A 54,075-nucleotide genomic window follows, 5' to 3' on the forward strand; every position below is an offset into this window, starting at 1 on the left:
ATGCTGGATAAAATTGTTATCGCCAACCGCGGCGAGATTGCTCTGCGTATTCTTCGTGCCTGTAAAGAACTGGGCATCAAGACCGTCGCGGTGCACTCAAGCGCGGATCGCGATTTAAAACACGTATTGCTGGCGGATGAGACGGTCTGTATTGGCCCGGCTCCGTCCGTAAAAAGCTATCTGAACATCCCGGCTATCATCAGCGCCGCTGAAATCACCGGCGCGGTGGCAATTCATCCGGGTTACGGCTTCCTCTCTGAGAACGCCAACTTTGCTGAGCAGGTTGAACGCTCTGGCTTCATCTTCATCGGTCCGAAAGCCGACACCATCCGCCTGATGGGCGACAAAGTGTCTGCAATCACCGCGATGAAAAAAGCCGGTGTGCCAACCGTACCAGGCTCTGACGGCCCTCTGACCGACGACATGGATGCTAACCGTGCTCATGCTAAACGCATTGGCTACCCGGTTATCATCAAGGCGTCCGGCGGCGGCGGCGGTCGCGGTATGCGCGTTGTGCGTAGCGATGCCGACCTGGCGCAGTCCATCTCCATGACCAAAGCTGAAGCGAAAGCCGCTTTCAGCAATGACATGGTATACATGGAAAAATACCTGGAAAACCCACGCCACATCGAAATTCAGGTGCTGGCTGACGGTCAGGGTAACGCGATCTATCTGGCAGAACGTGACTGCTCCATGCAGCGTCGTCACCAGAAAGTGGTCGAAGAAGCGCCAGCACCGGGTATTACCCCGGAACTGCGTCGCTACATCGGCGAGCGTTGCGCCAAAGCGTGTGTCGATATCGGCTATCGCGGGGCGGGTACCTTTGAGTTCCTGTTCGAAAACGGCGAGTTCTATTTCATCGAAATGAACACCCGTATTCAGGTTGAACACCCGGTTACCGAAATGATCACCGGCGTTGACCTGATCAAAGAACAGCTGCGTATCGCTGCAGGCCAGCCGCTCTCCATCAAGCAGGAAGAAGTTGTGGTGAAAGGCCATGCGATCGAGTGTCGTATCAACGCCGAAGACCCGAACACCTTCCTGCCAAGCCCGGGTAAAATCACGCGTTTCCACGCGCCGGGTGGTTTTGGTGTGCGTTGGGAGTCTCATATCTACGCCGGTTACACCGTACCGCCGTACTATGACTCAATGATCGGCAAGCTCATCTGCTACGGCGAAAACCGTGACGTGGCAATTGCCCGCATGAAGAACGCCCTGCAGGAGCTGATCATCGACGGTATCAAAACCAACGTTGATCTGCAGATGCGTATCATGAGCGACGAGCACTTCCAGAATGGTGGAACCAACATCCACTATCTCGAGAAGAAACTCGGTCTTAACGAGAAGTAAGACTGCGCGCGCACGAAAAGGCCGGATTATCCGGCCTTTTTTATTTCTGGGGCCTGGAAAGCCTCATCATGTACAATCCCCGCTTTCTTCATCCACAAGGGACAAAAAATGGACAAACGTTTTGTTCAGGCCCATAAAGAAGCGCGCTGGGCGCTGTGGCTGACCCTTCTCTATCTCGCCGCATGGTTAGTAACTGCTTACTTACCGAATTCAGCCTCCGGTATCACCGGCCTGCCGCACTGGTTTGAAATGGCGTGTCTGCTGGTACCGTTGATTTTCATTTTGCTCAGCTGGCTGATGGTGCGCTTTATCTTCCGCGATTTCCCGCTGGAGGATCGTGATGCAAACTGAAATCATCACCGTACTGGTTGTCTACTTGATCGTGGTATTTGGCCTCTCTTTCTATGCCATGCGCAAACGCAGTACCGGATCGTTCCTGAGCGAATATTTCCTCGGCAGCCGTTCGATGGGCGGGTTTGTGCTGGCAATGACGTTGACCGCCACGTACGTGAGCGCCAGTTCGTTCATTGGCGGGCCGGGCGCGGCGTATAAATACGGGCTGGGCTGGGTACTGCTGGCCATGATCCAGGTGCCCACGATCTGGCTGTCACTGGGTATTCTGGGCAAAAAATTTGCCATACTCGCTCGCCGCTATAACGCCATTACGCTAAACGATATGCTGCAGGCGCGTTATCAGAGCCGCGCGGTGGTCTGGATTGCCAGTATCAGCCTGATTGTCGCCTTCGTCGGCGCCATTGCCGTTCAGTTTATTGGCGGCGCGCGCCTGCTGGAAACGGCAGCGGGTATTAAGTACGAGACCGGGCTGCTCATCTTCGGGATCACGATTGCGCTGTACACCGCGTTTGGCGGCTTCCGCGCCAGTGTGCTGAACGACACCATGCAGGGCATGGTGATGCTGATAGGCACCCTTGTGCTGCTGGTCGGCGTCATCTACGCGGCCGGTGGATTACACAATGCGGTGCAAACGCTGGAGCAGATCGATCCTAAACTGGTCAGCCCTCATGGTGCTGATGATATCCTGACGCCCGCGTTTATGACCTCCTTCTGGGTGCTGGTCTGCTTCGGGGTTATCGGTCTGCCGCACACCGCCGTGCGCTGTATCTCCTATAAAGACAGCAAAGCCGTTCATCGGGGAATTGTGATTGGTACCGTCGTTGTCGCGCTACTGATGCTGGGTATGCATCTGGCGGGCGCGCTGGGGCGGGCCGTATTACCTCACCTGACCGTGCCGGATCAGGTGATCCCTACGCTGATGGTGCAGGTTCTGCCCCCGTGGGCCGCAGGTTTGTTCCTTGCTGCACCAATGGCGGCCATCATGTCTAACGTTAACGCGCACCTGCTGCAGGCTTCCGCCACTATCATCAAAGATCTGTGGCTTAGCGCGCGTCCGGCTAAAATGCATAATGAGCAAAAGCTGAAACGCATCTCGACCTGGACCACGCTGGTGCTCGGCATTCTGATGATGTTAGCCGCATGGCGCCCGCCGGAGATGATCATCTGGCTGAACTTGCTGGCGTTTGGTGGGCTTGAAGCGGTATTCCTGTGGCCGCTGGTGTTAGGGCTCTACTGGGAGCGTGCAAACGCGGCGGGCGCGCTGAGCGGCATGATTGTCGGCGGTGTGCTGTACGCCGTCCTCGCAACGTTTAAAATTCAGTACCTGGGCTTCCATCCGATTGTGCCTTCGTTACTGCTAAGTTTACTGGCGTTTGTGGTGGGGAACCGTTTTGGTCAGCCCGTCCCACAGCCCGCTATGATTTCTACTGATAAATAAAGAGTTTTGCCATGCCGTGGATCCAACTAAAACTGAACACAACCGGCGCTAACGCCGAGGAACTGAGCGATGCGCTGATGGAGGCCGGCTCGGTCTCTATCACCTTCCAGGACACGCATGACACGCCGGTCTTTGAGCCTCTGCCGGGCGAAACACGCCTGTGGGGCGATACCGACGTTATCGGCCTGTTTGATGCTGAAACCGACATGAAAGAGGTCGTCGCGATTCTGGAAAACCACCCTCTGCTGGGCGCTGGGTTTGCGCACAAAATCGAACAGCTGGAAGACAAAGACTGGGAACGCGAGTGGATGGATAACTTCCACCCGATGCAGTTCGGCAAGCGTCTGTGGATCTGCCCGAGCTGGCGCGAGGTTCCTGATGAAAACGCGGTTAACGTCATGCTCGATCCGGGTCTGGCGTTTGGTACCGGCACCCATCCCACGACGTCCCTGTGCCTGCAGTGGCTGGATGGTCTCGATCTGGACGGTAAGACGGTGATCGACTTCGGCTGTGGATCCGGGATCCTCGCGATTGCCGCCCTGAAACTGGGTGCGGCTAAAGCCATCGGGATCGATATCGATCCGCAGGCCATTCAGGCCAGCCGCGACAACGCCGAGCGTAACGGCGTTTCCGATCGTCTGGAGCTGTATCTGCCGGATGCGCAGCCAGAAGCCATGAAAGCCGACGTGGTGGTCGCAAACATTCTGGCAGGCCCACTGCGTGAGCTGGCCTCGTTAATCAGCGTGCTGCCCGTTGAGGGCGGTCTGCTGGGGCTTTCGGGTATCCTGGCAAGCCAGGCGGACAGCGTGTGCGACGCCTACGCCGATCTTTTCGCTCTCGACCCGGTGGTGGAGAAAGAAGAGTGGTGTCGTATTACCGGTCGTAAAAAATAAGCATTTGGCGTGGTCATCTGACCACGCCTTTCTCCCACTGATAATCCTCTCTCCCTCTGCCATTCTTCGGTAAAATAACCACACAAATCATGCTGATTTGTATTATAAAAATTCACCGGAAGAATATGATGAAACACATTACAGGCAAGGCAGCGCTGCTGGCGCTGAGCATGGTTTCGGCTTCAGCATTTGCGTCACACTGGAGCTACGAAGGGGAAGGTTCACCGGAACACTGGGGCGAACTGGACGAGGCCTACAAGACCTGTCAAAGCGGGATGAACCAGTCTCCGATCAATATTGATTCAACCGCTAATGCCCATCTCCCCCCGCTTAAAGCGCACTACATTGATGGCCCTGTGGGGCTGACAAACAATGGCCATACCATCCAGGCCAGCGAAAAGGCAGATACCCGCAACACGATCACCCTGGACAAGCAAACCTGGACGCTACAGCAGTTCCACTTCCATGCGCCGAGCGAAAACACCGTGCACGGCAAAAAGTACGCGATGGAGATGCATCTGGTTCATAAAAACAGCGCGGGTGAGCTGGCCGTGGTGGCCGTCATGTTTGATAAAGGTGCTGCAAATCCGGAGCTGGAAAAGCTGTGGAGCGTGATGCCGCAGCAGGCTGAACAGAACGTAAGCCTTGAGAAGGATCTCAACCTGAACAAACTGCTGCCAAAGGTGAAAACCTACTGGCGCTTTAGTGGCTCGTTGACCACGCCACCGTGTTCTGAAGGGGTTACCTGGATCGTGCTCAAACAGCCATTAACCGTCTCAGCAGAACAGCTTGAGAAATTTACTCATACCATGCATCACGATAATAACCGTCCGGTACAGTCTCTGCATGGGCGTGTTGTGGTCGAATAACGCCCATCCAGAGGCTTGAGATCATGTTCTAAAATGCGACGCAGATCGCAAAGAAGAGGGAAAATCTGCTGCTAAAAACAGCAGATTATCCCGCTGAGGTAAGCCGTTTATTCAGAAATGATGAGAAGTTACGGGAAATTGTAAGCGCCCATAAAATAGCCATTCCCACATAACATAATGATTTAAATAGTGAATAATTCTTAACGGAAAGATTGAGCGGCGATTCCTTGATCTACAACAGTGGATTGTTCAAAGTTTGGCCTTTCATCTCGTGCAAAAAATGCGTAATATACGCCGCCTTGCAGTCACAGTATGGTCATTTCTTAACTCATGCGCATCGGACACCACCAGCTTAGAAATCGCCTGATCGCAGCCCCTATGGCAGGTATTACCGACCGGCCGTTCAGGACGCTGTGCTATGAGATGGGAGCCGGTTTAACCGTATCCGAGATGATGTCGTCTAACCCGCAGGTTTGGGAAAGCGATAAATCCCGCCTTCGGATGGTGCACATTGATGAACCGGGTATTCGCACCGTGCAAATTGCCGGAAGCGTGCCTGAAGAGATGGCAGATGCCGCGCGTATCAACGTGGAAAGTGGTGCCCAGATTATTGATATCAATATGGGGTGCCCGGCCAAAAAAGTGAATCGCAAGCTTGCAGGTTCAGCCCTTCTGCAATACCCCGACCAGGTGAAAGCTATCCTGACGGCGGTTGTCAGCGCAGTGGACGTTCCTGTTACGTTAAAGATTCGCACGGGTTGGTCGCCGGAACACCGTAACTGTGTAGAGATTGCCCAACTGGCCGAAGACTGTGGCATTCAGGCCCTGACCATTCATGGACGCACGCGCGCCTGTTTGTTCAACGGTGAAGCTGAATACGACAGCATTCGGGCAGTTAAGCAGAAAGTTTCCATTCCGATTATCGCGAATGGCGACATAACTGACCCGCTTAAAGCCAGAGCTGTGCTCGACTATACGGGAGCTGATGCTCTGATGATAGGACGTGCCGCTCAGGGAAGACCCTGGATCTTTCGGGAAATCCAGCATTATCTGGACACTGGAGAGCTGCTTGCTCCACTGCCTCTGGCAGAGGTTAAGCGCTTGCTTTGTTCGCATGTTCGGGAACTGCATGACCACTACGGTCAGGCGAAAGGGTACCGAATTGCGCGTAAACACGTTTCCTGGTATCTCCAGGAGCACGCTCCAGATGACCAGTTTCGGCGCACATTCAACGCCATAGAGGATGCCAGCGAACAGCTGGAGGCGTTGGAGGCATACTTCGAAAATCTTGCGTAATGAAATAAAGAGCTGACAGAACTATGTTCGAACAACGCGTAAATTCTGACGTACTGACCGTTTCTACCGTTAACTCTCAGGACCAGGTAACTCAAAAGCCCCTGCGTGACTCGGTTAAACAGGCACTGAAGAACTATTTTGCTCAACTGAACGGTCAGGATGTTAATGACCTGTATGAGCTGGTACTGGCTGAAGTTGAACAGCCACTGTTGGACATGGTGATGCAATACACCCGCGGTAACCAAACCCGCGCTGCGCTGATGATGGGTATCAACCGTGGTACTCTGCGTAAGAAACTGAAAAAATACGGCATGAACTGATACTAATCAGTTAAATGCTTGTTTAAAAAGGCGCTCTTCGGCATGGGGAAGCGCCTTTTTTATTTCCTGCTTCAGTCCGTCAACGCTTTGTAAACCTTCGCTTATCCCGCTTTAAAACCGCCGCTTTTGGTGTATATTTCCCCCACTCTACTGGCGCTCTTCTCGCGGAATGACACAATGATTCGTAAATACTGGTGGCTGGTTGTCTTTGCAATCTCCGTTCTGATTTTCGATGCACTCCTGATGCAGTGGATTGAACTGATGAGCACCGAAACCGATAAGTGTCGCAATATGAACTCCGTGAATCCCCTGAAACTCGTGAACTGCTCAGAGCTCGACTAATCGCCTGATTGCGCAAATCTCCCCGTTATTACCCACTAAAAACGGGGATTTAAATCCCTTTGAGCCATTACCCGACGGTGATAATGTCTCGCCCTTCTCAACCGCTCTAGCGTAACCTCACACTCGAGTAGAACCGTCCATGCTGGTCAGCCAATACAACCATATCCTTGTTGTCCTCTCCTTTGTTGTTGCCATTCTTGCCGCATATACCGCACTGAATATGGCGGCACGTGTCGCCGGGAGTCAGGGCGTCGCTGCCCGCGTCTGGCTGGCTGGCGGCGGTATTGCAATGGGCATAGGCGTGTGGGCCATGCATTTTATCGGCATGCTGGCGATGGACCTCTCCATGAGCATGAGCTACAACGCCACCCTGACGGTGTTATCGATGGTCATCGCCGTGGGGTCGTCACTGTTTGCGCTCTGGCTCGTTAGCTGCGATCGGTTACGCTTGCGCCGTCTGCTGCCCGGTGCGCTGGTGATGGGAAGCGGTATTGTTGCCATGCATTACACCGGCATGGCTGCGCTGGAGGTGATGCCCGGGATTATCTGGGACAAGGTCTGGGTGGCCATTTCGGTCGCCATTGCGCTTGCCGCTTCACTCGCTGCATTATGGCTGACCTTCCGCCTGCGTCATGATGCCGCTCAGGTCGTGCTGATGCGCACGGGTGCCGCCATCACCATGGGCATTGCCATTGCCGGGATGCACTACGCCGGGATGAAAGCCGCACAGTTTCCGATGTCCACAATGGTTCACCATGAGGGTATCAACGGGAGCTGGCTGGCGGTACTGGTTAGCGTCGTCGCGCTCTCTATTCTTGGGATTACCCTGCTGGTATCAATGCTGGATGCCCGCCTTCAGGCACGTACCGCCCTTCTGGCCTCGTCGCTTGCAGAAGCTAACCGGGAACTCGCACAACTGGCCCTGCACGATACCCTGACGCGTCTGCCAAACCGTATCCTGCTGGAAGACCGACTCGATCAGGCCATCAGCAAAGCCGATCGTGAAGGGACCCATTTCGCCCTGATGTTCATGGATCTCGACGGTTTTAAAGCCATCAATGACGCTTACGGCCATGATGTCGGTGACAAGCTGCTGATTGCCGTTACGGAGCGTCTGCTGCATCTCCTGAAGGGCCAGTTCACCCTGGCACGTATCGGCGGTGATGAGTTTGTTCTGCTGGCTGAGGGGGAAGGCCCGGACGATGCGGCATCGCTGGCGAATTCGCTGGTGCGCGCGATCGATAGCCCGTTCAACCTCGACCACTATGAACTGGTGGTGACCCTCAGCATTGGGATCGCGCTGTATCCTCACGACGGTAAAACCGAACGTGAGCTCATGTTTAACGCCGACGCGGCGATGTACCATACCAAGCACATGGGCCGGAACGGTTACCACTTTTTCCAGCCCTCGATGAATACACTGGCGCAGACCCATCTTCAGTTGATGAACGATCTGTGGATGGCGATCGATCGCAATGAGCTACGCCTGCTGTACCAGCCAAAATTTCACGCTCCCGCCGGTCCTATCCTTGGATTTGAGGCGTTATTGCGCTGGCAGCATCCTAAGCAGGGATTACTGACCCCGGACCTTTTCCTGCCGCTGGCGGAGAAAACGGGGCTGATTATCCCTATCGGTAACTGGGTAATTAATGAAGCCTGTCGCCAGCTGCGTGAATGGCATCTTCAGGGACATCAAAGCTGGTCAATGGCGGTAAACCTGTCGACGCTGCAGTTTGAACAGCCTTCGCTGGTCAACACGGTTCTCAACTGTCTGGCACTTCATCATGTGCCACCAGAAATGTTGATCCTGGAAGTGACGGAAACCACGGCAATGAGCAACCCGGATGAAAGTGTACGGGTGCTGACAGAGCTGACGGAAGCGGGCGTAAAGGCCTCCATTGATGATTTTGGTACCGGATATTCGAGCCTGCTGTACCTCAAGCGCTTACCGGCCTGTGAATTGAAAATCGACAGGGCGTTCGTGAAAGAGCTAAGCGGGGAAAGCGAGGATGCCACCATTGTCTCAGCGATTGTGGCCCTCGCCAAAACACTCAACCTGAAAGTCGTGGCTGAAGGTGTAGAAACCGAAGCACAGCAAGCCTTTTTAACCGAGCTGGGTTGCAACACCCTTCAGGGTTATCTGTTAGGTAAACCCGTCAGCGCGCAAACCATTGAGGCACTTTGCGCGCGAGGGGAAATGTTACCTGGCGCTGAGCTGTAAGCATCATCATGAGGCGATACGCGAATGACAGGCAGTGTCGCCAGAATGCTATCGACCAGGGCGGGAGCCTGCTGAAAAAGATTGAAACTGTCGTTATTCATTAACCAGTTTTTAATGATTCCGCTAAAAAAACCGTGGAATACGATCAGGGTCAGATCAACATTTACCTTTGGCGAAATGATGTTACGTGAAATACAGGCCTCCAGCGTGGCACGCAGCGTGTCATAATTGAACCCAATCCGTTTTCTGATCTCACTCTCAGAAATCATATCACTGCTAAATTCACATTTGTGATACAAAATTTGTAAAAGGGCACATTGTCGGGGCTCACGTGCAATATACTGCAACGCAGTAATAAATTGCTCACGAAGTATTAACAATGGATCATCACCTTCGGAAAGGGAAAGCCGGTCGCGAATAATGTCGCGAAGCGGTAATTGCTGCTCCCAGATGGCATTAAATATTTCGGCTTTACTGGTGAAGTGCCAGTAAATGGCACCGCGCGTAACCTTTGCGGCATCCGCGATGTCCGTCAGCGTCGTGTTGGCTACGCCACGCGTCGCAAACTGGCCGATAGCCGCCTCAATCAGCTGCTGCCGGGTTTGTTGAGCTTCTTCTTTCTTTTTACGCGCCATAGACAACTACTCGCTACTCACAAGATTTATACGTAACACAGGGGTCAGGAGAAAGAAAGTATTCACCAAATTCCGTTTTAATTTTGCACAAAAAAAGTCAATCTTCTTAATTTATAGTTTAGCTAAATACATATTTAAGTTTAAATTCACAACATCAATAATTAAATCACGTTAAGCGCCATTTAACTGATTAGCTTGCCGGAAGATGACGGAGAAATAAACCGAGCCTGATTCTGATTTTTCCGCTCAGACCTTGTCATCCGCACTTATAAATTAAAAAACATTAAATACCCTCATTATTATACGCAGCTACATTTTATTTTTTATCCCGCTGCCCCTGCTACCGATTCACGCCAAATATCGGTTTCCGGGTATTTAAAGGACCAGTAATGACGAATCATTTCAGACGCTTACCTTTAGCCGGTTTCATTGTCTGCGCTGCACTGCTCTCAGGATGCGATGGCCAGGAAAACCAACCGCAACATCCGCAGGCCCCCCAGGTCAGCGTGCATATTGTGAAAAGCGCACCGCTGGCTGTCACCACTGAACTCCCGGGCAGAACTGATGCGTTCCGCGTAGCAGAGGTTCGTCCGCAGGTTAGCGGTATTATCCTGCGCCGCAACTTCACGGAAGGCAGCGATGTAAAAGCCGGGGATTCGCTTTATCAGATTGATCCTGCTACCTATCAGGCGGCTTACGATAACGCGAAAGGCGAGCTGGCGAAGGCCCAGGCGGCGGCCAATATTGCGCACCTGACGGTGAAACGTTATCTCCCGCTGGTCAGCACACAGTATGTCAGCAAGCAAGAGTATGACCAGGCCGTCGCCACGGCCCAGCAGGCAGATGCCAGCGTCGTCGCCGCCAAAGCGGGCGTTGAAAGTGCACGCATCAATCTTGCCTATACCAAAGTGACGTCTCCCGTCGATGGCCGCATCGGCAAATCCAGCGTGACAGAAGGCGCGCTCGTGACGAACGGACAAACCGCGGCGCTGGCAACGGTCCAGCAGCTTGATCCGATTTACGTTGATGTGACCCAGTCCAGTAATGATTTTATGCGTCTGAAGCAGACGAGCCTGCAAAAAGGCGATACCGCCAGCAGCGTTGAGCTACTGATGGAGAACGGGCAGCCCTATCCACTGAAAGGCACATTGCAGTTCTCCGACGTCACGGTGGATGAAAGTACCGGCTCGATTACCCTGCGCGCCATTTTCCCGAATCCTCAACATCTGCTGTTACCCGGTATGTTCGTTCGCGCCCGCATTGATGAAGGTACGCAGCCGGATGCGATTCTGGTTCCCCAGCAAGGCGTGACCCGCACACCGCGAGGCGATGCCACCGTGATGGTGGTGAACGATAAAAATCAGGTTGAGTCTCGCACCGTCGTTGCGCCACAGGCGATTGGCGACCGCTGGCTGGTAACGGAAGGGCTGAAAAACGGTGACCGCGTGATTGTCAGCGGACTACAGAAGGTCAGACCGGGCGTAACCGTCGTCACTACGCCTGATACCACCACCACTCCGGCCAGTTAAGGGACGACGACATGGCTAATTTCTTTATTCAGAGACCGGTTTTCGCCTGGGTACTTGCCATCATTTTGATGATTGCAGGCGGACTGGCCATTCTCAAACTTCCCGTCGCACAGTATCCGACCATTGCACCTCCCGCCGTGGCGATATCCGCGACCTACCCGGGAGCAGATGCCCAGACGGTACAGGATACCGTGACCCAGGTTATCGAACAGAACATGAACGGTATCGATAACCTGATGTATATGTCCTCCACCAGCGATTCAGCGGGTAACGTCACGATCACCCTGACCTTCGAGTCCGGAACCGATCCGGACATCGCCCAGGTGCAGGTTCAGAACAAGCTGCAGCTCGCCATGCCGCTGCTGCCTCAAGAGGTGCAGCAGCAGGGGATTGGCGTTGAGAAGTCCAGCAGCAGCTTCCTGCTGGTTGCCGGTTTTGTATCAGACAACAAAAACCTGACGCAGGATGACATCTCCGACTATGTCGCCTCGAACGTCAAAGATGCCATCAGCCGAACGTCTGGCGTCGGTGACGTGCAGCTGTTTGGCGCCCAATATGCGATGCGTATCTGGCTCGACAGCAATGCGATGAACAAATACCAGCTGACGCCGCTGGATATCATCAACCAGTTGAAAACGCAGAACGACCAGATAGCGGCAGGCCAGTTGGGCGGGACGCCGTCCATCCCGGGACAACAGCTGAATGCCTCGATCATCGCGCAAACCCGTCTGAAATCACCGGAAGAGTTCGGTCGCGTGACGCTCAAGGTGAACCAGGACGGCTCGATGGTGCATCTGAAGGACGTGGCTCGCATTGAGCTGGGTGGCGAAAACTACAACATGGTGACAAAAATCAACGGGCAGGCGGCAACCGGCCTGGGGATTAAGCTGGCAACCGGGGCCAATGCGCTGGATACGGCAGCAGCCATCAAGAGCAAGCTGGCACAACTGCAGCCGTTCTTCCCGCAGGGGCTCAAAGTCGTCTACCCCTATGACACCACGCCGTTTGTGAAAATCTCTATCCACGAAGTGGTGAAGACCCTGTTTGAGGCGATCGTTCTCGTCTTCCTGGTCATGTACCTGTTCCTGCAAAACCTTCGGGCAACGCTCATCCCGACGATCGCGGTGCCGGTCGTTCTGCTGGGTACCTTCGCGGTTCTGGCGGCGTTTGGTTTCTCCATCAATACTCTGACAATGTTCGGCATGGTGCTGGCGATAGGCCTGCTGGTTGATGACGCTATTGTCGTCGTCGAGAACGTTGAACGCGTCATGGTCGAGGACAAGCTGCCGCCGAAAGAGGCCACGCAGAAGTCGATGGGGCAGATTCAGGGTGCGCTGGTGGGGATCGCCATGGTGCTCTCGGCGGTCTTTATCCCGATGGCCTTTTTTGGCGGCTCGACGGGGGCGATCTATCGCCAGTTCTCGCTGACTATCGTTTCCGCGATGGCGTTGTCCGTACTGGTTGCGCTAATCCTGACGCCTGCACTCTGTGCAACGTTGCTTAAGCCCGTATCCGCCGATCATCATGAGAAAAAAGGGGGCTTCTTCGGCTGGTTTAATGCGCTTTTTGATAAGAGCGTGGAGCACTACAGTCACAGCGTGAGCGGTATCTTGCGCAAAACCGGGCGCTATCTGGTGGTATACGTCATTATTGTCGGTGGGATGGCGGTGCTCTTCCTGCGCTTACCCACCTCCTTCCTCCCCGAAGAGGATCAGGGGGTGTTTATGACGATGGTTCAGCTGCCTGCGGGGGCAACCCAGACGCGTACTCAGCAGGTCCTCGACCAGGTTCAGGACTACTACCTGAATAAAGAGAAGGCGAATGTTGAATCCGTCTTTACCGTAAACGGCTTTAGCTTTAGTGGCCAGGGCCAGAACTCCGGTATTGCCTTCATCAGTCTGAAGCCCTGGGAGGAGCGTCCTGGGGCACAAAATGGGGTCGAGGCGATTGTGGGTCGTGCGACGAAAGCCTTCAGTCAGATTAAAGACGGCCTTGTTTTCCCGTTTAACCTGCCTGCCATTATTGAGCTGGGTACCGCCACGGGCTTCGACTTTGAACTGATCGATCAGGCTAACCTCGGACATACCCAGCTGACGCAGGCGCGTAACCAGCTGCTCGGCATGGTGAAAGAGCACCCCGACCTGCTGGTACGCGTGCGTCCTAACGGTCTGGAGGATACGCCACAGTTCAAGCTGGACGTCGACCAGGAGAAAGCCCAGGCGCTGGGCATCAGTCTTTCTGACGTCAACCAGACGATTTCGACAGCCTTAGGCGGCACCTATGTGAATGACTTTATCGATCATGGGCGCGTGAAAAAGGTCTACGTCCAGGCTGATGCAAAATTCCGTATGTTGCCAGGAGATATTAACAACCTTTACGTGCGCAGTGCGAACGGGGAAATGGTGCCGTTTTCAGCCTTTAGCAACGCTCACTGGGTTTACGGTTCACCTCGTCTGGAGCGCTATAACGGAATGCCCTCTATGGAGATCCTCGGTGAATCAGCCCCGGGTAAAAGTACCGGCGAAGCCATGGCTATGATGGAAAGCCTCGCGGCAAAACTGCCTTCCGGCATCGGTTATGACTGGACGGGAATGTCTTACCAGGAGCGACTTTCGGGTAACCAGGCGCCTGCACTGTACGCCATCTCACTGATCGTGGTGTTCCTGTGTCTGGCCGCGCTGTATGAAAGCTGGTCCATTCCGTTCTCCGTCATGCTGGTTGTGCCGTTGGGGGTCATCGGGGCGCTTCTCGCAGCATCGCTGCGCGGGTTAAACAATGACGTCTATTTCCAGGTCGGCCTGCTGACCACGATTGGTCTGTCAGCGAAAAACGCCATTTTGATCGTCGAATTTGCTAAGGACCTGATGGAGAAAGAGGGTAAAGGCATCATTGAGGCCACGCTGGAGGCGTCAAGGATGCGCCTTCGACCGATCCTGATGACGTCTCTGGCCTTTATATTGGGCGTTATGCCGCTGGTGATTAGCTCCGGGGCCGGGAGCGGTGCGCAAAACGCCGTCGGTACGGGCGTGATGGGGGGAATGCTTTCCGCAACGCTGCTGGCGATTTTCTTCGTACCCGTCTTCTTTGTGGTGGTCCGTCGACGCTTTACCCGCCATAAAGATTAACATTTCCCTAAAAAGGCACCTCGCGTGCCTTTTTTATTTTTAACATAAACAATGAATTAGGCATTAAGCAAAACTAATGTTAAAAATACGATGATTTGCATTAAGTAAAAATACTCTCTTGCAGCTTCATAATGTCTCCATTAATTCGTCCTGAAACCGACTTTTCTCCACGATTTTTACAAACTACATAATTTGAGATTATTCCTCGTGTAACGCGGACTTACCCCGGTGGTAAAATAACCTCCAGTTCGTTAATTGCCCTCCTGGCTTTATAGCGGATGAGAAATAATATTGAGGTAACATCATGAAAAGATTCATTTCCGTTGCACTACTCGCTGCGCTGCTTGCTGGTTGCGCGCACGACTCTCCATGTGTACCGGTTTACGACGACCAGGGCCGACTGGTTCATACCAATACCTGCATGAAAGGCACCACCCAGGATAACTGGGAAACTGCGGGTGCTATCGCCGGCGGTGCTGCCGCAGTGGCAGGTTTGACGCTGGGTATTGTTGCCCTGACGAAGTAACAGCTGTTAAGAAAGCGCGGCTCTGGCCGCGCTTTTGCTTTTAATCAGTGCACTATTTTCAAATAAGTAAAAAAATAGCCCCGTATTTATTCGCGCTGTTCATTTCATCCTGAAACCAGTCACATCTTTTTCGTATACTCATTTAAATTACCGGTTCTATTGTGATGATTTTCACACATTAATATTATTGACTACCCTGCCAATATTCACGCTGGAAACTATCTTGTTTTTTTCCTGACGCGACTCAAAACTTTTGCTCCAATTTGTGGCGCAGGTTGTAATTTCGCACCGTTTCAGGGCGCTCGTTTTATTTAAGCCTGTCTACACTCAGCATTAAGCGTTCACTCATCTCTTATTTTGTCGAACGCAAAACTGGCATTACGTTTGCTTTATAAACGTTGGCCAACGCCACAGACAGGTAAAGCGTTTAAAAACGCCTCTATAACGATAAATTTCGCCACACAGGATGCATTATGAAAAAGACGATGATAGCCAGCCTGGCCGCTGCAGGCATGATGTTTGCCGTAGCCGGTCAAGCCCATGCGGGAACGACACTGGATGCCGTTAAAAAGAAAGGTTTTGTTCAATGCGGTATCAGTGACGGTTTGCCTGGCTTCTCTTATGCCGATGCGAACGGCAAATTTACCGGTATCGATGTGGACGTCTGCCGTGGCGTTGCTGCCGCCGTTTTTGGTGATGACAGCAAAGTAAAATATACCCCGCTGACGGCGAAAGAACGCTTTACGGCGCTGCAGTCCGGTGAGGTTGACATGCTCTCCCGTAATACCACCTGGACTTCCTCCCGCGACGCAGGGATGGGGATGTCATTCACGGGCGTGACCTATTATGACGGTATCGGCTTCCTGACCCACAATAAAGCGGGCCTGAAAAGCGCCAAAGAGCTGGATGGCGCTACCGTTTGTATTCAGGCGGGCACCGATACCGAACTGAACGTCGCCGATTATTTCAAAGCAAATAACATGAAATACACGCCAGTGACATTCGACCGCTCGGATGAGTCGGCCAAAGCGCTGGAATCCGGCCGTTGCGACACGCTGGCCTCTGACCAGTCACAGCTGTATGCCTTACGCATTAAGCTGAGCAATCCTGCAGAATGGATTGTTCTGCCTGAAGTGATCTCCAAAGAACCTCTCGGACCGGTGGTACGTCGTGGCGATGAAGACTGGTTCTCCATTGTTCGCTGGACGCTGTTTGCCATGCTGAACGCAGAAGAGATGGGCATCAACTCGAAAAACGTGGATGAGAAAGCGGCTAAACCATCCAACCCGGATATGGCACACCTGCTGGGTACAGAAGGTGATTTCGGCAAGGATCTGAAGCTGGATAACAAGTGGGCCTACAACATCATCAAACAGGTGGGCAACTACTCTGAGATCTTTGAACGCAACGTGGGATCGGAAAGCCCGCTGAAGATCAAACGCGGCCAGAACAATCTCTGGAACAACGGCGGTATTCAGTACGCACCACCAGTACGTTAAGTCATAGCTGTAACGGGCACTGCTCTGGCAGTGCCCACTCCAGAGTCATGGATACTGAGGTTTCTTTATGTCCCATCGCCGCTCAGCCGTAAAAGGATCGCTATCCTTTTCTCATCCCGCGGTCCGCGCCTGGCTATTCCAGATTATTGCTATTGTTGCGGTTGTTCTCATCGCCGTGTATCTCATCCATAACACCATCACCAACCTGAATAATCGCGGCATTACCTCCGGTTTCGCGTTTTTAGATCGCAGCGCGGGGTTTGGCATTGTTCAGCATCTTATTGATTACCAGGAAGGTGACACGTATGGACGCGTGTTCGTGGTCGGTTTACTGAATACGCTGCTGGTATCGGCGCTTTGTATCGTCTTCGCGTCGATACTGGGCTTCTTTATTGGCCTGGCACGTCTTTCTGAAAACTGGCTCTTGCGGAAGCTGTCGACTGTTTATATTGAAACGTTCCGCAATATCCCCCCGCTCCTGCAGATCTTCTTCTGGTATTTTGCCGTATTGCGTAACCTACCCGGCCCCCGTCAGGCCGTCGACGCGTTTGAGCTTTTTTTCCTGAGCAACCGTGGGCTGTCCATTCCTTCTCCTCTGCCGGGTGAAGGTCTGTACGCTTTTATCGGCGCGATTGCGATCGCGCTTGCTCTCACTACTGGGGTATTCCGTTTTAACCGCACGCATCAGATCAAAACCGGCCAGCTTCGCAGAACCTGGCCGACGGCAGTCGTCCTGTTCGTTAGCCTGCCGCTGGTGGCTCACTGGCTGTTTGGGGCCGCACTGCACTGGGATGTTCCTCATCTGCGGGGCTTTAACTTTCAGGGCGGGATGGTATTAATTCCTGAGCTGGCAGCTCTGACATTGGCGCTGTCGATTTATACGTCCGCGTTTATTGCCGAGATTATCCGTGCCGGGATCCAGGCCGTACCTTACGGACAGCACGAGGCGGCACGCTCACTGGGATTACCGCATACGGTGACGCTTCGCCAGGTCATCATCCCGCAGGCTTTACGGGTCATCATTCCGCCGCTGACCAGCCAGTATCTTAATATTGTCAAAAACTCGTCGCTGGCCGCTGCCATTGGTTATCCCGATATGGTGTCACTCTTCGCCGGAACCGTGCTTAACCAGACCGGACAAGCCATTGAAACCATCGCCATCACCATGTCTGTCTATCTCATCATCAGCCTGGTAATTTCACTACTGATGAACCTCTATAACCGTCGTATAGCACTGGTCGAGCGCTAAGGATTTATGATGACAAAAGCGATACTGTCGCACTCCTCGCGCCCTGCCAACTCGACAGGCGGACGTTTCATTCTCTGGGCGCGCAAGAATCTGTTCTCCAGCTGGAGTAACAGCCTGCTGACGATTGTCTGCTTGTGGCTCATGTGGGAGTTGATTCCTCCCCTGCTGAACTGGGCGTTTTTACAGGCTAACTGGGTCGGTTCAACCCGGGCAGACTGTACAAAAGCCGGCGCCTGCTGGGTATTTATCCATGAACGCTTTGGTCAGTTCATGTATGGGTTGTATCCGCATGAACAGCGCTGGCGGATTAATCTGGCGCTGGTTATCGGTCTGCTCTCTGTCGCAGTCATGTTCTGGAAAAAGCTGCCTCACCGTGGACGCTATATTGCCGTCTGGGCGATGGTTTATCCGATTATTGTCTGGGTGCTGCTCTATGGCGGTTTTCTGGGGCTGGAACGCGTTGAAACACGTCAGTGGGGCGGGCTGACGCTGACGTTGATTATCGCATCAGTGGGGATAGCCGGTGCTCTGCCGTGGGGGATTCTACTTGCTCTGGGGCGACGTTCAAAAATGCCGATCGTCCGCGTGCTCTCCGTTATCTTCATTGAGTTCTGGCGCGGCGTACCGCTTATCACCGTCCTGTTTATGTCGTCGGTCATGCTGCCGCTGTTTATGGCTGAAGGCACAACGATCGACAAACTGATCCGTGCCCTGGTCGGGGTAATTCTCTTCCAGTCCGCCTATGTTGCTGAAGTTGTGCGCGGTGGTCTGCAGGCGTTGCCTAAAGGCCAGTACGAAGCGGCAGAATCACTGGCGCTCGGCTACTGGAAAACGCAGGGGCTGGTCATTCTTCCCCAGGCACTCAAGCTGGTCATCCCGGGTCTGGTCAACACGATCATTGCCCTCTTCAAGGATACCAGCCTGGTGATCATCATCGGATTGTTCGATCTCTTTAGCAGCGTGCAGCAGGCAACCGTTGACCCTGTCTGGCTGGGCATGTCCACCGAAGGATATGTCTTTGCTGCCCTGATCTACTGGATCTTTTGTTTTAGCATGTCGCGCTACAGCCAGCATCTGGAAAAGCGCTTTAACACCGGGCGTACACCGCACTGAGGAAAATATGAGCCAAATAACTATGACACCCGCCGACGCGATGATTACGCTGGAAAACGTGAACAAATGGTACGGACAGTTTCATGTCCTGAAGGACATTAATCTCAAGGTCAAGCAGGGCGAACGCATTGTCCTGTGCGGCCCTTCCGGGTCCGGGAAATCCACAACCATTCGCTGCATTAACCATCTTGAAGAGCATCAGCAAGGACGCATCGTGGTTGATGGTATCGAGCTGAATGAAGATATCCGCAATATCGAACGCGTGCGTCAGGAAGTGGGAATGGTCTTTCAGCACTTTAATCTGTTTCCGCACCTGACCGTTCTGCAGAACTGTACGCTTGCACCGATTTGGGTACGGAAGATGCCGAAAAAGGAAGCCGAGGCGCTGGCAATGCACTACCTGGAGCGTGTACGTATCGCAGAGCATGCGAATAAGTTCCCTGGCCAGATATCGGGTGGCCAGCAGCAGCGTGTGGCTATCGCCCGTTCACTGTGTATGAAACCGAAAATTATGCTGTTTGATGAACCGACATCAGCTCTCGATCCGGAAATGGTGAAGGAGGTTCTGGATACCATGATTGGTCTGGCACAATCCGGCATGACTATGCTGTGCGTCACGCATGAGATGGGGTTCGCGAGAACCGTGGCTGACCGGGTGATCTTTATGGACCGTGGGGAGATTGTTGAGCAGGCGCCGCCGGATGAGTTCTTTGCGCATCCGAAGTCAGAACGTACGCGAGCATTCCTGTCGCAGGTGATCCATTAATCTGCTTTTTTTGCCCGGTGGCGCTGCGCTTACCGGGCCTACCGTTTTCACGAGAATCATAACGCAAAAAGGCCATCCTTTCGGATGGCCTCTTCACTTGTTTGATGTCTGGCAGTTCCCTACTCTCACATGGGGAGACCCCACACTACCATCGGCGCTACGGCGTTTCACTTCTGAGTTCGGCATGGGGTCAGGTGGGACCACCGCGCTAAAGCCGCCAGACAAATTCTTTTACTTCTTGCCGAACTTTAACCTAAGTATAAAGTGGTGCTGATACCCAGAGTCGAACTGGGGACCTCACCCTTACCAAGGGTGCGCTCTACCAACTGAGCCATATCAGCACGCTAAATTTGATGCCTGGCAGTTCCCTACTCTCACATGGGGAGACCCCACACTACCATCGGCGCTACGGCGTTTCACTTCTGAGTTCGGCATGGGGTCAGGTGGGACCACCGCGCTAAAGCCGCCAGGCAAATTCTGTTCATCTGTATCAAGGCTGAATTTTGATTGTTCGTCTCTTCGCCAAAACATCTTCGGCGTTGTAAGGTTAAGCCTCACGGTTCATTAGTATCGGTTAGCTCAACGCATCGCTGCGCTTACACACCCGACCTATCAACGTCGTCGTCTTCAACGTTCCTTCAGGAGACTTAAAGTCTCAGGGAGAACTCATCTCGGGGCAAGTTTCGTGCTTAGATGCTTTCAGCACTTATCTTTTCCGCATTTAGCTACCGGGCAGTGCCATTGGCATGACAACCCGAACACCAGTGATGCGTCCACTCCGGTCCTCTCGTACTAGGAGCAGCCCCCCTCAATTCTCCAGCGCCCACGGCAGATAGGGACCGAACTGTCTCACGACGTTCTAAACCCAGCTCGCGTACCACTTTAAATGGCGAACAGCCATACCCTTGGGACCTACTTCAGCCCCAGGATGTGATGAGCCGACATCGAGGTGCCAAACACCGCCGTCGATATGAACTCTTGGGCGGTATCAGCCTGTTATCCCCGGAGTACCTTTTATCCGTTGAGCGATGGCCCTTCCATTCAGAACCACCGGATCACTATGACCTGCTTTCGCACCTGCTCGAGCCGTCACTCTCGCAGTCAAGCTAGCTTATGCCATTGCACTAACCTCCTGATGTCCGACCAGGATTAGCTAACCTTCGTGCTCCTCCGTTACTCTTTGGGAGGAGACCGCCCCAGTCAAACTACCCACCAGACACTGTCCGCAACCCGGATCACGGGTCTACGTTAGAACACCAGCCATTAAAGGGTGGTATTTCAAGGACGGCTCCACGCAGACTGGCGTCCACACTTCAAAGCCTCCCACCTATCCTACACATCAAGGACCAGTGTTCAGTGTCAAGCTATAGTAAAGGTTCACGGGGTCTTTCCGTCTTGCCGCGGGTACACTGCATCTTCACAGCGAGTTCAATTTCACTGAGTCTCGGGTGGAGACAGCCTGGCCATCATTACGCCATTCGTGCAGGTCGGAACTTACCCGACAAGGAATTTCGCTACCTTAGGACCGTTATAGTTACGGCCGCCGTTTACCGGGGCTTCGATCAAGAGCTTCGCGTTGCCGCTAACCCCATCAATTAACCTTCCGGCACCGGGCAGGCGTCACACCGTATACGTCCACTTTCGTGTTTGCACAGTGCTGTGTTTTTAATAAACAGTTGCAGCCAGCTGGTATCTTCGACTGATTTCAGCTCCACCCGCAGGGGCTTCACCTACATATCAGCGTGCCTTCTCCCGAAGTTACGGCACCATTTTGCCTAGTTCCTTCACCCGAGTTCTCTCAAGCGCCTTGGTATTCTCTACCTGACCACCTGTGTCGGTTTGGGGTACGATTTAATGTTACCTGATGCTTAGAGGCTTTTCCTGGAAGCAGGGCATTTGTTACTTCAGCACCGTAGTGCCTCGTCATCACACCTCAGCGTTAATAAGGTACCGGATTTACCTGGAACCTCCGCCTACATGCTTAAACCGGGACAACCGTCGCCCGGCTAACATAGCCTTCTCCGTCCCCCCTTCGCAGTAACACCAAGTACAGGAATATTAACCTGTTTCCCATCGACTACGCCTTTCGGCCTCGCCTTAGGGGTCGACTCACCCTGCCCCGATTAACGTTGGACAGGAACCCTTGGTCTTCCGGCGAGCGGGCTTTTCACCCGCTTTATCGTTACTTATGTCAGCATTCGCACTTCTGATACCTCCAGCATGCCTCACAGCACACCTTCAACGGCTTACAGAACGCTCCCCTACCCAACAACACATAGTGTCGCTGCCGCAGCTTCGGTGCATGGTTTAGCCCCGTTACATCTTCCGCGCAGGCCGACTCGACCAGTGAGCTATTACGCTTTCTTTAAATGATGGCTGCTTCTAAGCCAACATCCTGGCTGTCTGTGCCTTCCCACATCGTTTCCCACTTAACCATGACTTTGGGACCTTAGCTGGCGGTCTGGGTTGTTTCCCTCTTCACGACGGACGTTAGCACCCGCCGTGTGTCTCCCGTGATAACATTCTTCGGTATTCGTAGTTTGCATCGGGTTGGTAAGCCGGGATGGCCCCCTAGCCGAAACAGTGCTCTACCCCCGAAGATGAGTTCACGAGGCGCTACCTAAATAGCTTTCGGGGAGAACCAGCTATCTCCCGGTTTGATTGGCCTTTCACCCCCAGCCACAAGTCATCCGCTAATTTTTCAACATTAGTCGGTTCGGTCCTCCAGTTAGTGTTACCCAACCTTCAACCTGCCCATGGCTAGATCACCGGGTTTCGGGTCTATACCCTGCAACTTAACGCCCAGTTAAGACTCGGTTTCCCTTCGGCTCCCCTATACGGTTAACCTTGCTACAGAATATAAGTCGCTGACCCATTATACAAAAGGTACGCAGTCACACCACAAGGGTGCTCCCACTGCTTGTACGTACACGGTTTCAGGTTCTTTTTCACTCCCCTCGCCGGGGTTCTTTTCGCCTTTCCCTCACGGTACTGGTTCACTATCGGTCAGTCAGGAGTATTTAGCCTTGGAGGATGGTCCCCCCATATTCAGACAGGATACCACGTGTCCCGCCCTACTCTTCGAGTTCACAACCTGTGTGTTTTCGTGTACGGGACTGTCACCCTGTACCGTGCGACTTTCCAGACGCTTCCACTAACACACAAGCTGATTCAGACTCTGGGCTGCTCCCCGTTCGCTCGCCGCTACTGGGGGAATCTCGGTTGATTTCTTTTCCTCGGGGTACTTAGATGTTTCAGTTCCCCCGGTTCGCCTCGTTAACCTATGTATTCAGTTAACGATAGTGTGACGAATCACACTGGGTTTCCCCATTCGGACATCGCCGGGTCAAAGGTTCATATCACCTCGCCGGCGCTTTTCGCAGATTAGCACGTCCTTCATCGCCTCTGACTGCCAGGGCATCCACCGTGTACGCTTAGTCGCTTAACCTCACAACCCGAAGATGTTTCACTTCTGATTGCGAAAATTTGAGAGACTCGAACACACCATTTAAGATGTGTCGTTTCAATTTTCAGCTTGATCCAGATTTTTAAAGAGCAAATATCTCAAACATGACTCGCAAGTCAGTTTTGAGATATGACGGCAGGTGACTTTCACTCACGAACCAGCAAGTGGCGTCCCCTAGGGGATTCGAACCCCTGTTACCGCCGTGAAAGGGCGGTGTCCTGGGCCTCTAGACGAAGGGGACACTGAAGTCTCAATCGCAAGACGCCTTGCTATTTACTTTTCATCAGACAATCTGTGTGAGCACTGCAAAGGCAGGTTCTTTAAGGTAAGGAGGTGATCCAACCGCAGGTTCCCCTACGGTTACCTTGTTACGACTTCACCCCAGTCATGAATCACAAAGTGGTAAGCGCCCTCCCGAAGGTTAAGCTACCTACTTCTTTTGCAACCCACTCCCATGGTGTGACGGGCGGTGTGTACAAGGCCCGGGAACGTATTCACCGTAGCATTCTGATCTACGATTACTAGCGATTCCGACTTCATGGAGTCGAGTTGCAGACTCCAATCCGGACTACGACGCACTTTATGAGGTCCGCTTGCTCTCGCGAGGTCGCTTCTCTTTGTATGCGCCATTGTAGCACGTGTGTAGCCCTACTCGTAAGGGCCATGATGACTTGACGTCATCCCCACCTTCCTCCAGTTTATCACTGGCAGTCTCCTTTGAGTTCCCGGCCTAACCGCTGGCAACAAAGGATAAGGGTTGCGCTCGTTGCGGGACTTAACCCAACATTTCACAACACGAGCTGACGACAGCCATGCAGCACCTGTCTCAGAGTTCCCGAAGGCACCAATCCATCTCTGGAAAGTTCTCTGGATGTCAAGAGTAGGTAAGGTTCTTCGCGTTGCATCGAATTAAACCACATGCTCCACCGCTTGTGCGGGCCCCCGTCAATTCATTTGAGTTTTAACCTTGCGGCCGTACTCCCCAGGCGGTCGACTTAACGCGTTAGCTCCGGAAGCCACGCCTCAAGGGCACAACCTCCAAGTCGACATCGTTTACGGCGTGGACTACCAGGGTATCTAATCCTGTTTGCTCCCCACGCTTTCGCACCTGAGCGTCAGTCTTTGTCCAGGGGGCCGCCTTCGCCACCGGTATTCCTCCAGATCTCTACGCATTTCACCGCTACACCTGGAATTCTACCCCCCTCTACAAGACTCTAGCCTGCCAGTTTCGAATGCAGTTCCCAGGTTGAGCCCGGGGATTTCACATCCGACTTGACAGACCGCCTGCGTGCGCTTTACGCCCAGTAATTCCGATTAACGCTTGCACCCTCCGTATTACCGCGGCTGCTGGCACGGAGTTAGCCGGTGCTTCTTCTGCGGGTAACGTCAATTGCTGAGGTTATTAACCTCAACACCTTCCTCCCCGCTGAAAGTACTTTACAACCCGAAGGCCTTCTTCATACACGCGGCATGGCTGCATCAGGCTTGCGCCCATTGTGCAATATTCCCCACTGCTGCCTCCCGTAGGAGTCTGGACCGTGTCTCAGTTCCAGTGTGGCTGGTCATCCTCTCAGACCAGCTAGGGATCGTCGCCTAGGTGAGCCGTTACCCCACCTACTAGCTAATCCCATCTGGGCACATCTGATGGCAAGAGGCCCGAAGGTCCCCCTCTTTGGTCTTGCGACGTTATGCGGTATTAGCTACCGTTTCCAGTAGTTATCCCCCTCCATCAGGCAGTTTCCCAGACATTACTCACCCGTCCGCCGCTCGTCACCCAGGAGCAAGCTCCCTGTGTTACCGCTCGACTTGCATGTGTTAGGCCTGCCGCCAGCGTTCAATCTGAGCCATGATCAAACTCTTCAATTTAAGTTTGATGCTCGTGAATTAAACTTCGTAATGAATTACGCATGTTCACTCAGAGACTTGGTATTCATTTATTGTCCGAAGACATTAAGAATCCATGTCACTTTGAGTGCCCACACAGATTGTCTGATAAATTGTTAAAGAGCAGTGCAACGCGGCTTTCGCTCACCGTTGCGAGGTGGCGTATATTACGCTTTCCTCTTTCAGAGTCAACCCGTTATTTCAGGATTTTTTCTCTTCAACCGACCGCGTTGTCTGTGAAGTGTTTCACATCCGCCGTGTCGATGGAGGCGCATTATAGGGATCCCAATTTTTAGCACAAGTATTTTTTAGATCTTTTTTTCCGACTGCTGATTTTCCGCGCTTTTCGCTGAAATCCCGCCCGATCTGCTTAAATATTGACGTATTTTGCCTTGCCTCGATCCATTAATACGATCAAAGTCTTCTGTATAGCGCTCATTCTTAGAGGTAGATATGTCTGCAGTATTGCGTCCTTATAAAGATCTGTTCCCCCAAAAAGGCGATCGCGTGATGATCGATGCCAGCAGCGTGGTCGTTGGTGATGTGCGAATGGCCGAAGATGTCAGCATCTGGCCGCTCGTCGCCATCAGGGGAGATGTTAACTATGTGTCGATTGGTGCACGTACCAACATTCAGGACGGTAGCGTTCTGCATGTCACGCACAAATCCTCCTATAACCCCGAGGGTAATCCCCTCATCATTGGAGAGGATGTTACCGTCGGCCATAAAGTGATGCTCCACGGCTGCACGATCGGAAATCGCGTCCTTGTTGGCATGGGGTCGATTTTGCTGGATGGCGTCATAGTAGAAGATGACGTAATGATTGGTGCCGGTAGCCTGGTCCCGCAGAACAAACGGCTGGAGAGCGGTTATCTCTATCTGGGAAGTCCGGTAAAACAGATCCGCCCCCTTAAGGAGGCAGAGATCGAAGGATTAAAATACTCGGCGAACAACTACGTAAAATGGAAGAATGACTATCTGGATCAGGATAACCAAACCCAGCCCTGATCGTCTTCCTGCTGTTCGCGGATTAAATCGCTGGCTTCCTCTTCCAGATCCCAGCGATTTTCGCAAAATACCGCTAGCGGGTCTGTGCCGCCAAAACGATGCAACAGCGTTTCTCCATAGATGGCACAGGTAAGTTGCATGCCCTGCACCAGCACCGGAAAACAGACCGCTTGTTTATGCTCATCCCAGCTCTCTCTGTCCGGGAAATGAATAGCCTGATTCACGCCGAAAGCTCCTGCTTTAGCTTTTCAATGACCGGCTCGACCGCAGGCAACACGCCGTGCCAGAGCAGCACCGCATGCGCAGCCTGCCCCACCAGCATTCCCAGCCCATCGGCTAACTGTTTCGCGCCGTGTTGTTCACACCAGTTCAGGAAAGGCGTCTTCCCTTTCTGATAGAACATGTCATAGAAGTACATATGCGCACTGACCAGCGAAGCGGGGATCGCCGGGATCTCACCGTTGATGCCGCTGGATGTGGCATTAATGACAAGATCGAACTCACGTTCGACAAGATCGTCAAGCGCTACCGCGCTCACGCTGCCGGTATGCGCAAACAACGCCGCCAGCGCTTCTGCCCGGGAAAAGGTTCTGTTCGTGATGGTCACCGAACAGTCCAGTGAAAGCAGAGGCAACAGAACGCCCCGTGATGCGCCACCCGCGCCAATCAGCAGGATTCGGAATCCGGGCTTGATAAAGGAGAGTCTTTCCAGATCGCTGAGTAAACCAATCCCGTCGGTGTTGTCCCCCAGAAGGCGTCCATCCTCAAGCCGTTTTAGGGTATTGACTGCACCAGCAAGTGAAGCGCGTTCGGTCAGCTCATCCGCACGTTCGAAGGCTTCTTCTTTAAACGGGACCGTCACATTCGCGCCTTTGCCCCCCGCGGCGAAAAAGGCCTCAAGCGTAGGGATAAAGGCATCCACTGGCGCCAGTACGCGACCATAGGGATGATCTATCTGCAGCTGCTCCGCGAACTGCTGATGGATCAACGGTGACTTGCTGTGTGCAATGGGATTACCAAAAACAGCATAGGTTTCCATGAGATTACCCCTGGCGAAAACGTTCGCCGGTCAAAGCGTCGCGAATTTCAGATGGATTCAGGCGCCCTCCCGTTTCACCGACAGCGACAGGGAAGTCATTCCCGAACTGCGCCAGCACTTCTTCGGTTGTCCGACATGGCGGCTGCCCGGTCAGGTTGGCGCTGGTTGAGACCAGTGGTTTACCAAATGCCAGGCACAGCTCCACCACCAGCGGATGGTCAGTGACCCGAACGGCAAGGGAATCAAAGCGTCCGGTTAACCAGCGCGGAGTTGTCGGCTGCGCCGGGAAGACAAAGGTGACCGGTCCAGGCCATGCGGAGAAGATTGTCTCGCGCTGTGCTGGCGTTAGCATAGAGTCATCAATATAGGGCTTAAGCTGCTCGTAATTCGCAGCGATCAAAATCAGTCCTTTCTCGACGGGTCTTTGTTTCAGGGTAAGCAGACGGCTCACAGCCGTCTCGCTGTCAGGATCGCAACCGACCCCAAAAACAGCTTCAGTTGGATAGGCGATGACTTCTTCATTTTTCAGTACGTCCACTGCATGAGCAATAGAGCCTGATGGCAGGTTATTATTCACTATATTGATCCGCCGTTACCGGCTTTCCACATTGTTTACTGGCGCAGAAGCGTTTCATGCCTTGCGCGGTTTTTTTCTCTATTAGTAGCGGATAATTGCAATGAGGGCAGATTCCCGCTACCGGCTTAAAATTGATAACGAACTGGCAGTCAGGGTAGCGATCGCACGAATGGAAGGTCTTACCATAACGGGAACGGCGCTGTACCAGCTGACCGCGCTGACACTGAGGGCAGGCAATTGCCGTTTCATCAGGCTTATCAATTTGTTCCGTATGTTCACATTCCGGGTAGCGGCTACATCCAATAAACATGCCGAAACGCCCCTGGCGTAGCGCGAGTTCGCCACCGCAGAGAGGGCACAGCTGACCCTCCAGAATTTTAACGATATGTCCATCCGCCTGGCTTTTCAGAGGACGAACATAATCACATTCCGGATAGTGAGAACAACCGAGAAACGGGCCGTGTTTCCCGGACCGAATAACAAGTTCAGCCCCGCACTGCGGGCAGGGCTCGTTTTTGTGCACCGTGAACAGTGCTGATTTGGCCATAACAACTCTTGGTGCTGCACATTGAATTAGTGCAGCATACCTTCATTCACTTCAAAGAGTAATTCTTCCATTTGCTGATAGGCATTTTCACAGCCCGGGATATTAAACAGAACCATCAGGATCACCCACTTGAGATCTTCCAGTTCAAATTCTGCCGTATCCAGCGCCATGACGCGCTCTATCACCATTTCTCTCGTTTCGAGGTTTAGCACCTGAATCTGCTCAAGGAATAAAATGAATCCCCGGCAGCTGGCGTCCAGCCGTTCACACTCTTCAGCGGTATAAATGCGTACTGACAATGGGTCAGAAGCAAGCTGCATCGGTTCGGCAAGGCCTTCCTGATAATCAGCCAGTTTTTCCAGCCACATCAACGCATTGTAGATATCTTCCCGCTCAAATCCCGCATCGGTAAGATCCTGTGTCAACTTGTCCTGATCCACTCGCATTTCTGCTTCGTTATGGATGTAAGTCTCAAACAAATACATCAGTACGTCGAACATGGCATGCCCTCCTTAATCGGACATAGCCGCCGGGTACAGCTGCGATCCACCCTGCTAACTCCAGTTCGAGTAGCTGTGCTACCGTTACTGGCACAGGTTGGCCGGCACGTTCAGCGACAACGTCAACAGGTGTTACCTCATCTCCTACGTTAGCCAGGAGCTTGGGAAATGGCAATGCCACCTTTCCCTGATCTGATGAATATTGTCGCTTTTCGGGATCTTCCTGCAGCCATTGCAGCCCATATTGCAAATTTTCAAGAATGTCCCCGACTTCCGTTACCGGTGTTGCCCCCTGCTTAATCAGCCAGTGCGGTCCCTCGCATCCGGGATTACCTATCGGGCCTGGCAAGGCGAAGACTTCTCGCCCCTGTTCGAGCGCGCACCGTGCCGTGACCAGCGAACCGCTTCGCCGCGCGGCTTCGACCACCAGCACGCCTTTGCTAAGGCCGCTGATGATGCGATTACGACGCGGAAAGTTTGCCGGTCGGGGCTGCGCGGAAAGCGGAAACTCAGACACTATCGCGCCGTCAGACTCAATAAGCCGCATCGCCAATGCCTGATGCCGGCGTGGGTAAATGCTAAAAAGGCCGTTCCCCAGCACCGCGACACTTCGTCCTTTTACTGACAGCGCCGCGCTGTGGGCTACGCCGTCAATACCACAGGCCAACCCGCTGGTAATCGTGAAACCACTTTGTGAAAGTTGTTCGCACAGGATTTTCCCCCATCGCTCGCCGTACCATGACGGCGCACGACTGCCTACCACCGCCAGCTGAACGGTATTAAGCGTCTCAGGGTTACCTTTTATGAATAAAGCCCCGGGATAGTCAGGGATCGTGCGGAGCAAAGGGGGATAAAGGGAATGATTGGCCGTTAATAAATGATGTCCCGGCTGCTCAAGCCATATCAGGCTACGTTCCAGCTCACTCTCATCGAACGCAACGAACCGTTCAGCCTGCTTTGCTGTCAGTCCAGCATTTCTTAAGACAAGCGTATCGATGCCTTCCTGCCTCTGCAGTCGTGCTGCCGCTTCCACCATGACATCACCACACAGAGAACTTGTGTGCATGAGCCGTAGCCAAATCTCGGTAGACGTCATCCTTTCCCCTGCCATAAGCGCTCTCCGCAATCATTGCGATTGGTCACTGATGCTGTCAATCGATGGGGGATTTGTCTAGAATAGAGGGAGTATTCTTATCAACTCCTGAACACGACTCTGGAAATTTATGGCAGTTTTGCAAGTGTTACATATTCCGGACGAGCGCCTTCGCATCGTCGCTGAACCGGTCAAAGAAGTGAATGCAGAAATCCAGCGTATCGTTGATGATATGTTCGATACCATGTACGCCGAAGAAGGCATTGGCCTGGCGGCGACGCAGGTGGACATTCACAAGCGTATTATCGTGATTGATGTTTCGGAAAATCGCGATGGCCGCTTGGTGCTGATCAACCCTGAGCTGCTCGAAAAGAGTGGCGAAACCGGTATTGAGGAAGGCTGTCTGTCTATTCCTGAACAGCGTGCGTTAGTGCCGCGTGCTGAAAAAGTGAAAATTCGCGCCCTGGATCGTGACGGTAATCCGTTCGAACTGGAGGCAGACGACCTGCTGGCAATTTGTATTCAGCATGAGATGGATCACCTGGTCGGTAAACTGTTTATCGATTATCTCTCGCCGCTGAAACAGCAGCGTATTCGTCAGAAAGTAGAGAAACTGGATCGTTTGCGTTCTCGCGCATAACATCCCCCCGGATACAAGGATCATCGTGTCTAAAACACTACGTATTATCTTCGCGGGAACCCCTGATTTTGCAGCGCGTCATCTTGACGCGCTGTTATCGTCTGGTCACCAGGTTGTTGGCGTCTTTACCCAGCCGGACCGTCCTGCTGGTCGCGGCAAAAAACTGATGCCGAGCCCGGTCAAAGTGCTGGCAGAAGAGCATGGGCTTCCCGTTTTTCAGCCCGCATCGCTGCGCCCGCAGGAAAATCAGCAGCTGGTTGCTGACCTGAATGCCGACGTAATGGTGGTGGTGGCTTACGGTTTAATTCTGCCAAAAGCCGTGCTTGATATGCCGCGCCTGGGTTGTATCAACGTGCATGGGTCTCTGCTCCCACGCTGGCGTGGTGCAGCTCCTATCCAGCGCGCGCTGTGGGCGGGTGATGCCGAAACGGGCGTGACCATCATGAAGATGGACGTAGGTTTAGACACCGGCGACATGCTGTATAAACTGTCCTGCCCCATTACGCCAGACGATACCAGCGCCACGCTGTATGACAAACTGGCAGACCTTGGCCCACAAGGTCTTATCGAGACGCTTCAGCAGCTTGCTGACAATACGGCAAAACCGGAAGTTCAGGATGACGCACTGGTAACCTACGCCGAAAAGCTGAGCAAAGAAGAAGCGCGTATCGACTGGTCCCTGTCAGCCGCTCAACTTGAACGCTGCATTCGCGCTTTTAATCCGTGGCCAATGAGCTGGATGGAAATTGATGAGCAGCCAGTAAAAGTCTGGAAGGCCTCCGTCATTAGCGGTGCGACGACGGCGGAACCCGGTACGATTATTGATGCCAGTAAGAACGGCATCCAGGTGGCAACTGCGCAAGGGATTTTGAATCTTGAATCGCTCCAACCGGCCGGTAAGAAAGCCATGAGCGCTCAGGATCTGTTAAATTCCCGTCGTGAATGGTTTATCCCGGGCAATCGCCTTGCCTAAGCAAATTTATTCTTAAGGCCCGGTGTTTCCGGGCATTTTTATTTTTACGGTTATGAAAAAACAAAATCTACGCAGTATGGCGGCTCAGGCCGTCGAGCAGGTTATCGAGCAGGGCCAGTCATTGAGCAACGTCCTGCCTCCCCTGCAGCAAAAAGTTTCTGATAAAGATAAAGCCCTGCTTCAGGAGCTCTGCTTTGGCGTTCTGCGCACACTCTCTCAGCTTGAGTGGCTGATTAATAAGCTGATGTCCCGCCCAATGACGGGCAAGCAGCGCACCGTACATTATTTGATTATGGTGGGTTTTTATCAGCTTCTTCATACCCGCATCCCACCTCACGCCGCGCTGGCAGAGACGGTGGAAGGTGCCGTTGCGATTAAACGTCCTCAGCTGAAAGGGCTGATCAACGGCGTATTGCGCCAGTTCCAGCGACAGCAGGATGAGCTTCTGGCTGAATTTGCCCAAAACGAAGCGCGCTTCCTGCATCCGGACTGGCTGTTGAAGCGCCTGAAAAAAGCTTATCCGCAGCAGTGGCAGGACATTGCTGATGCCAACAACCAGCGTCCGCCAATGTGGTTACGCGTGAATCGTAATCACCACACCCGTGACGCATGGCTGGCATTACTCGAAGAAGCTGGAATGAGCGGCTTCACCCATGACGCATATCCTGATGCCGTGCGCTTAGCATCGCCTGCACCGGTACATGCATTACCCGGCTTTGAAGAGGGTTGGGTAACGGTACAGGATGCTTCTGCTCAGGGTTGCATGACCTGGCTTGAACCCCAAAACGGTGAGCAGATCCTCGATCTCTGCGCCGCGCCAGGGGGCAAAACGACGCATATTCTTGAAGTGGCTCCGCAGGCCAGCGTGATGGCGGTGGATGTTGATGAGCAGCGTCTTTCACGCGTCTATGACAACCTCAAGCGCCTGGGCATGAAGGCGCAGGTTAAGCAAGGCGATGGACGCAAACCCGCAGAATGGTGTGGTGAAACACAATTCGATCGCATTTTGCTGGATGCCCCCTGCTCTGCAACCGGCGTGATTCGTCGTCATCCGGATATCAAGTGGCTGCGCCGCGATCGTGATATTAACGAACTTGCCCAGCTGCAATCCGACATCCTCGACGCCATCTGGCCGCATCTCAAGCCCGGCGGCACGCTGGTGTATGCGACCTGCTCGGTACTTCCTGAAGAAAACATTCAGCAAATCGCGGCCTTCCTTAAACGTACCCCGGACGCGGCGCTGCGCGATACGGGAACGCCTGAACGCCCGGGTCAGCAGAATCTGCCGGGTGCAGAAGAGGGTGATGGCTTCTTTTACGCTAAGCTAATCAAAGAGTGATGTTGAGAACAGGTCACGAGATATGAAGATTATCATTCTGGGCGCAGGACAGGTTGGCGGAACGCTGGCGGAAAACCTGGTTGGCGAAAACAACGACATCACCATCGTGGATACCAACGGCGATCGCCTGCGTGTTTTGCAGGACAAATTTGACCTGCGCGTTGTGCAGGGCCATGGTTCGCACCCGCGCGTTCTTCGTGAGGCGGGCGCTGACGATGCCGATATGCTGGTTGCGGTGACCAGTTCTGACGAAACCAATATGGTGGCCTGTCAGGTGGCCTACTCGCTTTTCAACACGCCAAACCGAATCGCGCGCATTCGCTCTCCGGACTATGTCCGCGATGCTGAGAAGCTGTTTAACTCAGAAGCGGTCCCTATTGATCATCTCATCGCCCCAGAACAGCTGGTTATCGATAATATCTACCGTCTGATCGAATATCCGGGCGCCCTGCAGGTAGTGAATTTTGCCGAAGGTAAAGTGAGCCTGGCCGTCGTCAAGGCCTATTACGGCGGGCCATTGATCGGCAATGCGCTTTCCACCATGCGCGAGCACATGCCGCATATCGATACGCGCGTCGCAGCCATTTTCCGTCACGACAGGCCAATCCGCCCGCAGGGCTCCACGATTGTCGAAGCCGGTGATGAAGTCTTCTTTATTGCAGCTTCACAGCATATTCGTGCGGTGATGAGTGAACTTCAGCGTCTGGAAAAACCCTATAAACGCATTATGCTGGTCGGCGGCGGCAATATCGGTGCAGGTCTGGCACACCGACTGGAAAAAGATTACAGCGTGAAGTTGATCGAGCGCGATCAGCAGCGTGCTGCTGAACTGGCGGAAAAACTGCAAAATACGATCGTATTTTATGGCGATGCGTCCGATCAGGAATTACTGGCTGAAGAGCATATTGATCAAGTTGATCTCTTTATTGCCGTCACCAACGACGATGAAGCGAATATAATGTCCGCCATGCTCGCCAAACGCATGGGGGCCAAAAAGGTCATGGTGCTTATCCAGCGTCGGGCATACGTTGATCTGGTGCAGGGCAGCGTCATTGATATTGCCATTTCACCTCAGCAGGCGACCATTTCCGCGCTCCTGAGCCATGTGCGTAAAGCCGATATTGTCGGGGTGTCATCGCTCCGCCGCGGTGTCGCGGAAGCCATTGAAGCCGTGGCGCACGGAGATGAAACCACGTCACGCGTCGTGGGCCGTTCGATAGACGAAATTAAGCTGCCACCGGGAACGATTATCGGTGCCGTCGTGCGCGGAAATGATGTCATGATTGCCAATGATAATTTACGTATTGAGCAAGGCGATCACGTTATTATGTTCCTTACCGATAAAAAGTTTATTACCGACGTCGAACGTTTATTCCAGCCCAGCCCATTCTTCCTTTAATGTGTCGGGTGCCTGAAAAAGTGCACCCGCCCTTTATCCTTTTCATTTCTGTGCCTTTTATTTTTCATAACGTTTAATTATCCCGAATGGCAATTAGCTAATCATTTGTTAAACTTATAGTCGTCAGCTGGCACAAGGAGAACAAAATGAGTTTTATTAAAGAATTTCGCGAATTTGCGATGCGCGGAAACGTGGTGGATTTGGCAGTGGGTGTCATTATTGGTGCGGCATTCGGCAAGATTGTTTCATCATTAGTGGCCGACATTATCATGCCACCTTTAGGGTTGCTGATCGGGGGCATTGATTTCAAACAATTCGCTTTCACGCTGCGTGAAGCACAAGGTGATGTTCCGGCAGTCGTGATGCACTACGGCGTATTTATTCAGAACGTATTTGATTTCGTGATTGTGGCGTTTGCCATTTTTATGGCTATCAAGCTGATTAACAAGCTGAACCGTAAAAAAGAAGAGCCGGCAGCGGCGCCTGCACCTACAAAAGAAGAAGTGCTGCTGAGTGAGATTCGCGATCTGTTAAAAGAGCAGAACAACCGCGTTTAATCGAAAGCTTAAAGCAGGAAGGCCAGTGGTAAATAAGCGATTCGCTTGTTTGCCACTGGCCTCCCAGTTACCCCGTTTTGCATGCTTGTCTTTACGCAGATAACTCCCTTTCCCTTTTTTGTTCTTCTCAACACGTTGTCTGAATAGCGGGTCGTGAAGTAGTGCCTCAATGGCATTGTCTTTTATCTGCCCTTTCGTGTGCTGATAGCGGCTCATAAATTCTCCTGAGCATGGTTTATGACGACGGGAGTCTAGATCCGGATGGACTAAAAATCAACAGTCCTCGGTTTCTCCACTGGCCCCCTGTTCAAGGGCTTCCAGTATGGAACAATAAATACTGCTGTGGGCCGTACCGCAGCAGGCATCATTCAGCCTTTGCAGAGAGCGCTGCATGGTCTGCAGTTCCTGAATGCGTGCTTCCACTTCATCCAGCCGGGCCTGCACAATGCTTTTAGACTCCTGGCAGGTGTGATGTGCCGGATCGATGCGGATCGATAATAGCTCGCGGATCGAGTCTAATGTGAAACCGAGCTGGCGCGCATAACGAATAAACCGCAGGCGCTGCAGATCGTTATCGGTATAAAGTCGAAAGCCACCTTCAGTACGGACTTCATGGTCAATCATCTGCTGCTTTTCGTAATATCGGATGGTATCCGGCGTGACGTTCGCAAGCTTCGCAAGTTCACCGATACGGTACATAACTACTCCTCGTTTATTTTCCGCAACAAGCTTTCACCGTATTCACCGTGCAGAAAGTCAGTGTTCATTCCTGCCTGGCGCAGCTTAAGTTCAAGCAGGGCCAGACGGCGGCTCAGTTCAGAATGTCGCGGATCGTCCTGACGGATCCCTTTCAGCAGATCGGCCAGTTCAACAGCCTCTCTGCGCTGTTCAAGTTCCGGAGGGAGACAGCCTGCATTTTTCAGTAAACGGTAGCCCGCCCGTAGTTCAGGCGCAATGTGCGAGTCATCGTCAAGCACAAGGGGTTCGCCGCGTCCCGGAAGATCGTCGAATTCACCTTTTTTTTGGGCATCGCGAATATGGCGTTCTGCCCACTGGTCGAGCAACCACATTACCAGCTCCAGAGGATGAACAGAATTGATACAGACATTGTAGAGAAGTGGGGATATCGCGGATATAAAAAAACCCGCCGGAGCGGGTTTTTTTACGTTACTGCAGATTACTCTGCAGCAGCTTCTGCTTTCTCTGAACGATCAACCAGCTCGATGTAAGCCATCGGCGCGTTGTCGCCTGCACGGAAACCACACTTCAGAATGCGAGTGTAACCACCGGCACGGCTCGCGAAACGCGGGCCCAGTTCGTTAAACAGTTTTGCCACGATCTCGTTATCACGAGTACGGGCGAATGCCAGACGACGATTAGCAACGCTGTCAGTCTTGGCAAGAGTAATCAGCGGCTCAACTACGCGACGCAGCTCTTTCGCTTTAGGCAGGGTCGTCTTGATGATCTCATGACGAACCAGTGAACCTGCCATGTTGCGGAACATAGCCTGGCGATGGCTGCTGTTGCGGTTCAGTTGACGACCACTCTTACGATGGCGCATGACCTTATCCTTCTCAGTAAAACCTTAACCTGTGATCCGGTTACTCGTCAGCAATGCTTGCCGGTGGCCAGTTTTCCAGGCGCATGCCCAGAGACAGACCACGTGAAGCCAGCACGTCTTTAATCTCAGTAAGAGATTTTTTACCCAGGTTCGGCGTTTTCAGCAACTCAACCTCGGTACGCTGTACCAGATCACCGATATAGTGGATAGCTTCTGCCTTGAGGCAGTTAGCAGAGCGGACAGTCAATTCGAGATCGTCAACAGGGCGCAGCAGGATCGGATCGAATTCTGGTTTCTCTTCTTTCACTTCCGGCTGACGTACATCACGTAAGTCAACGAAAGCTTCCAGTTGTTCTGCCAGGATGGTTGCCGCACGACGAATCGCCTCTTCAGGATCGATTGTGCCGTTGGTTTCCATTTCGATGACCAGCTTGTCCAGGTCGGTACGCTGTTCTACACGCGCTGCTTCAACATTGTAGGCAATACGCTCTACAGGGCTGTAGCATGCGTCGACCAGCAGACGGCCGATTGGGCGCTCATCTTCTTCCGAATGAATTCGGGCAGAAGCCGGCACATAACCACGACCGCGCTGAACTTTGATACGCATGCTAATAGCTGCGTTCTCATCGGTCAGGTGGCAGATCACGTGCTGCGGCTTGACGATTTCAACATCACCGTCGTGGGTGATGTCGGCTGCAGTCACAGGGCCAATGCCAGATTTATTCAGAGTAAGAATAACTTCATCTTTACCCTGAACTCTCACCGCCAGCCCTTTCAGGTTGAGCAGGATTTCAAGGATATCTTCCTGAACGCCTTCTTTGGTGCTGTACTCATGAAGTACACCATCAATCTCAACCTCGGTCACCGCGCAACCCGGCATCGATGAGAGCAGAATACGGCGCAGTGCGTTACCCAGAGTATGGCCAAAGCCACGCTCTAAAGGCTCAAGGGTCACCTTGGCGTGCGTCGAACTCACTTGCTCGATATCTACCAGGCGCGGTTTTAGAAACTCTGTCACAGAACCCTGCATTGTGTCCTCTCTTTGGTACTAAGCTTTACTTGGAGTAAAGCTCGACGATCAGGTGTTCGTTAATGTCCGCAGACAGATCAGAACGTTCTGGCTGACGCTTGAACGTACCTTCCATCTTGCCAGCATCAACTTCCAGCCAGGTTGGCTTTTCACGCTGCTCAGCCAGCTCCAGAGCGGCCTTCACGCGAGATTGCTTTTTCGCTTTCTCACGAATGCTAACAACGTCATTCGCTTTAACCTGATAAGAAGCGATGTTAACAACACGACCGTTTACCATGATTGCTTTGTGGCTAACCAGCTGACGTGATTCAGCACGAGTAGCGCCGAAGCCCATACGGTATACAACGTTGTCCAGACGACCTTCCAGCAGAGCCAGCAGGTTTTCACCTGTGTTGCCTTTCAGACGTGCTGCTTCTTTATAGTAGTTACGGAACTGACGCTCCAGCACACCGTACATACGGCGAACTTTTTGCTTTTCACGCAACTGCACACCATAGTCAGACAGACGCGGTTTACGCGCACCGTGCTGGCCAGGAGCTTGTTCAATTTTACACTTGGTATCGATCGCGCGAACGCCAGACTTAAGGAATAAGTCGGTGCCCTCACGACGGCTCAGCTTGAGCTTAGGACCCAAATATCTTGCCATTTTCTATCTCCAACTAACCTAAAAAACGGAGCGTTATACGCGACGTTTTTTCGGCGGACGACAACCGTTATGAGGGATCGGAGTCACATCAGTAATATTCGTGATGCGGAAACCAGCGGCGTTCAGAGCGCGAACAGTAGATTCACGACCCGGACCCGGACCTTTAACCATAACTTCCAGATTCTTGATGCCGTATTCTTTTACGGCTTCAGCGCAACGCTCTGCTGCAACCTGAGCTGCGAACGGAGTGGATTTGCGAGAACCACGGAAACCGGAACCACCGGCTGTTGCCCAACCCAATGCGTTACCCTGACGATCAGTAATAGTAACGATGGTGTTGTTGAAAGAAGCATGGATATGAGCCACGCCGTCAGAGACTTGTTTTCTTACACGTTTACGTGCACGAACTGGTGCCTTTGCCATTATTCAATCACCCCGATTATTTCTTGATCGGTTTGCGCGGACCCTTACGGGTACGTGCGTTGGTCTTAGTACGCTGACCGCGCACTGGCAGACCACGACGATGACGCAAACCGCGATAGCAACCAAGATCCATCAGGCGCTTGATGCTCATGCTGATTTCACGGCGCAGATCACCTTCAACGACAAATTTGGCAACTTCGTCACGCAGCGTGTCGATTTGTTCTTCAGACAGCTCACTGATCTTAACATCTTCAGCGATACCCGCTGCAGCCAGAATGGCTTTAGAACGGGTCTTGCCGACGCCGTAGATCGAAGTTAATGCGATCACAGCATGTTTCTGATCAGGAATGTTAATGCCTGCTATACGGGCCACTATGCACTCCTACTATTTAATATGTACGCACCATGCTGAAAAGCCCGTTTTCAGGATACTCAAATGGAAACGTACAGACATACAAAAGATTGGCTGGCTAATCTAGCCAGCTCAACCCAACTTTGCAAGAAAAATATGCGAAATAATCAGCCTTGGCGCTGTTTATGCTTCGGCTCGGCACTGCAAATCACACGGATGACACCATCACGCTTAACGATTTTGCAGTTACGGCATAATTTCTTGACGGAAGCACGAACTTTCATTTTTACTCTCCGTAACTTCTCAGGCGACCAATTAGCGGCCGTAGCCTTTCAGGTTCGCCTTCTTCAATGCAGACTCATACTGACTGGACATCATCAGAGTTTGCACTTGAGCCATAAAGTCCATAATCACGACAACAACGATTAGCAGTGAGGTCCCACCGAAGTAGAACGGTACTTTCATTGCATCACGCATGAACTCCGGGATCAGGCAGATAAAAGTAATATAGAGCGCACCAACCAAAGTCAGGCGGGTCATTACTTTATCGATATACTTCGCCGTTTGCTCTCCCGGACGAATTCCTGGTACAAATGCACCGGACTTCTTCAGGTTATCTGCTGTTTCACGCGGGTTGAAGACCAACGCCGTGTAGAAGAAACAGAAGAAGATGATCGCAGACGCATAGAGTAACACATAAAGTGGTTGCCCAGGCTGCAAATACAGCGAAATTGTTGTCAGCCAGTTCCAACCAGTACCGCCCCCGAACCATGACGCGATGGTCGCCGGGAACAGAATAATACTGGAAGCGAAGATAGCCGGGATAACCCCCGCCATGTTCACTTTCAGCGGTAAATGTGTGCTCTGTGCAGCATAGACACGACGACCTTGCTGACGTTTAGCGTAGTTCACCACAATGCGGCGTTGACCACGTTCAACGAAGACAACAAAGAACGTCACTGCAAATACTAATACTGCAACCAACAGCAACAGGAGGAAGTGCAGGTCGCCTTGACGCGCTTGCTCGATAGTGTGGGCGATGGCTGGCGGGAGGCCCGCAACAATACCGGCGAAGATAATGATTGAGATACCGTTACCGATACCACGCTCAGTAATCTGTTCGCCGAGCCACATCAGGAACATTGTCCCTGTGACCAGACTTACAACAGCGGTGAAGTAGAATGCAAAGCCCGGGTTTAACACCAGGCCCTGCATACCAGGCATATTCGGCAGACCGGTAGCAATACCGATCGACTGGAATATTGCCAGCACCAGAGTACCGTAACGGGTGTACTGACTAATCTTACGACGTCCAGACTCCCCTTCTTTCTTCAACTCTGCCAGGGCCGGATGAACGACCGTCAGCAGCTGGATAATAATAGATGCCGAAATGTACGGCATAATACCCAATGCGAAGATAGAAGCACGGCTGAGAGCACCACCAGAGAACATGTTGAACATTTCAATGATGGTGCCTCGCTGTTGCTCAAGCAGTTTGGCAAGTACAGCGGCATCGATACCAGGGATCGGAATAAAAGAGCCAATACGGAACACAATCAGCGCGCCGATAACAAACAGCAGTCTGCGTTTCAGCTCGCCAAATCCACCTTTGGCACTTTGAAAATCTAATCCCGGTTGCTTAGCCATCTGCTACTTATTCCTCAATTTTACCGCCAGCAGCTTCGATAGCAGCACGAGCACCTTTAGTAACACGCAGGCCACGAACAGTTACCGGAGTAGAAACTTCACCAGCCAGGATCACTTTCGCGAACTCGATCTGGATACCGATAATGTTTGCTGCTTTCAGCGTGTTCAGGTCTACAACGCCGCCTTCAACTTTCGCCAGGTCAGACAGACGGATTTCCGCTGTGATCGCTGCTTTGCGAGAGGTGAAGCCGAACTTCGGCAGACGACGGTACAGTGGCATCTGGCCACCCTCGAAACCGCGACGTACGCCACCGCCAGAACGAGAGTTCTGACCTTTGTGACCACGACCACCGGTTTTGCCGAGGCCAGAACCGATACCACGACCCAGGCGTTTACCCGCCTTTTTAGAGCCTTCGGCCGGAGACAGAGTATTTAAACGCATCTCTTACTCCTCAACTTTAACCATGAAGTAAACCGCGTTGACCATACCACGAACAGCAGGAGTATCCTCGCGCTCAACGGTATGACCAATACGACGCAGACCCAGGCCAAGCAGCGTTGCCTTGTGTTTCGGCAGACGACCGATTGCACTGCGGGTTTGAGTGATTTTAATAGTCTTTGCCATGGTCAATTACCCCAGAATTTCTTCAACGGATTTACCACGCTTGGCAGCGACCATTTCTGGAGAATTCATATTTTCCAGGCCATCAATAGTTGCACGAACCACGTTGATCGGGTTGGTGGAACCATATGCTTTAGCCAGAACGTTATGAACCCCAGCAACTTCCAGAACGGCGCGCATTGCACCACCGGCGATGATACCGGTACCTTCTGAAGCTGGCTGCATGAATACACGAGAACCCGTGTGAACACCTTTAACTGGGTGCTGCAGGGTGCCGTTGTTCAGCGCGACGTTAATCATGTTGCGACGGGCTTTTTCCATCGCTTTCTGGATCGCTGCTGGAACTTCACGCGCTTTACCGTAACCAAAACCAACGCGACCGTTACCATCGCCTACTACAGTCAGAGCTGTGAAGGAGAAAATACGACCACCTTTAACGGTTTTAGATACGCGGTTTACCGCGATCAGCTTTTCCTGCAGTTCGCCAGCCTGTTTTTCGATGTGAGCCATCTTACACCTCTACCTTAGAACTGAAGGCCAGCTTCACGGGCAGCATCTGCCAGTGCCTGGACACGACCATGATATTGGAACCCGGAACGGTCAAAGGAAACATTGCTGATGCCTTTTTCCAGAGCGCGTTCAGCAACAGCTTTACCTACAGCTGCAGCGGCGTCTTTGTTACCGGTGTACTTCAATTGTTCTGAGATAGCTTTTTCTACAGTAGAAGCAGCTACCAGAACTTCAGAACCGTTCGGTGCAATTACCTGTGCGTAAATATGACGCGGGGTACGATGTACCACCAGGCGAGTTGCACCCAGCTCTTTGAGCTTGCGGCGTGCGCGGGTCGCACGACGGATACGAGCAGATTTCTTATCCATAGTGTTACCTTACTTCTTCTTAGCCTCTTTGGTACGCACGACTTCGTCGGCGTAACGAACACCCTTGCCTTTGTAAGGCTCAGGACGACGGTAGGCGCGCAGATCTGCTGCAACCTGACCGATCAGCTGTTTATCAGCGCCTTTCAGCACGATTTCAGTTTGAGTCGGGCATTCTGCAGTGATACCGGCCGGCAGCGGATGCTCAACAGGGTGTGAGAAGCCCAGAGACAGGCCTACTGCATTCCCTTTGATAGCTGCACGATAACCTACACCAACCAGCTGAAGCTTTTTAGTGAAGCCTTCGGTAACACCAACAACCATTGAGTTCAGCAGGGCACGCGCGGTACCAGCCTGAGCCCATCCATCCACGAAACCATCACGTGGACCGAAGGTCAGAGCGTTATCTGCATGTTTAACTTCAACAGCTTTGTTGAGGGTACGAGTCAGCTCGCCGTTTTTACCTTTGATCGTAATAACCTGACCGTCGATTTTTACATCAACGCCGGCAGGAATAACGACCGGTGCTTTAGCAACACGAGACATTCTTTCCTCCGATTAGGCTACGTAGCAGATAATTTCGCCACCAAGACCAGCCTGGCGCGCTGCACGATCAGTCATAACACCTTTAGAGGTAGAAACAACTGCGATACCAAGACCAGCCATAACTTTTGGCAGCTCATCTTTTTTCTTATAGATGCGCAGGCCTGGGCGGCTGACACGCTGAATGCTTTCTACAACAGCTTTACCCTGGAAATACTTGAGAGTAAGTTCCAGTTCCGGCTTGGTGTCGCCTTCAACTTTAAAATCTTCGATAAAACCTTCTTCCTTCAGCACGTTGGCAATTGCCACTTTCAGCTTGGCGGAAGGCATGGTGACCGCAACTTTGTTCGCGGCCTGACCGTTACGGATACGGGTCAGCATATCCGCGATCGGATCTTGCATGCTCATCTGTCTTTACTCCCGTGATTCAATTGGTAATTACCAGCTAGCCTTTTTCAAGCCTGGCACTTCACCGCGCATAGCGGCTTCACGCAGTTTGATACGGCTCAACCCAAACTTGCCCACATAACCATGTGGACGACCTGTTTGACGACAGCGGTTACGCTGACGAGACGGGCTGGAATCACGCGGCAGAGACTGCAGCTTGAGAACCGCATTCCAACGATCTTCGTCGGAAGCGTTCACATCAGAAATGATCGCTTTCAGTTCAGCGCGTTTAGCGAAGAATTTATCAGCTAAAGCTACGCGCTTTACTTCGCGTGCTTTCATTGATTGCTTAGCCATTCAGTAACCCTACCTTACTTGCGGAACGGGAAGTCAAAGGCAGCCAGCAGAGCACGGCCTTCTTCGTCAGATTTCGCAGTAGTGGTAATGGTAATATCCAAACCACGCACGCGGTCGACTTTATCGTAGTCGATTTCTGGGAAGATGATCTGCTCACGGACACCCATGCTGTAGTTACCACGACCGTCGAAAGACTTAGCGGACAAGCCACGGAAGTCACGGATACGTGGAACAGCAATAGTGATCAGGCGCTCAAAGAACTCCCACATGCGTTCGCCACGCAGAGTTACTTTACAGCCGATCGGATAGCCCTGACGGATTTTGAAGCCTGCAACAGATTTGCGTGCTTTGGTGATCAGCGGTTTTTGACCGGAGATTGCTGTCAGGTCAGCTGCTGCGTTATCCAGCAGTTTCTTGTCAGCGATCGCTTCACCAACACCCATGTTCAGGGTGATCTTCTCGACCCGAGGGACTTGCATGACAGAATTGTAGTTAAACTCGGTCATGAGTTTCTTAACTACTTCGTCTTTGTAGTAATCATGCAGTTTCGCCATCGTACTACTCCAAATTACTTGATAGTTTCGCTGTTAGACTTGAAGAAACGGACTTTTTTGCCGTCTTCGAATCTAAAGCCTACACGGTCAGCCTTGCCGGTAGCCGCATTGAAGATTGCAACGTTAGAAACCTGAATAGCAGCTTCTTTTTCAACGATGCCACCTGGTTGGTTCAGGGCCGGAACCGGCTTCTGATGTTTCTTAACCAGGTTGATACCTTCAACGACAAGTTTGCCGGAAGACAGAACATTTTTTACTTTACCGCGTTTACCTTTATCTTTACCGGTTAACACGATAACTTCGTCATCACGACGGATTTTCGCTGCCATGATTCGCTCCTTAGAGTACTTCTGGTGCCAGAGAGATAATTTTCATGAACTTCTCAGTACGAAGTTCACGAGTTACCGGCCCAAAGATACGCGTGCCGATAGGCTGCTCGCTGTTATTGTTTAAAATAACGCATGCATTACCATCGAAGCGAATGACAGAACCGTCAGGGCGACGAACACCCTTCTTGGTGCGCACCACTACCGCCTTCAGCACATCACCTTTTTTGACCTTACCACGTGGAATTGCTTCCTTGATGGTGATCTTGATGATGTCGCCTACGCCTGCGTAGCGACGGTGCGAGCCACCCAGAACCTTGATACACATTACGCGACGTGCACCGGAGTTGTCGGCGACGTTCAGCATAGTCTGTTCTTGGATCATTTTAGTGCTCCGCTAATGTCAACTACTACCTGAGACTCTAAAATCAGAGCCGTTAAAAAGCCCCATATCGAGGGCGCGGCATTATAACACCGCTTCTGCAATATGGGTAGAAAAAATAAACGGCTCATCGCTGAGCCGTTTATTCGTATTGAGAAGGCGTACTGTATTACAGAACCGCTTTCTCTACAACGCGAACCAGCGTCCAGGACTTAGTCTTGGACAGTGGACGGCATTCACGGATTTCAACCTTGTCGCCGATACCACATTCGTTGTTCTCGTCATGTACGTGCAGTTTGGTCGTACGCTTGATGAATTTACCGTAGATCGGGTGTTTCACAATACGTTCGATAGCTACAACAATGGATTTCTCCATTTTGTCGCTAACAACACGACCTTGCAGAGTACGGATTTTATCGGTCATTACGCACCCGCCTTCTGAGTCAGTAAAGTCTTAACGCGTGCAACATTGCGACGCACTTGCTTCAGCAGGTGAGTCTGTTGCAGCTGGCCACTTGCAGCCTGCATACGCAGGTTGAACTGCTCACGCAGCAGGTTCAGCAGCTCAGCGTTCAGCTCTTCAACGCTTTTTTCACGCAGCTCTTTTGCTTTCATTACATCACCGTCTTAGTTACAAAGGTGGTTTTGATAGGCAGTTTCGCTGCTGCCAGGCCGAAGGCTTCACGGGCCAGCTCTTCCGGAACACCGTCCATTTCATAAAGGACTTTGCCCGGTTGGATCAAGGCAACCCAGTACTCCACGTTACCTTTACCTTTACCCATACGAACTTCCAGCGGCTTCTCGGTGATCGGTTTGTCCGGGAATACACGGATCCAGATCTTACCTTGACGCTTAACTGCACGGGTCATTGCACGACGTGCTGCTTCGATCTGACGTGCAGTCAGACGACCACGGCCAACAGCTTTCAGACCGAAAGTGCCGAAGCTAACATCCGTACCCTGCGCCAGACCACGGTTGCGGCCTTTGTGCACTTTACGGAATTTTGTACGCTTTGGTTGTAACATCAGCGACGCTCCTTATTTACGGCCTTTACGCTGCTGCTTTTTAGGTTGAGCAGCCGGTTTTTCCGGTTGTTCAACAGCAGCCATACCACCCAGGATCTCACCTTTGAAGATCCATACCTTAACGCCGATTACACCGTAAGTGGTGTGCGCTTCAGAGGTGTTGTAGTCGATGTCAGCACGCAGAGTGTGCAGCGGTACGCGACCTTCACGGTACCATTCGGTACGTGCGATTTCCGCGCCGCCCAGACGGCCGCTAACTTCAACTTTGATACCTTTAGCGCCCAGACGCATTGCGTTCTGTACAGCACGCTTCATAGCACGACGGAACATAACACGACGTTCCAGCTGAGAAGTGATGCTGTCAGCAACCAATTTAGCGTCCAGTTCAGGCTTACGAACTTCAGCGATATTGATCTGTGCAGGAACGCCAGCGATATCCGCTACGACCTTGCGCAGTTTTTCTACGTCTTCGCCTTTCTTACCGATAACGATGCCAGGACGAGCAGTGTGAATAGTCACACGGATGCTCTTCGCTGGACGCTCGATAACGATACGAGATACAGACGCTTTAGCCAGTTCCTTAGTCAGGTACTGACGTACTTTAAAATCGCTGTCCAGGTTGTCAGCGAATTCTTTGGTGTTCGCAAACCAGGTAGAGTTCCATGGTTTTACAATACCCAGGCGAATACCATTAGGATGTACTTTCTGACCCATTGCTAGTCTCCAGAGTCTCAGCGATCGGACACAACCACAGTAATGTGGCTGGTGCGCTTCAGGATGCGATCTGCACGACCTTTCGCACGCGGCATAATGCGCTTCATGCTTGGGCCTTCATCTACGAAAATTTTCGCGACTTTCAGATCGTCGATGTCAGCGCCATCGTTGTGTTCAGCGTTAGCAATGGCAGATTCCAGTACTTTCTTGACCAATACCGCAGCTTTCTTGTTGGTATAGGTCAGGATGTCCAGGGCCTGCGACACTTTCTTACCGCGAATCAGGTCAGCAACAAGGCGAACCTTCTGTGCAGAAGAACGAGCATGGCGATGTTGAGCTAAAGTTTCCATCTCTTCCTCCTACCTTATTTCTTCTTCGCTTTTTTATCAGCAGCGTGGCCGCGATAAGTACGAGTCGGTGCGAATTCACCCAGTTTGTGACCAACCATTTCGTCGGTAACAAAGACTGGAACGTGCTGACGACCATTATGGACAGCGATGGTCAAACCGATCATGTTAGGAAAGATCGTTGAACGACGGGACCAAGTGCGCAGGGGCTTCTTGTCTCCGCTTTCCACCGCTTTCTCTACCTTCTTCAGCAAGTGCAGGTCAATAAAAGGACCTTTCTTGAGAGAACGTGGCATGGCTTATCCTCTAAAATTATTTGCTACGGCGACGTACGATAAATTTATCAGTACGCTTGTTGCTGCGGGTCTTCTTACCTTTGGTCTGAACGCCCCACGGAGATACCGGGTGCTTACCAAAGTTACGACCTTCACCACCACCATGTGGGTGGTCGACTGGGTTCATCGCAGTACCGCGAACGGTAGGACGAACACCACGCCAGCGTGCAGCACCTGCTTTACCCAGAACGCGCAGCATATGCTCAGCATTGCCAACTTCGCCCAGAGTAGCGCGGCAGTCTGCTTCGACTTTACGCATTTCACCAGAACGCAGACGCAGGGTGACATAAGCACCATCACGCGCAACGATCTGAACGTAAGTACCCGCGGAACGCGCCAGCTGACCGCCTTTACCTGGTTTCATTTCTACGTTATGAACGGTAGAACCAACCGGGATATTGCGCATCGGCAGGGTGTTGCCTGCTTTGATTGCAGCATCAACGCCAGACTGAATCTGGTCGCCAGCTTTCAGGCCTTTAGGGGCCAGGATGTAACGGCGTTCGCCATCTTTGTACAGAACCAGCGCGATGTTCGCGGAACGGTTCGGATCGTACTCAAGACGTTCAACAACTGCTGGGATACCGTCTTTGTTGCGTTTGAAGTCAACAATACGATAAGCCTGCTTGTGGCCACCACCGATGTGACGAGTGGTGATACGGCCATTGTTGTTACGACCACCGGATTTGCTGTTTTTTTCCAGCAACGGAGCAAAAGGTTTGCCCTTGTGCAGCTCAGGGTTAACCACTTTAACTACGTGGCGACGACCCGGAGATGTCGGTTTACATTTAACAACTGCCATTGTATTACTCCTCCGACTTACTCAGCGCCGCCAACGAAGTCCAGATTCTGGCCTTCTTTCAGGGTGACGTAAGCTTTTTTCCAGTCGCTACGACGACCGATACGCTGTCCGTGACGTTTAACTTTCCCTTTAACTACCAGGGTGTTAACGACTTCGACTTCGACTTCAAACAGTTTCTGCACAGCAGCTTTGATCTCTGCTTTGGTCGCGTCTTTAGCAACTTTGAGAACGATGGTGTTTGTTTTTTCCATCGCAGTAGACGCTTTTTCAGAAACGTGCGGTGCGCGAAGCACCTTCAGCAGACGTTCTTCACGAATCATGCCAGCATCTCCTCAACTTGCTTAACAGCATCAGCAGTCATTACGACTTTGTCGAAGGCGATCAGGCTAACCGGGTCGATACCAGTCGCATCGCGTACGTCAACCTTGTGCAGGTTACGTGCGGCCAGGAACAGGTTCTCGTCCAGCTCACCGGTGATGATCAGCACATCTTCCAGAGCCATGTCTTTCAGTTTCTGTGCCAGCAGCTTAGTTTTAGGCGCTTCAACAGAGAACTTCTCGACAACGATCAGACGATCCTGACGTACCAGTTCGGACAGGATGCTTTTCAGCGCGCCGCGGTACATCTTTTTGTTAACTTTTTGACTGTGGTCCTGTGGACGCGCAGCGAAGGTCACGCCACCTGAACGCCAGATCGGGCTCTTGATAGAACCTGAACGCGCACGGCCGGTACCTTTCTGGCGCCATGGCTTTTTGCCAGAACCAGTTACTTCAGCACGAGTCTTCTGAGCACGAGTACCCTGACGAGCACCAGCTGCATAAGCAACAACAACCTGGTGAACCAGCGCTTCGTTGAAATCACGACCGAAGGTAGTTTCGGAAACAGTCAGCGCGCTCTGCGCGTCTTTCAATACTAATTCCATTGCTATCCCCTTACGCCTTCACAGCTGGTTTAACGATCAGGTCGCTACCGGTTGCACCCGGGACCGCACCTTTAACCAGCAGCAGGTTGCGCTCAGCGTCAACACGTACTACGTCCAGGCTCTGAACGGTTACACGTTCGTTGCCCAGCTGACCTGCCATTTTCTTGCCTTTGAACACTTTGCCCGGAGTCTGGTTCTGACCGATAGAACCCGGAACGCGGTGAGACAAGGAGTTACCGTGGGTAGCGTCCTGGGTACGGAAGTTCCAGCGCTTAACGGTACCAGCAAAACCTTTACCTTTAGAGGTACCGGTTACGTCAACTTTTTTAACGTCAGCAAACAGCTCAACGCTAATGTCCTGACCTACGGTGAACTCTTCGCCTTCAGCAAGACGGAATTCCCACAGACCACGGCCAGCTTCTACGCCAGCTTTAGCGAAGTGACCCGCTTCTGGTTTGGTTACACGGTTAGCTTTTTTAGCACCAGTGGTAACCTGAATAGCGCGGTAGCCATCGTTAGCCAGATCTTTAACCTGAGTAACGCGGTTTGCTTCAACTTCGATTACGGTTACTGGGATAGAAACGCCATCTTCAGTGAAGATGCGGGTCATACCCACTTTTTTACCGACTAAACCAATCATTGTTTCAACCTCTCAATCGCTCGATGACCTGATTAACCCAGGCTGATCTGCACGTCTACACCGGCAGCCAGATCCAGACGCATCAGAGCATCAACGGTTTTCTCAGTTGGCTCAACGATGTCAACCAGACGCTTGTGAGTGCGGATTTCGTACTGATCGCGCGCGTCTTTGTTAACGTGCGGAGAGATCAGAACGGTGAAGCGCTCTTTGCGGGTCGGCAGCGGGATCGGACCACGGACTTGCGCACCAGTGCGCTTAGCAGTCTCGACGATTTCCGCGGTTGATTGATCGATCAGACGATGATCAAACGCTTTAAGGCGGATACGGATTCTTTGGTTCTGCATGAGACCAGAGCTCCAATTATTTTATAAACGAAAATGATTACTCCTCAAACCCATTACGATTGATGGGAGAGTGTAACCGTTCTTACGTAGCTCCCCAATTGGGAGCATTGTTGAGTAACAAAATGAGCTACTCTGGTTCTGATTGAACCCGCCGTCAATTACGACAAGCCCGCGCATTATACGTAAATCTGGGCAAGACGCAAGTGCCGTTTAGAAATTAAGCGCCAATGTCGCAGGGTGCGTAAGAGCGCGCAACGTTTAATGCAATGTATTCTGCGGCGATGCTTTGTTTCGAGCCGCTACGCATCTCCGTTTTTTGTGCATTGCCGGACAGGCCGATTATAACGACTATGCGCTCAAACCCGTTTGAGGCCTTTTACATGCTAACCACCCTCCCCTTTCTGCTGATCTATCTTTCACTGACTGCCTTACTGGTACATGCCGATATTCGCTACGGTCTGCTTCCCGATAAATTTCTCTGCCCGCTGCTATGGGCGGGGCTGCTCTTCCAGCTCTGTATCCAACCTGATTTTCTGCCGAGCGCAGTGGCGGGTGCGATGGCTGGATATATTGGCTTTGCCGTTATTTACTGGGGCTACTGGTTTATCTGCCGGCGTGAAGGCATGGGATATGGCGATGTGAAATACCTGGCAGCGCTTGGTGCATGGCATGGCTGGTGCGTACTTCCAATGCTGGCGTTACTCGCGGCGCTGATGGCGCTTCTCTGCATACTTGTCTTTTCGTTAATCCGCCCTGATAAGAAGGCAATAAAAAACCCGCTGCCTTTTGGGCCATTTCTGGCAGCAGCGGGTTTATGCGTAGGCTGGAAGACGTTGCTTATTCTTCCACTTTAATCTGTGACTGAAGATAGTTTTGCAGGCCAATTTTAGCAATGAGATCCAGCTCTGTTTCCAGCCAGTCAATATGCCCTTCTTCATCGGCCAGGATCTGGATCATCATATCGCGGCTGACGTAGTCATGTACGCTGTCAGCATAGGCAATGGCTTCACGGAGATCTTTAGCGCCTTCAAGTTCCAGCCTGAGGTCGGAACGCAGCATCTCTTCGACATCTTCTCCGATACCCAGCTTGCCGAGATCCTGCAGGTTTGGAATGCCTTCAAGGAATAAAATACGCTCGATATATTTATCAGCGTGTTTCATCTCATCTATAGATTCATGGTACTCAACGTCGTTTAAACGTTTGAGTCCCCAGTTTTTGAACATTCTCGCGTGAAGAAAATACTGGTTGATTGCGACTAGCTCATTTCCCAATAATTTATTGAGATAACTTATGATTTTAACATCACCTTTCATTATATAGTCCCTCCGCTTCCACTCATTGAAGCGTAGATCGGGCTACAGGGATGTCAAAAAAAAGATGGGCGCTTACGCGATCTCTTTGTATTCCGGGATCTGCATCAGTTCGTCCTGCATGATCTCTCGCGCAGCACGTACACATTTACCGCATTGATTTCCCACCGGAACAAATTTGCGAAGCTGCTGGAATGACTGGGGCTGAAACTGGCGAACGGCCTGACGTATTTTTTTGTCGCTTACACCATTACATAAACAAACGTACATAGAAACTCCCGTTCAAATTATGCGCAAAGTGTAAGTGAGAATGGTTATGATTACAATAGCACAAACGCCAGAATGCGGGGCGGGAGCAGGCAAAAAATGCGAAATTTTGTGACAACGCCTGAGCGGCAGAAAACAAAAAAGGACGCCGAAGCGTCCTTTTTTTATTCGGGGATAATTAATTAGCCCAGAACTTTAGCAACAACGCCCGCGCCAACGGTACGGCCGCCTTCACGGATTGCGAAACGCAGACCGTCGTCCATCGCGATTGGGTGGATCAGCGTCACAACCATCTTGATGTTGTCGCCTGGCATTACCATCTCAACGCCTTCTGGCAGTTCGATGGTACCGGTCACGTCAGTAGTACGGAAGTAGAACTGTGGACGGTAGCCTTTGAAGAACGGAGTATGACGGCCGCCTTCGTCTTTGGACAGGATGTACACTTCAGATTCGAACTTGGTGTGTGGCTTGATTGAGCCTGGCTTAGCCAGAACCTGACCACGTTCGATTTCTTCACGTTTGATACCACGCAGCAGAACACCAACGTTCTCACCAGCACGGCCTTCGTCCAGCAGTTTGCGGAACATTTCAACGCCAGTACAGGTAGACTTCGCAGTCTCTTTGATACCAACGATTTCAACTTCTTCACCAACTTTGATGATACCGCGCTCTACACGACCGGTAACAACGGTACCACGACCGGAGATGGAGAATACGTCTTCGATTGGCAGCAGGAATGGCTTGTCAATCGCACGCTCTGGTTCTGGGATGTAAGAATCCAGGAAGCCAGCCAGTTCGATGATTTTCGCTTCCCACTCAGCTTCGCCTTCCAGCGCTTTCAGAGCAGAACCACGAACGATTGGGGTATCGTCGCCTGGGAAATCGTACTGAGACAGCAGTTCACGAACTTCCATCTCTACCAGTTCCAGCAGCTCTTCGTCATCAACCATGTCGCATTTGTTCAGGAACACGATGATGAAAGGAACGCCTACCTGACGACCCAGCAGGATGTGCTCACGAGTCTGAGGCATTGGGCCGTCAGTCGCAGCAACAACCAGGATCGCGCCGTCCATCTGCGCAGCACCGGTGATCATGTTTTTAACATAGTCGGCGTGGCCTGGGCAGTCTACGTGTGCGTAGTGGCGAGTCGGGGTGTCATACTCAACGTGGGAAGTGTTGATGGTGATACCACGAGCTTTTTCTTCTGGTGCGTTATCGATCTGGTCGAATGCACGAGCAGAACCACCGTAGGTTTTAGCCAGAACGGTAGTGATTGCAGCAGTCAGGGTAGTTTTACCATGGTCAACGTGGCCGATAGTACCAACGTTGACGTGCGGTTTTGTACGTTCAAATTTTTCTTTAGACACGGCTATATTCCTTACTATAGTGCTCTCCCCTGTGGAGAGAGCACGGGACTTAGGTTTTAATCCTGTGGATTACTTACCACGGGCTTCAATAACGGCCTGAGCAACGTTGTTAGGCGCATCATCATACTTCAGGAATTCCATGGTGTATGATGCACGACCTTTGGTCAGAGAACGCAGCTGAGTTGCATATCCGAACATTTCAGACAGCGGAACTTCAGCGTGGATCTTAACGCCAGTTACTTCGGATTCCTGACCACGCAGCATACCGCGACGACGGCTCAAGTCACCGATAACGTCACCGGTGTTCTCTTCAGGAGTTTCTACTTCAACCTTCATGATTGGCTCAAGCAGAACTGGTTTTGCTTTCTTAAAGCCTTCTTTAAAGGCAATAGACGCAGCCAGTTTAAACGCCAGTTCAGAGGAGTCAACGTCGTGGTAAGAACCGAAGTGCAGACGAACACCCATGTCAACAACCGGATAGCCAGCCAGAGGGCCCGCTTTCAGCTGTTCCTGAATGCCTTTATCAACGGCTGGGATGTATTCGCCAGGAATTACACCACCTTTGATGTCGTTGATGAACTCGTAACCTTTCGGGTTAGAGCCCGGCTCCAGTGGGTACATGTCGATCACAACGTGACCGTACTGACCGCGACCACCAGACTGCTTAGCGTGTTTACCTTCAATGTCGGTAACTTTCGCGCGAATCGCTTCGCGGTAAGCAACCTGAGGTTTACCCACGTTCGCTTCAACGTTGAATTCACGCTTCATACGGTCAACGATGATGTCCAGGTGCAGTTCACCCATACCAGCGATGATGGTCTGGTTAGATTCTTCATCAGTCCATACGCGGAATGATGGGTCTTCTTTCGCCAGACGGCCCAGAGCCAGACCCATTTTTTCCTGGTCAGCTTTGGTTTTTGGTTCAACTGCGATGGAGATTACCGGCTCTGGGAATTCCATACGCTCCAGAATGATCGGGTGATCCGGGTCACACAGGGTGTCACCAGTGGTCACGTCTTTCAGACCGATAGCTGCAGCGATGTCGCCCGCACGAACTTCTTTGATCTCTTCACGTTTGTTAGCGTGCATCTGTACGATACGGCCAAAACGCTCACGCGCCGCTTTCACGGAGTTCAGGATGGTGTCACCGGAGTTAACCACACCAGAGTAAACGCGGAAGAAGGTCAGGTTACCCACGAATGGGTCGGTAGCAATTTTGAACGCCAGTGCAGAGAATGGCTCTTCGTCGCTTGCGTGACGCTCAGCCGGGGTATCTTTACCGTCGTCCAGGATGCCGTTGATCGCTGGAACGTCAACTGGGGATGGCAGGTAGTCAACTACCGCATCCAGCATCGCCTGAACACCTTTGTTCTTGAACGCAGAACCACAGGTTACCAGGATGATTTCGTTGTTCAGAACGCGCTGACGCAGAGCTTTTTTGATCTCTTCTTCAGTCAGTTCTTCACCACCCAGGTATTTCTCCATCAGCTCTTCAGAAGCTTCAGCAGCGGATTCGATCAGGTTCTGGTGCCATTCGTCAGCCAGGTCCTGCATTGCAGCTGGGATATCTTCGTATTCGAAGGTAACGCCCTGGTCTGCATCGTTCCAGTTGATGGCTTTCATTTTCACCAGGTCGATAACGCCGGTGAAGCCTTCTTCAGCACCAATTGCCAGCTGCAGCGGAACAGGGTTCGCGCCCAGACGGGTTTTGATCTGACCAACAACTTTCAGGAAGTTAGCACCCATACGGTC

65 protein-coding genes, 2 tRNA genes and 4 rRNA genes (1 of these 71 cut by a window edge) are annotated in these 54,075 nt (G+C 52.2%); 23 read left to right on the forward strand and 48 right to left on the reverse strand.

Annotated features, from left to right (window positions below):
- The 9 genes from accC (at position 1) to ABFV38_RS19945 (ending at position 9,083) form a co-directional block, all read left to right on the forward strand.
- The gene (gene accC / locus ABFV38_RS19905) at positions 1 to 1,350 is read left to right on the forward strand and encodes an acetyl-CoA carboxylase biotin carboxylase subunit (RefSeq protein WP_024906319.1); all 1,350 of its coding nucleotides are present in this window, start codon (positions 1 to 3) and stop codon (positions 1,348 to 1,350) included.
- A 108-nt stretch (positions 1,351 to 1,458) separates the two neighbouring features.
- A complete protein-coding gene (locus tag ABFV38_RS19910; protein WP_048028794.1) occupies positions 1,459 to 1,701 on the forward strand; it encodes a YhdT family protein in 243 nt (80 codons plus the stop codon).
- Entirely contained in the window at positions 1,691 to 3,142 is a 1,452-nt protein-coding gene (gene panF, locus ABFV38_RS19915) for a sodium/pantothenate symporter (protein ID WP_032650448.1), read from the forward strand. The genes ABFV38_RS19910 and panF overlap by 11 nt, the downstream gene beginning before the upstream one ends.
- Positions 3,143 to 3,153: 11 nt before the next feature.
- The gene (gene prmA, locus ABFV38_RS19920; RefSeq protein WP_348957894.1) at positions 3,154 to 4,035 is read left to right on the forward strand and encodes a 50S ribosomal protein L11 methyltransferase; all 882 of its coding nucleotides are present in this window, start codon (positions 3,154 to 3,156) and stop codon (positions 4,033 to 4,035) included.
- A gap of 128 nt (positions 4,036 to 4,163) precedes the next feature.
- Entirely contained in the window at positions 4,164 to 4,904 is a 741-nt protein-coding gene (locus ABFV38_RS19925; RefSeq protein WP_348959437.1) for a carbonic anhydrase family protein, read from the forward strand.
- A gap of 330 nt (positions 4,905 to 5,234) precedes the next feature.
- Positions 5,235 to 6,200: a tRNA dihydrouridine synthase DusB gene (gene dusB, locus ABFV38_RS19930; RefSeq protein WP_008502861.1), complete on the forward strand. Its 966-nt coding sequence runs from the start codon at positions 5,235 to 5,237 to the stop codon at positions 6,198 to 6,200.
- A gap of 23 nt (positions 6,201 to 6,223) precedes the next feature.
- Positions 6,224 to 6,520: a DNA-binding transcriptional regulator Fis gene (gene fis, locus ABFV38_RS19935; protein WP_000462905.1), complete on the forward strand. Its 297-nt coding sequence runs from the start codon at positions 6,224 to 6,226 to the stop codon at positions 6,518 to 6,520.
- Between the two features lie 177 nt (positions 6,521 to 6,697).
- Positions 6,698 to 6,862: a DUF2556 family protein gene (locus ABFV38_RS19940; RefSeq protein WP_008502862.1), complete on the forward strand. Its 165-nt coding sequence runs from the start codon at positions 6,698 to 6,700 to the stop codon at positions 6,860 to 6,862.
- A 139-nt stretch (positions 6,863 to 7,001) separates the two neighbouring features.
- Complete coding sequence (locus ABFV38_RS19945) at positions 7,002 to 9,083, forward strand: bifunctional diguanylate cyclase/phosphodiesterase (protein ID WP_045910142.1); 2,082 nt, start codon at positions 7,002 to 7,004, stop codon at positions 9,081 to 9,083.
- On the opposite strand, the gene envR is transcribed toward ABFV38_RS19945, so the two are convergent.
- Positions 8,999 to 9,718, reverse strand: coding sequence for an acrEF/envCD operon transcriptional regulator (gene envR, locus ABFV38_RS19950; RefSeq protein ID WP_045910143.1), 720 nt, complete (start codon positions 9,716 to 9,718; stop codon positions 8,999 to 9,001). The genes ABFV38_RS19945 and envR overlap by 85 nt on opposite strands.
- 389 nt (positions 9,719 to 10,107) lie before the next feature.
- On the opposite strand from envR, the gene ABFV38_RS19955 reads away from it, so the two are divergent.
- The 7 genes from ABFV38_RS19955 to ABFV38_RS19985 all read left to right on the forward strand — a co-directional run bounded on the left by ABFV38_RS19955 (position 10,108) and on the right by ABFV38_RS19985 (position 19,525).
- Positions 10,108 to 11,247 carry an efflux RND transporter periplasmic adaptor subunit gene (locus ABFV38_RS19955; protein ID WP_348957896.1) on the forward strand — a complete coding sequence of 380 codons (1,140 nt, stop codon included), beginning with the start codon at positions 10,108 to 10,110 and terminating at the stop codon, positions 11,245 to 11,247.
- An 11-nt stretch (positions 11,248 to 11,258) separates the two neighbouring features.
- Positions 11,259 to 14,372: an efflux RND transporter permease subunit gene (locus ABFV38_RS19960; protein WP_045910145.1), complete on the forward strand. Its 3,114-nt coding sequence runs from the start codon at positions 11,259 to 11,261 to the stop codon at positions 14,370 to 14,372.
- A 304-nt stretch (positions 14,373 to 14,676) separates the two neighbouring features.
- On the forward strand, positions 14,677 to 14,898 hold the full coding sequence (locus ABFV38_RS19965; protein WP_008502867.1) for a lipoprotein: 222 nt from the start codon (positions 14,677 to 14,679) through the stop codon (positions 14,896 to 14,898).
- A 473-nt stretch (positions 14,899 to 15,371) separates the two neighbouring features.
- Positions 15,372 to 16,397, forward strand: a complete 1,026-nt coding sequence (locus ABFV38_RS19970; protein WP_047071242.1) for an amino acid ABC transporter substrate-binding protein — start codon at positions 15,372 to 15,374, stop codon at positions 16,395 to 16,397.
- A gap of 67 nt (positions 16,398 to 16,464) precedes the next feature.
- Positions 16,465 to 17,646 (forward strand): amino acid ABC transporter permease, encoded by a 1,182-nt coding sequence (locus ABFV38_RS19975; RefSeq protein WP_111967943.1) that lies wholly within the window; start codon positions 16,465 to 16,467, stop codon positions 17,644 to 17,646.
- A gap of 9 nt (positions 17,647 to 17,655) precedes the next feature.
- Positions 17,656 to 18,759 carry an amino acid ABC transporter permease gene (locus ABFV38_RS19980; RefSeq protein ID WP_348957899.1) on the forward strand — a complete coding sequence of 368 codons (1,104 nt, stop codon included), beginning with the start codon at positions 17,656 to 17,658 and terminating at the stop codon, positions 18,757 to 18,759.
- A gap of 7 nt (positions 18,760 to 18,766) precedes the next feature.
- A complete protein-coding gene (locus tag ABFV38_RS19985) occupies positions 18,767 to 19,525 on the forward strand; it encodes an amino acid ABC transporter ATP-binding protein (RefSeq protein WP_014171880.1) in 759 nt (252 codons plus the stop codon).
- A gap of 106 nt (positions 19,526 to 19,631) precedes the next feature.
- On the opposite strand, the gene rrf (ABFV38_RS19990) is transcribed toward ABFV38_RS19985, so the two are convergent.
- The 6 genes from rrf (ABFV38_RS19990) to ABFV38_RS20015 all read right to left on the reverse strand — a co-directional run bounded on the left by rrf (ABFV38_RS19990) (position 19,632) and on the right by ABFV38_RS20015 (position 24,857).
- A 5S ribosomal RNA gene (gene rrf, locus ABFV38_RS19990) occupies positions 19,632 to 19,747 on the reverse strand.
- 43 nt (positions 19,748 to 19,790) lie between these two features.
- Positions 19,791 to 19,866: transfer RNA gene (locus tag ABFV38_RS19995), tRNA-Thr, on the reverse strand.
- A gap of 14 nt (positions 19,867 to 19,880) precedes the next feature.
- A 5S ribosomal RNA gene (rrf, locus tag ABFV38_RS20000) occupies positions 19,881 to 19,996 on the reverse strand.
- A gap of 72 nt (positions 19,997 to 20,068) precedes the next feature.
- A 23S ribosomal RNA gene (locus tag ABFV38_RS20005) occupies positions 20,069 to 22,973 on the reverse strand.
- Positions 22,974 to 23,156: 183 nt separating this feature from the next.
- A tRNA-Glu gene (locus tag ABFV38_RS20010) sits at positions 23,157 to 23,232 on the reverse strand.
- 85 nt (positions 23,233 to 23,317) lie between these two features.
- Positions 23,318 to 24,857 (reverse strand): 16S ribosomal RNA (locus tag ABFV38_RS20015).
- Together the 16S, 23S and 5S rRNA genes with 2 tRNA genes alongside form the textbook arrangement of a ribosomal RNA operon.
- 471 nt (positions 24,858 to 25,328) lie before the next feature.
- Between ABFV38_RS20015 and ABFV38_RS20020 the strand changes: the two genes are divergently transcribed.
- Complete coding sequence (locus tag ABFV38_RS20020) at positions 25,329 to 25,883, forward strand: gamma carbonic anhydrase family protein (RefSeq protein ID WP_048030960.1); 555 nt, start codon at positions 25,329 to 25,331, stop codon at positions 25,881 to 25,883.
- Here ABFV38_RS20020 and ABFV38_RS20025 read toward each other — a convergent pair.
- The 6 genes from ABFV38_RS20025 to dprA are packed head-to-tail and all read right to left on the reverse strand — an operon-like array spanning position 25,859 to position 29,642.
- The gene (locus tag ABFV38_RS20025) at positions 25,859 to 26,107 is read right to left on the reverse strand and encodes a DUF1488 domain-containing protein (RefSeq protein ID WP_104949987.1); all 249 of its coding nucleotides are present in this window, start codon (positions 26,105 to 26,107) and stop codon (positions 25,859 to 25,861) included. The genes ABFV38_RS20020 and ABFV38_RS20025 overlap by 25 nt on opposite strands.
- A complete protein-coding gene (aroE, locus tag ABFV38_RS20030; RefSeq protein ID WP_023326206.1) occupies positions 26,104 to 26,922 on the reverse strand; it encodes a shikimate dehydrogenase in 819 nt (272 codons plus the stop codon). Before aroE ends, ABFV38_RS20025 begins: the two co-directional genes overlap by 4 nt.
- Positions 26,923 to 26,926: 4 nt before the next feature.
- The gene (tsaC, locus tag ABFV38_RS20035; protein ID WP_008503475.1) at positions 26,927 to 27,499 is read right to left on the reverse strand and encodes an L-threonylcarbamoyladenylate synthase type 1 TsaC; all 573 of its coding nucleotides are present in this window, start codon (positions 27,497 to 27,499) and stop codon (positions 26,927 to 26,929) included.
- On the reverse strand, positions 27,492 to 28,046 hold the full coding sequence (locus ABFV38_RS20040; RefSeq protein ID WP_045909528.1) for a topoisomerase DNA-binding C4 zinc finger domain-containing protein: 555 nt from the start codon (positions 28,044 to 28,046) through the stop codon (positions 27,492 to 27,494). Before ABFV38_RS20040 ends, tsaC begins: the two co-directional genes overlap by 8 nt.
- A 26-nt stretch (positions 28,047 to 28,072) precedes the next feature.
- Positions 28,073 to 28,546 carry a DUF494 family protein Smg gene (smg, locus tag ABFV38_RS20045; protein WP_008503477.1) on the reverse strand — a complete coding sequence of 158 codons (474 nt, stop codon included), beginning with the start codon at positions 28,544 to 28,546 and terminating at the stop codon, positions 28,073 to 28,075.
- On the reverse strand, positions 28,518 to 29,642 hold the full coding sequence (gene dprA / locus ABFV38_RS20050) for a DNA-protecting protein DprA (RefSeq protein WP_235404439.1): 1,125 nt from the start codon (positions 29,640 to 29,642) through the stop codon (positions 28,518 to 28,520). The genes smg and dprA overlap by 29 nt, the downstream gene beginning before the upstream one ends.
- Positions 29,643 to 29,769: 127 nt before the next feature.
- Between dprA and def the strand changes: the two genes are divergently transcribed.
- From def to mscL, 5 genes are all read left to right on the forward strand, one after another.
- Entirely contained in the window at positions 29,770 to 30,279 is a 510-nt protein-coding gene (gene def / locus ABFV38_RS20055; protein ID WP_008503479.1) for a peptide deformylase, read from the forward strand.
- A 25-nt stretch (positions 30,280 to 30,304) separates the two neighbouring features.
- Complete coding sequence (fmt, locus tag ABFV38_RS20060; protein WP_235404441.1) at positions 30,305 to 31,252, forward strand: methionyl-tRNA formyltransferase; 948 nt, start codon at positions 30,305 to 30,307, stop codon at positions 31,250 to 31,252.
- A gap of 52 nt (positions 31,253 to 31,304) precedes the next feature.
- A complete protein-coding gene (gene rsmB / locus ABFV38_RS20065) occupies positions 31,305 to 32,591 on the forward strand; it encodes a 16S rRNA (cytosine(967)-C(5))-methyltransferase RsmB (protein ID WP_235404443.1) in 1,287 nt (428 codons plus the stop codon).
- Positions 32,592 to 32,613: 22 nt separating this feature from the next.
- Entirely contained in the window at positions 32,614 to 33,990 is a 1,377-nt protein-coding gene (trkA, locus tag ABFV38_RS20070) for a Trk system potassium transporter TrkA (protein ID WP_025759209.1), read from the forward strand.
- A 146-nt stretch (positions 33,991 to 34,136) separates the two neighbouring features.
- Positions 34,137 to 34,547, forward strand: coding sequence for a large-conductance mechanosensitive channel protein MscL (mscL, locus tag ABFV38_RS20075; protein ID WP_025759210.1), 411 nt, complete (start codon positions 34,137 to 34,139; stop codon positions 34,545 to 34,547).
- On the opposite strand, the gene ABFV38_RS20080 is transcribed toward mscL, so the two are convergent.
- From ABFV38_RS20080 to rpsJ, 31 genes are all read right to left on the reverse strand, one after another.
- Positions 34,521 to 34,763, reverse strand: a complete 243-nt coding sequence (locus ABFV38_RS20080; RefSeq protein WP_045909530.1) for an alternative ribosome-rescue factor A — start codon at positions 34,761 to 34,763, stop codon at positions 34,521 to 34,523. The two genes, mscL and ABFV38_RS20080, sit on opposite strands and share 27 nt — an antisense overlap.
- 57 nt (positions 34,764 to 34,820) lie before the next feature.
- Entirely contained in the window at positions 34,821 to 35,246 is a 426-nt protein-coding gene (gene zntR / locus ABFV38_RS20085) for a Zn(2+)-responsive transcriptional regulator (protein ID WP_021242972.1), read from the reverse strand.
- Positions 35,247 to 35,248: 2 nt separating this feature from the next.
- Positions 35,249 to 35,617 carry a DUF1992 domain-containing protein gene (locus tag ABFV38_RS20090; RefSeq protein WP_048030953.1) on the reverse strand — a complete coding sequence of 123 codons (369 nt, stop codon included), beginning with the start codon at positions 35,615 to 35,617 and terminating at the stop codon, positions 35,249 to 35,251.
- Between the two features lie 107 nt (positions 35,618 to 35,724).
- The gene (gene rplQ, locus ABFV38_RS20095) at positions 35,725 to 36,108 is read right to left on the reverse strand and encodes a 50S ribosomal protein L17 (RefSeq protein WP_001216368.1); all 384 of its coding nucleotides are present in this window, start codon (positions 36,106 to 36,108) and stop codon (positions 35,725 to 35,727) included.
- Positions 36,109 to 36,148: 40 nt separating this feature from the next.
- On the reverse strand, positions 36,149 to 37,138 hold the full coding sequence (rpoA, locus tag ABFV38_RS20100; protein WP_002919219.1) for a DNA-directed RNA polymerase subunit alpha: 990 nt from the start codon (positions 37,136 to 37,138) through the stop codon (positions 36,149 to 36,151).
- 25 nt (positions 37,139 to 37,163) lie between these two features.
- Positions 37,164 to 37,784, reverse strand: a complete 621-nt coding sequence (rpsD, locus tag ABFV38_RS20105) for a 30S ribosomal protein S4 (protein WP_004868345.1) — start codon at positions 37,782 to 37,784, stop codon at positions 37,164 to 37,166.
- Between the two features lie 33 nt (positions 37,785 to 37,817).
- Complete coding sequence (gene rpsK / locus ABFV38_RS20110) at positions 37,818 to 38,207, reverse strand: 30S ribosomal protein S11 (RefSeq protein WP_003863312.1); 390 nt, start codon at positions 38,205 to 38,207, stop codon at positions 37,818 to 37,820.
- Between the two features lie 16 nt (positions 38,208 to 38,223).
- Positions 38,224 to 38,580: a 30S ribosomal protein S13 gene (gene rpsM, locus ABFV38_RS20115; protein WP_003863308.1), complete on the reverse strand. Its 357-nt coding sequence runs from the start codon at positions 38,578 to 38,580 to the stop codon at positions 38,224 to 38,226.
- Positions 38,581 to 38,726: 146 nt separating this feature from the next.
- Positions 38,727 to 38,843, reverse strand: a complete 117-nt coding sequence (gene rpmJ, locus ABFV38_RS20120; protein WP_000868187.1) for a 50S ribosomal protein L36 — start codon at positions 38,841 to 38,843, stop codon at positions 38,727 to 38,729.
- 31 nt (positions 38,844 to 38,874) lie between these two features.
- Complete coding sequence (gene secY, locus ABFV38_RS20125; RefSeq protein ID WP_003863305.1) at positions 38,875 to 40,206, reverse strand: preprotein translocase subunit SecY; 1,332 nt, start codon at positions 40,204 to 40,206, stop codon at positions 38,875 to 38,877.
- Between the two features lie 7 nt (positions 40,207 to 40,213).
- A complete protein-coding gene (rplO, locus tag ABFV38_RS20130; RefSeq protein ID WP_003863304.1) occupies positions 40,214 to 40,648 on the reverse strand; it encodes a 50S ribosomal protein L15 in 435 nt (144 codons plus the stop codon).
- A 3-nt stretch (positions 40,649 to 40,651) separates the two neighbouring features.
- Complete coding sequence (gene rpmD / locus ABFV38_RS20135; RefSeq protein ID WP_003863301.1) at positions 40,652 to 40,831, reverse strand: 50S ribosomal protein L30; 180 nt, start codon at positions 40,829 to 40,831, stop codon at positions 40,652 to 40,654.
- A 6-nt stretch (positions 40,832 to 40,837) separates the two neighbouring features.
- Complete coding sequence (gene rpsE / locus ABFV38_RS20140) at positions 40,838 to 41,338, reverse strand: 30S ribosomal protein S5 (protein WP_003863299.1); 501 nt, start codon at positions 41,336 to 41,338, stop codon at positions 40,838 to 40,840.
- A 14-nt stretch (positions 41,339 to 41,352) separates the two neighbouring features.
- Positions 41,353 to 41,706: a 50S ribosomal protein L18 gene (gene rplR / locus ABFV38_RS20145; protein WP_003863297.1), complete on the reverse strand. Its 354-nt coding sequence runs from the start codon at positions 41,704 to 41,706 to the stop codon at positions 41,353 to 41,355.
- Positions 41,707 to 41,715: 9 nt separating this feature from the next.
- The gene (gene rplF, locus ABFV38_RS20150) at positions 41,716 to 42,249 is read right to left on the reverse strand and encodes a 50S ribosomal protein L6 (RefSeq protein WP_003863296.1); all 534 of its coding nucleotides are present in this window, start codon (positions 42,247 to 42,249) and stop codon (positions 41,716 to 41,718) included.
- A 12-nt stretch (positions 42,250 to 42,261) separates the two neighbouring features.
- Entirely contained in the window at positions 42,262 to 42,654 is a 393-nt protein-coding gene (gene rpsH, locus ABFV38_RS20155) for a 30S ribosomal protein S8 (protein ID WP_006178918.1), read from the reverse strand.
- 30 nt (positions 42,655 to 42,684) lie between these two features.
- Positions 42,685 to 42,990 carry a 30S ribosomal protein S14 gene (gene rpsN / locus ABFV38_RS20160; protein ID WP_003863291.1) on the reverse strand — a complete coding sequence of 102 codons (306 nt, stop codon included), beginning with the start codon at positions 42,988 to 42,990 and terminating at the stop codon, positions 42,685 to 42,687.
- Between the two features lie 14 nt (positions 42,991 to 43,004).
- The gene (rplE, locus tag ABFV38_RS20165) at positions 43,005 to 43,544 is read right to left on the reverse strand and encodes a 50S ribosomal protein L5 (RefSeq protein WP_001096202.1); all 540 of its coding nucleotides are present in this window, start codon (positions 43,542 to 43,544) and stop codon (positions 43,005 to 43,007) included.
- Between the two features lie 14 nt (positions 43,545 to 43,558).
- Positions 43,559 to 43,873, reverse strand: coding sequence for a 50S ribosomal protein L24 (gene rplX, locus ABFV38_RS20170; protein WP_003863287.1), 315 nt, complete (start codon positions 43,871 to 43,873; stop codon positions 43,559 to 43,561).
- 10 nt (positions 43,874 to 43,883) lie between these two features.
- A complete protein-coding gene (rplN, locus tag ABFV38_RS20175; RefSeq protein WP_002919748.1) occupies positions 43,884 to 44,255 on the reverse strand; it encodes a 50S ribosomal protein L14 in 372 nt (123 codons plus the stop codon).
- A 166-nt stretch (positions 44,256 to 44,421) separates the two neighbouring features.
- Positions 44,422 to 44,676: a 30S ribosomal protein S17 gene (gene rpsQ / locus ABFV38_RS20180; protein WP_008503489.1), complete on the reverse strand. Its 255-nt coding sequence runs from the start codon at positions 44,674 to 44,676 to the stop codon at positions 44,422 to 44,424.
- Positions 44,676 to 44,867, reverse strand: a complete 192-nt coding sequence (gene rpmC / locus ABFV38_RS20185) for a 50S ribosomal protein L29 (RefSeq protein WP_003863282.1) — start codon at positions 44,865 to 44,867, stop codon at positions 44,676 to 44,678. Before rpmC ends, rpsQ begins: the two co-directional genes overlap by 1 nt.
- A complete protein-coding gene (rplP, locus tag ABFV38_RS20190) occupies positions 44,867 to 45,277 on the reverse strand; it encodes a 50S ribosomal protein L16 (protein ID WP_002919759.1) in 411 nt (136 codons plus the stop codon). The genes rpmC and rplP overlap by 1 nt, the downstream gene beginning before the upstream one ends.
- Before the next feature lie 12 nt (positions 45,278 to 45,289).
- A complete protein-coding gene (gene rpsC / locus ABFV38_RS20195) occupies positions 45,290 to 45,991 on the reverse strand; it encodes a 30S ribosomal protein S3 (RefSeq protein ID WP_000529945.1) in 702 nt (233 codons plus the stop codon).
- Between the two features lie 17 nt (positions 45,992 to 46,008).
- Complete coding sequence (rplV, locus tag ABFV38_RS20200) at positions 46,009 to 46,341, reverse strand: 50S ribosomal protein L22 (protein ID WP_002919773.1); 333 nt, start codon at positions 46,339 to 46,341, stop codon at positions 46,009 to 46,011.
- Positions 46,342 to 46,355: 14 nt separating this feature from the next.
- A complete protein-coding gene (gene rpsS / locus ABFV38_RS20205) occupies positions 46,356 to 46,634 on the reverse strand; it encodes a 30S ribosomal protein S19 (protein WP_001138117.1) in 279 nt (92 codons plus the stop codon).
- 16 nt (positions 46,635 to 46,650) lie between these two features.
- Complete coding sequence (gene rplB, locus ABFV38_RS20210; RefSeq protein ID WP_008457150.1) at positions 46,651 to 47,472, reverse strand: 50S ribosomal protein L2; 822 nt, start codon at positions 47,470 to 47,472, stop codon at positions 46,651 to 46,653.
- A 17-nt stretch (positions 47,473 to 47,489) separates the two neighbouring features.
- Complete coding sequence (gene rplW, locus ABFV38_RS20215) at positions 47,490 to 47,792, reverse strand: 50S ribosomal protein L23 (protein ID WP_000617546.1); 303 nt, start codon at positions 47,790 to 47,792, stop codon at positions 47,490 to 47,492.
- The gene (rplD, locus tag ABFV38_RS20220) at positions 47,789 to 48,394 is read right to left on the reverse strand and encodes a 50S ribosomal protein L4 (protein WP_000424395.1); all 606 of its coding nucleotides are present in this window, start codon (positions 48,392 to 48,394) and stop codon (positions 47,789 to 47,791) included. Before rplD ends, rplW begins: the two co-directional genes overlap by 4 nt.
- Positions 48,395 to 48,404: 10 nt before the next feature.
- Positions 48,405 to 49,034 (reverse strand): 50S ribosomal protein L3, encoded by a 630-nt coding sequence (rplC, locus tag ABFV38_RS20225; protein WP_003863274.1) that lies wholly within the window; start codon positions 49,032 to 49,034, stop codon positions 48,405 to 48,407.
- Positions 49,035 to 49,066: 32 nt separating this feature from the next.
- A complete protein-coding gene (gene rpsJ / locus ABFV38_RS20230; protein WP_001181005.1) occupies positions 49,067 to 49,378 on the reverse strand; it encodes a 30S ribosomal protein S10 in 312 nt (103 codons plus the stop codon).
- Positions 49,379 to 49,758: 380 nt separating this feature from the next.
- Here rpsJ and ABFV38_RS20235 point away from each other — a divergent pair, with 380 nt between their 5' ends.
- A complete protein-coding gene (locus ABFV38_RS20235) occupies positions 49,759 to 50,232 on the forward strand; it encodes an A24 family peptidase (protein ID WP_235404446.1) in 474 nt (157 codons plus the stop codon).
- Here the strand turns inward: ABFV38_RS20235 and bfr are convergent.
- The 4 genes from bfr to fusA all read right to left on the reverse strand — a co-directional run.
- The gene (bfr, locus tag ABFV38_RS20240; protein ID WP_008503492.1) at positions 50,216 to 50,692 is read right to left on the reverse strand and encodes a bacterioferritin; all 477 of its coding nucleotides are present in this window, start codon (positions 50,690 to 50,692) and stop codon (positions 50,216 to 50,218) included. The genes ABFV38_RS20235 and bfr overlap by 17 nt on opposite strands.
- Positions 50,693 to 50,764: 72 nt before the next feature.
- Positions 50,765 to 50,959, reverse strand: coding sequence for a bacterioferritin-associated ferredoxin (gene bfd / locus ABFV38_RS20245; RefSeq protein ID WP_008503493.1), 195 nt, complete (start codon positions 50,957 to 50,959; stop codon positions 50,765 to 50,767).
- Between the two features lie 179 nt (positions 50,960 to 51,138).
- A complete protein-coding gene (gene tuf, locus ABFV38_RS20250) occupies positions 51,139 to 52,323 on the reverse strand; it encodes an elongation factor Tu (RefSeq protein ID WP_014068448.1) in 1,185 nt (394 codons plus the stop codon).
- Between the two features lie 69 nt (positions 52,324 to 52,392).
- Positions 52,393 to 54,075, reverse strand: partial view of an elongation factor G gene (gene fusA, locus ABFV38_RS20255; RefSeq protein ID WP_008503004.1) — the 3' portion only. It continues 432 nt past the right edge of the window; 1,683 of the gene's 2,115 nt are visible here — the last part of the coding sequence; its start codon lies beyond the right edge, outside the window; the stop codon is at positions 52,393 to 52,395.

This window comes from Enterobacter cloacae complex sp. Mu1197, assembly GCF_040059225.1.
Classification (GTDB): domain Bacteria; phylum Pseudomonadota; class Gammaproteobacteria; order Enterobacterales; family Enterobacteriaceae; genus Enterobacter; species Enterobacter quasiroggenkampii.

What these genes read in the sequence shown, in the direction of transcription:
- accC (WP_024906319.1), top strand. Translation starts at nt 1, where the DNA reads ATGCTGGATAAAATTGTTATCGCCAACCGCGGCGAGATTGCTCTGCGT.
- ABFV38_RS19910 (WP_048028794.1), top strand. Translation starts at nt 1,459, where the DNA reads ATGGACAAACGTTTTGTTCAGGCCCATAAAGAAGCGCGCTGGGCGCTG.
- panF (WP_032650448.1), top strand. Translation starts at nt 1,691, where the DNA reads ATGCAAACTGAAATCATCACCGTACTGGTTGTCTACTTGATCGTGGTA.
- prmA (WP_348957894.1), top strand. Translation starts at nt 3,154, where the DNA reads ATGCCGTGGATCCAACTAAAACTGAACACAACCGGCGCTAACGCCGAG.
- ABFV38_RS19925 (WP_348959437.1), top strand. Translation starts at nt 4,164, where the DNA reads ATGAAACACATTACAGGCAAGGCAGCGCTGCTGGCGCTGAGCATGGTT.
- dusB (WP_008502861.1), top strand. Translation starts at nt 5,235, where the DNA reads ATGCGCATCGGACACCACCAGCTTAGAAATCGCCTGATCGCAGCCCCT.
- fis (WP_000462905.1), top strand. Translation starts at nt 6,224, where the DNA reads ATGTTCGAACAACGCGTAAATTCTGACGTACTGACCGTTTCTACCGTT.
- ABFV38_RS19940 (WP_008502862.1), top strand. Translation starts at nt 6,698, where the DNA reads ATGATTCGTAAATACTGGTGGCTGGTTGTCTTTGCAATCTCCGTTCTG.
- ABFV38_RS19945 (WP_045910142.1), top strand. Translation starts at nt 7,002, where the DNA reads ATGCTGGTCAGCCAATACAACCATATCCTTGTTGTCCTCTCCTTTGTT.
- envR (WP_045910143.1), bottom strand. Translation starts at nt 9,718, where the DNA reads ATGGCGCGTAAAAAGAAAGAAGAAGCTCAACAAACCCGGCAGCAGCTG.
- ABFV38_RS19955 (WP_348957896.1), top strand. Translation starts at nt 10,108, where the DNA reads ATGACGAATCATTTCAGACGCTTACCTTTAGCCGGTTTCATTGTCTGC.
- ABFV38_RS19960 (WP_045910145.1), top strand. Translation starts at nt 11,259, where the DNA reads ATGGCTAATTTCTTTATTCAGAGACCGGTTTTCGCCTGGGTACTTGCC.
- ABFV38_RS19965 (WP_008502867.1), top strand. Translation starts at nt 14,677, where the DNA reads ATGAAAAGATTCATTTCCGTTGCACTACTCGCTGCGCTGCTTGCTGGT.
- ABFV38_RS19970 (WP_047071242.1), top strand. Translation starts at nt 15,372, where the DNA reads ATGAAAAAGACGATGATAGCCAGCCTGGCCGCTGCAGGCATGATGTTT.
- ABFV38_RS19975 (WP_111967943.1), top strand. Translation starts at nt 16,465, where the DNA reads ATGTCCCATCGCCGCTCAGCCGTAAAAGGATCGCTATCCTTTTCTCAT.
- ABFV38_RS19980 (WP_348957899.1), top strand. Translation starts at nt 17,656, where the DNA reads ATGACAAAAGCGATACTGTCGCACTCCTCGCGCCCTGCCAACTCGACA.
- ABFV38_RS19985 (WP_014171880.1), top strand. Translation starts at nt 18,767, where the DNA reads ATGAGCCAAATAACTATGACACCCGCCGACGCGATGATTACGCTGGAA.
- ABFV38_RS20020 (WP_048030960.1), top strand. Translation starts at nt 25,329, where the DNA reads ATGTCTGCAGTATTGCGTCCTTATAAAGATCTGTTCCCCCAAAAAGGC.
- aroE (WP_023326206.1), bottom strand. Translation starts at nt 26,922, where the DNA reads ATGGAAACCTATGCTGTTTTTGGTAATCCCATTGCACACAGCAAGTCA.
- ABFV38_RS20040 (WP_045909528.1), bottom strand. Translation starts at nt 28,046, where the DNA reads ATGGCCAAATCAGCACTGTTCACGGTGCACAAAAACGAGCCCTGCCCG.
- smg (WP_008503477.1), bottom strand. Translation starts at nt 28,546, where the DNA reads ATGTTCGACGTACTGATGTATTTGTTTGAGACTTACATCCATAACGAA.
- dprA (WP_235404439.1), bottom strand. Translation starts at nt 29,642, where the DNA reads ATGACGTCTACCGAGATTTGGCTACGGCTCATGCACACAAGTTCTCTG.
- def (WP_008503479.1), top strand. Translation starts at nt 29,770, where the DNA reads ATGGCAGTTTTGCAAGTGTTACATATTCCGGACGAGCGCCTTCGCATC.
- rsmB (WP_235404443.1), top strand. Translation starts at nt 31,305, where the DNA reads ATGAAAAAACAAAATCTACGCAGTATGGCGGCTCAGGCCGTCGAGCAG.
- trkA (WP_025759209.1), top strand. Translation starts at nt 32,614, where the DNA reads ATGAAGATTATCATTCTGGGCGCAGGACAGGTTGGCGGAACGCTGGCG.
- mscL (WP_025759210.1), top strand. Translation starts at nt 34,137, where the DNA reads ATGAGTTTTATTAAAGAATTTCGCGAATTTGCGATGCGCGGAAACGTG.
- ABFV38_RS20080 (WP_045909530.1), bottom strand. Translation starts at nt 34,763, where the DNA reads ATGAGCCGCTATCAGCACACGAAAGGGCAGATAAAAGACAATGCCATT.
- zntR (WP_021242972.1), bottom strand. Translation starts at nt 35,246, where the DNA reads ATGTACCGTATCGGTGAACTTGCGAAGCTTGCGAACGTCACGCCGGAT.
- ABFV38_RS20090 (WP_048030953.1), bottom strand. Translation starts at nt 35,617, where the DNA reads ATGTGGTTGCTCGACCAGTGGGCAGAACGCCATATTCGCGATGCCCAA.
- rplQ (WP_001216368.1), bottom strand. Translation starts at nt 36,108, where the DNA reads ATGCGCCATCGTAAGAGTGGTCGTCAACTGAACCGCAACAGCAGCCAT.
- rpoA (WP_002919219.1), bottom strand. Translation starts at nt 37,138, where the DNA reads ATGCAGGGTTCTGTGACAGAGTTTCTAAAACCGCGCCTGGTAGATATC.
- rpsD (WP_004868345.1), bottom strand. Translation starts at nt 37,784, where the DNA reads ATGGCAAGATATTTGGGTCCTAAGCTCAAGCTGAGCCGTCGTGAGGGC.
- rpsK (WP_003863312.1), bottom strand. Translation starts at nt 38,207, where the DNA reads ATGGCAAAGGCACCAGTTCGTGCACGTAAACGTGTAAGAAAACAAGTC.
- rpmJ (WP_000868187.1), bottom strand. Translation starts at nt 38,843, where the DNA reads ATGAAAGTTCGTGCTTCCGTCAAGAAATTATGCCGTAACTGCAAAATC.
- secY (WP_003863305.1), bottom strand. Translation starts at nt 40,206, where the DNA reads ATGGCTAAGCAACCGGGATTAGATTTTCAAAGTGCCAAAGGTGGATTT.
- rplO (WP_003863304.1), bottom strand. Translation starts at nt 40,648, where the DNA reads ATGCGTTTAAATACTCTGTCTCCGGCCGAAGGCTCTAAAAAGGCGGGT.
- rpmD (WP_003863301.1), bottom strand. Translation starts at nt 40,831, where the DNA reads ATGGCAAAGACTATTAAAATCACTCAAACCCGCAGTGCAATCGGTCGT.
- rpsE (WP_003863299.1), bottom strand. Translation starts at nt 41,338, where the DNA reads ATGGCTCACATCGAAAAACAGGCTGGCGAACTGCAGGAAAAGCTGATC.
- rplR (WP_003863297.1), bottom strand. Translation starts at nt 41,706, where the DNA reads ATGGATAAGAAATCTGCTCGTATCCGTCGTGCGACCCGCGCACGCCGC.
- rplF (WP_003863296.1), bottom strand. Translation starts at nt 42,249, where the DNA reads ATGTCTCGTGTTGCTAAAGCACCGGTCGTTATTCCTGCCGGCGTTGAT.
- rpsH (WP_006178918.1), bottom strand. Translation starts at nt 42,654, where the DNA reads ATGAGCATGCAAGATCCGATCGCGGATATGCTGACCCGTATCCGTAAC.
- rpsN (WP_003863291.1), bottom strand. Translation starts at nt 42,990, where the DNA reads ATGGCTAAGCAATCAATGAAAGCACGCGAAGTAAAGCGCGTAGCTTTA.
- rplE (WP_001096202.1), bottom strand. Translation starts at nt 43,544, where the DNA reads ATGGCGAAACTGCATGATTACTACAAAGACGAAGTAGTTAAGAAACTC.
- rplX (WP_003863287.1), bottom strand. Translation starts at nt 43,873, where the DNA reads ATGGCAGCGAAAATCCGTCGTGATGACGAAGTTATCGTGTTAACCGGT.
- rplN (WP_002919748.1), bottom strand. Translation starts at nt 44,255, where the DNA reads ATGATCCAAGAACAGACTATGCTGAACGTCGCCGACAACTCCGGTGCA.
- rpsQ (WP_008503489.1), bottom strand. Translation starts at nt 44,676, where the DNA reads ATGACCGATAAAATCCGTACTCTGCAAGGTCGTGTTGTTAGCGACAAA.
- rpmC (WP_003863282.1), bottom strand. Translation starts at nt 44,867, where the DNA reads ATGAAAGCAAAAGAGCTGCGTGAAAAAAGCGTTGAAGAGCTGAACGCT.
- rplP (WP_002919759.1), bottom strand. Translation starts at nt 45,277, where the DNA reads ATGTTACAACCAAAGCGTACAAAATTCCGTAAAGTGCACAAAGGCCGC.
- rpsC (WP_000529945.1), bottom strand. Translation starts at nt 45,991, where the DNA reads ATGGGTCAGAAAGTACATCCTAATGGTATTCGCCTGGGTATTGTAAAA.
- rplV (WP_002919773.1), bottom strand. Translation starts at nt 46,341, where the DNA reads ATGGAAACTTTAGCTCAACATCGCCATGCTCGTTCTTCTGCACAGAAG.
- rpsS (WP_001138117.1), bottom strand. Translation starts at nt 46,634, where the DNA reads ATGCCACGTTCTCTCAAGAAAGGTCCTTTTATTGACCTGCACTTGCTG.
- rplB (WP_008457150.1), bottom strand. Translation starts at nt 47,472, where the DNA reads ATGGCAGTTGTTAAATGTAAACCGACATCTCCGGGTCGTCGCCACGTA.
- rplW (WP_000617546.1), bottom strand. Translation starts at nt 47,792, where the DNA reads ATGATTCGTGAAGAACGTCTGCTGAAGGTGCTTCGCGCACCGCACGTT.
- rplD (WP_000424395.1), bottom strand. Translation starts at nt 48,394, where the DNA reads ATGGAATTAGTATTGAAAGACGCGCAGAGCGCGCTGACTGTTTCCGAA.
- rplC (WP_003863274.1), bottom strand. Translation starts at nt 49,034, where the DNA reads ATGATTGGTTTAGTCGGTAAAAAAGTGGGTATGACCCGCATCTTCACT.
- rpsJ (WP_001181005.1), bottom strand. Translation starts at nt 49,378, where the DNA reads ATGCAGAACCAAAGAATCCGTATCCGCCTTAAAGCGTTTGATCATCGT.
- ABFV38_RS20235 (WP_235404446.1), top strand. Translation starts at nt 49,759, where the DNA reads ATGCTAACCACCCTCCCCTTTCTGCTGATCTATCTTTCACTGACTGCC.
- bfr (WP_008503492.1), bottom strand. Translation starts at nt 50,692, where the DNA reads ATGAAAGGTGATGTTAAAATCATAAGTTATCTCAATAAATTATTGGGA.
- bfd (WP_008503493.1), bottom strand. Translation starts at nt 50,959, where the DNA reads ATGTACGTTTGTTTATGTAATGGTGTAAGCGACAAAAAAATACGTCAG.